Here is a 56,397-nt window from a genome sequence, read left to right on the forward strand (position 1 = left end):
GGCAAGCTCAGCGCCGAGGCCATCGCGGCGTTCCGCGTGCTCTTCGGCCAGGACGACAAGACGCTCTGGGAGCAGTACCTCGACTACTGGGGCCGCGTCTTCACGGGCGACTTCGGCATCTCCTACGCCTACTACCCCTCGCCCGTCGCCGACGTGCTGGGCCTGAGCGTCGGATGGACGCTCGCCCTCGTCACGATCTGCACGATCATCGGCTTCGTCCTCGGCACGGGCCTGGGCATGTGGGTCGGATGGCGCCGGGGCAGCTGGACGGACTCGATCGTCCCCGTGACGAACTTCCTCTCGTCGATCCCATACTTCTGGTTCGCCATCATCATGGTCTACGTCTTCGGCATCCTGCTCGGCTGGTTCCCCATCTCCGGCGGCTACCGGGTCGGCACGACGATCGGCTTCAACTGGCCGTTCATCTCCAGCGCGATCGAACGTGCGATCCTGCCCTCCCTCACGATCGTCGTCTCGTCGATCGGCGGGTGGCTGCTGGGCATGCGCAACATGATGGTCACCACCATGGGCGAGGACTACGTGCGCCTCGCCGAGGCGAAGGGCTTGAGCCGGAGCCGCATCATGTACGCCTACGCGGCGCGCAACGCGGTGCTGCCGTCGTTCTCCTCCTTCGCGATGGCGCTCGGCTTCGTCGTCGGCGGGTCGATCGTGACGGAGATCGTCTTCAACTACCCGGGCGTGGGGTCGGTGCTGTTCAAGGCGGCACAGGCACAGGACTACCCGCTGATGCAGGGGCTCTTCCTCATCATCACCCTCGTCGTACTCGTCGCCAACCTCGTCGCGGACACCGTCTACGTGATCCTCGACCCCCGGACAAGGGAGCACTGACATCATGGCCATCGCCGCCGCACCCGACACCGCCGCCATGGTGACCGCACCGCGCGCGAAAGGTCAGCGCTTCGCCTGGCTGCGCGCCTTCCGCAAGGGCGGGACGCTCGTCGGTCTCATCCTGGTGAGCTTCTTCATCGTCCTCGCCGTCATCGGCCCCGCCATCGCACCGTACGACCCGGCCCAGGTCAGCTACGACTATCTCCAGCCGCCGAGCGCCGCACACCTCTTCGGCACGACGCAGACCGGGCAGGACGTCTTCTCGCAGGTGCTCGAAGGCGCGCGGATCTCAATGATCGTCGGCGTGACCGCCGCCGTCCTCGCGGTCCTGCTGTCGATCCTCGTCGGCGTCACCGCGGGCTTCATCGGTGGCCTCGCCGACGACCTGCTCTCGATGCTGGCGAACATCTTCCTGGTGATCCCCAGTCTTCCCCTCACCGTGATCCTGATCGCCTATCTCCCCAAGAGCGGATCCTTCGGCGTGACCCTCGTGATCGCGGTCACCGGCTGGGCATGGGGCGCCAGGGTGCTCCGCTCGCAGACGCTCTCGCTGCGCAGGCGGGACTTCGTCGAGGCCGCGCGCGCCACGGGCGAGCGCACCTCCGCGATCATCTTCCGCGACATCCTCCCCAATCAGCTCGCGATCATCGCCACCTCGTTCCTGAGCACGGTGATCGGGGCCATCCTGGCCCAGGCCGGCATCGCCTTCCTCGGTCTCGCCGACGTCACCGAGTACTCCTGGGGCACGATCCTCTACTGGGCGCAGACCTCCAACGCGCTGCTCGGCGGCGCCTGGTGGTGGTTCGTGCCCGCCGGCCTCGCGATCGCGCTGCTGGGCACCGGCCTGTCGCTGGTGAACTTCGGGGTGGACGAGTTCATCAACCCGCGGCTGCGGCTCGCCGGCATCGGCACCCGCAGGGCGCAGCGCGCCGCCGCCCGTCGTCCTCGCGTCAAGAAGACGCCCGGCGTCCGCGCGCAGCGCGCGTCCGCCGCGCCCTTCACGCAGGGGAGCACGGACGTGCTGCTGGAGGTGCGCGATCTGCGCGTGGAGTACGTCGCGGAGAACTCCCGCACGGTCGCCGTGAACGATGTCTCCTTCACGCTGCGGCGCGGGGAGGTGCTCGGCATCGCGGGCGAGTCCGGATCGGGGAAGTCCACGCTGGCCTACGCCATCACCCGGCTGCACAAGCCGCCGGCATCCATCGCCGGAGGTCAGATCCTCTACACCAAGCCGGACGGCGAGGTCATCGACGTCCTGCAGATGGAGCCGGAGGAACTGCGCCGGTTCCGCTGGGAGGAGCTGTCGATCGTCTTCCAGTCGGCGATGAACGCGCTCAACCCGATCATGAGGATCGGCGAGCAGATCGACGACGTGCTCAGGGCCCACCGTCCCGACATGGCCGAGGAGCAGCGCAGGGCAAGGGTCGTCGAGCTGCTCGCGCTGGTGGGCATCAGGGAGGACCGGATCGGCGCCTATCCGCACGAGCTGTCCGGCGGCATGCGCCAGCGCGCCATGATCGCGATCGGCCTCGCGCTCGATCCAGAGGTCATCGTGATGGACGAGCCCACGACGGCGCTTGACGTGGTCATCCAGCGTCAGATCGTCGAGAAGATCATGGAGCTGAAGGACCGGCTCGGCTTCGCGGTGATCTTCATCACCCACGACCTGTCGCTGCTCATCGAGCTCTCCGACACGATCGCCGTGATGTACGCGGGCCGCATCGTCGAGATCGCCGAGGCGCAGGAGTTCTACCGTCGTCCCGCCCATCCGTACAGCCGCGGTCTGCTCGGCTCGTTCCCGACCCTCGGCGGCGAGCGCCGTGAGCTGACCGGCATCCCCGGCGCGCCGCCCGACCTGAGGGCGCTGCCCTCCGGCTGCTCCTACGCGCCGCGATGCCCGCTCGTCCAGGAGAGCTGCCATGCCGCGATGCCGCAGCTGCTCCCCGTCCCCACGGCCGGAGCGGTCCGCTCGACGCAGGCGCGATGCGTGATCTACCAGGAGACGGCCGAGCCGGCCGCAGAGAGGGAGACGGTCTGATGCCGACCCAGGAGAACACCACGTCGACCGGCACGGCGGTCCTCGAAGCCGTCGGCGTCACCAAGCACTTCCGCGTGCACGGCGGAGGGATGCGCCGAGGAGCGGCCAAGGTCGTGCACGCCGTGGAGGACGTCTCGCTCGGACTCCACTCCGGCAGGATCACCGCCCTCGTCGGGGAGTCGGGATCGGGGAAGTCCACCCTCGCCCGTCTTCTCGCGCAGCTCTATCCCGTCACCGGCGGCGAGATCCGGCATCGCGGGGAGCCGGTCCACGTCCGCGGCGGCCGCGCGTTCCGGCGGTACGTGTCCGCGGTGCAGCTCATCCTGCAGGATCCCTTCGGGTCCTTCAACCCCGTCGCGCGGATCAACGTCACGATGATGCGCGCCGTGCGGATCCACCATCCGAAGGCATCGCAGGCCGAACGGCAGGAGATCGTGGACGCCCTGCTCGAGCAGGTGAACCTCGTGCCCGCCCGCCAGTTCACCGAGAAGTTCCCGCACGAGCTGTCCGGCGGACAGCTGCAGCGCGTCTCGATCGCGCGGGCGCTCGCGGCGGATCCCGAGGTGTTCCTCGCGGACGAGCCGGTCTCGGCGCTGGACGTCTCGATCCGCCTCGGCATCCTCAACCTGCTCCGCCGCCTGACGGACGAACGAGGCGTCGCTCTGCTGTACGTCACGCACGACATCGCGTCCGCCCGCTACTTCGCCGAGACGACCGCGGTCATGTACGCGGGCGAGCTGATCGAGTCCGGTCCCTCGGAGGAGGTGACCCAGCGCGCCGCCCATCCCTACACGCGGCTGCTGATCGACTCCGCCCCCGACCCGTCGCGCGTCGACGCGGACGATCGGGTGCAGGACATCGGCAGCCCGCCCAGCCTCATCTCCCCGCCGTCCGGATGCCGGTTCCATCCGCGCTGCCCGTTCGCCGTCGACCGCTGCCGCCAGGAGAAGCCCCCGGCGTTCGAGATCGGCGGCGGCCACTGGGCGCGGTGCTGGCTCTACGGCGATGACGAGCAGGCCGCACGGCATCGGGCCGAGGCGGATCTGCCGCAGGGGATGACCGCCGTCCTGCGCACGGGGAAGGAGGGATCGCTGTCCCGCGAGGCCGAGTGAGGCGTCGCACCCGAGCACCAACCGGTCCGCCGCCTGACGGACCGCCCCCGTTTTTCTCTGAAAGGATGACCATGCGAATCACGCATTCCGCACAGCGCACGCTGAAGCGCACCGTCGCCGCGGCCGCCGCGGTGATGATCGCCGCCGGCGCACTCGCAGGATGTGCACCTGGCGACGATGCCGCTGCAGACGGCGTCTGGGTCAACGTCGGCAACGGCTCAGACAACCTCACCCAGGTCTTCAACCCGTTCCTGCCTGACCCGTCCGCGCTCAACATGATCGGCGGCACGAAGGGCTCGTTCATCTACGAGCCGCTCGTGCAGATCAACTTCTCCGACATCGGGAACGACACCCCGTGGCTCGCCAAGGAGTGGGAGTGGAGCGAGGACAACAAGAGCTTCACCGTCCACCTCCAGGAGGGCGTGACGTGGTCGGACGGCGAGGACTTCACCGCCGACGACGTCGTGTTCACCTATGAGCTCGTCAAGAACGACCCCGCACTCAACCGCAGCGGCATCGAGTTCGACACCGTGACCGCGCCGGACGACGCGACCGTGGTGTTCACGTTCGACAAGCCGTCCCGACAGGCGTTCTTCAAGATCGTCGCGCTGCCGATCGTCTCCGAGCACGTCTGGTCGAAGGTCGAGGATCCCACGACCTACGAGGACAAGGAGCCGGTGGGAACCGGGGCGTTCCTGCTCGACACGTTCTCGCCGCAGAGCATCTCGCTGAAGAAGAACCCGGACTACTGGCAGGAGGGCAAGCCGCAGATCGACGGCCTGAACTTCATCCCGTACAAGGACAACACCGCCCAGCTGGCGGCTCTCGTGCAGGGCGACATCGACTGGGCGGGGACGTACATCCCGAACGTCGAGGACGCCTATCTGTCCAAGAACGAGAACTTCAACTACTGGACTCCCACCGTCGGTATCGACGGCCTCATCCCGAACCTGGAGACCTGGCCGCTCAGCGAGCTCGCCGTGCGTCAGGCCATCAGCGTCGGCGTGGACCGCTCCCAGCTGGCGGCGTCCCGTGACTCCCAGGCGGCCTCGAGCGTCATCGGCCTGCCGATGCCGGCCTTCGAGTCCGTCATCTCGCCGGAGTACCAGGGCGTGGACTTCTACCAGGACAAGGACGAGGCCGCGCAGATCCTCACGGACGCCGGGTTCGCCAAGGGCGAGGACGGCATCTGGCAGAAGGACGGCAAGAAGGTCGAGTTCGCGGTGAGCTTCCCGTCGGCGTACACCGACATCGCCGCCTTCGCGCAGGCGCTCGTCTCCCAGCTGGCCGACATCGGCATCACGATGACGATCAACGGGGTGCAGCCGAGCGATATCAACGGCCTGACCGCGAAGGGCGACTTCCAGGCGACCCTGGGATACCCGACCGACTCGGTGCCCGACCCGTTCTCGTACTACGACGTCATCATGAACCCGCAGAACTACGTCCCCACCGGTGAGAACAACGAGACGCTGCGCAACATCGAGCGCTTCAACGATCCGGAGGCCAAGGCGCTGTTCGAGGCCTACCCGCTCGCCCAGACCGACGAGGAGCGGACCGAGATCTTCAACAAGCTCCAGACCATCTGGGTGGAGCAGCTGCCGATCATCACGATGTTCTACTGGGGCTACTACGCCGACTGGAGCGACGAGAAGGTCACCGGGTTCCCCGACGAGGACAACCCGTACGCCAATGCCGGACCCAACGCGGTGACGGCGATCAACCTGGTGCCCGTCGAGAACTGACGGCATCATCCGCGGGGGCGGGCGTGAGCCCGCCCCCGCGGAAACCATCCGAAAGGCTTCACATGGCTTCGCGCGCACTGGTCCTGATCAACGGCGACGACATCCATCACGACCTCATCAGCGCCTCGCTGGTCTTCCAGCAGCTCGGCATCGAGGCCGGCTTCGCCACGCGGCGAGGCATGGGGCTCAACCGCTTCGTCGACGCGCGACCCGAGACCGCCGACGCCGACGTCCACCTCTTCTACACCGCGGGCGGCGGATTCCCCACCGAGCAGCAGCAGGCGCTCGCGGACGCCGTCGCCGCGGGCAAGGGCGTCGTCGCCGTGCACGGCGCGAACATCATGGGGATGCGCGACGACGGAGGGCTCGATCCCGCCTGGGCGCCGCACTTCGCGACGATCGGCAATCGCTACCTCTCGCACGGCCCCGGTCATCACGAGGGGCGGCACACCATCGAGATCGTCGCGGAGCACCCGGTGACGGCGGGCGTGACCGACTTCGAGCTGTTCGACGAGTACTACGAGTTCGAGCTCGCCGACGAGGACGTGCAGATCCTCGCGCAGCGGCGTCGTGCGGACGGCGCCGTGATCCCCGTGATGTACGCCAGGGAGGTCGGCGCTGGACGGGTGGTGTACCTCGCGCTCGGTCACGACATGCGCTCCTGGGGCGAGCCCTCCTTCCGCCGGCTCGTCATCCAGTCCCTGCAGTGGGCGGCACGCGCATGAGCATGCAGGACATCGGTACGCCGCTGCCGGGAGCCGCGGTCATGCTCTACACCGTCGACGCCCTGCTCGACGACGACTTCGAGGCCACGCTGCAGCGCATCGCGGACCTCGGCTACCTCGGGGTGGAGACGTACGGTCTGCACGGGCACGGCCCCGCCGAGGTGCGCGGGATGCTGGAGCGCACCGGCCTGCAGGTCATCAGCTCCCACGCGCCGTTCCCCTACGGGGAGGACGCCCGCCGCATCCTCGACGAGTACGCCGAGCTCGGCGCGCCGAACCTCGCCTGGAGCATGGAGGCGGAGGAGTTCACGGGCGTCGAGGAGATCCGCCGCGGCCTGGAGCGCGTGAACGGCGGCGTCGACGAGGCGGCGGCGTACGGCATGACCGTCGCCTACCACAATCACAACGCGGAGTTCCGGCAGAGCTTCGACGGGCGAAGCGCATACGAGATCCTGCTCGAGAACCTGCATCCGGCCGCGCGCGTCGAGCTGGACCTGTACTGGGTCGCCGTCGGCAAGGCCGATCCGGCAGCGGTCGTCGCCTCGATCGGCGACCGGCTGCGCTACGTGCACGTCAAGGACGGGCCGGCCCTCACCTACGGGCAGGACGTGCTCGTGCCGATCGGCGATGGCGTCGTCGATCTGCGTGCCGCGCTGTCCGTGCCGTCGACGCTGGAGTGGCACATCGTGGAGCTGGAGACCCTCGCCGTCGACGTGTTCGAGGCGCTGGAGAAGTCGTACCGCTACCTCGTCGAGGGCGGACTGAGCAGGGGAGCACGATGAGTCTGAAGGTTCTCTTCCTGGGGGGCGCCGGCATGATCGGCACCGCCGCGGCGCGCGAGGTCCTCGCCGCCGGTCACGAGCTGACGATCGTCACCCGCACCGAGCCGAAGCGTCCCGTCGCCGCGGGCACCCGTCGCCTGGCGGCCGACGTCCGCGACGCCGCGTCGCTGGACGGCGCCCTCGGCGGCGAGGAGTTCGACGTCGTCGTGAACTGGGTCGGCTTCACCGCCGACGACGTGGCGGGCGACATCGGTCGCTTCGCGGGCAGGACCGGGCAGTACGTGTTCATCAGCACCTGCTCGGTGTTCGGCCGTCCCGCCTCGCTCCCCCTCACCGAGGCCTCGCCGCGACGGAGCCCGCGCTTCGCCTATCCGCGCGGCAAGATCGAGGCCGAGCTGGCACTGGAGGAGGGGCATCGCGAGAGGGGGCTGCCGCTCACGATCGTGCGGCCGATGCACACCTACGACGACACGACGATGATCTTCCCCGCGTCGTGGACCACCGTGCAGCGCATGCGCGAGGGGAAACCGGTCGTGGTCCACGGCGACGGCACCTCGCTGTGGACCCTCATGCACGCCGACGACTTCGCGCGTGGTTTCGTCCCGCTGCTGGGCAACCGGCATGCCGTGGGGGAGTCGGTCAACCTCGCCGGGTTCGACGTGCTCACCTGGGATGAGATCTATCTGACGCTCGCCGACGCCGCCGGCGTGCGCGATCCGCAGCTGGTGCATCGTTCGAGCGAGAGCATCGGCGCGGTCATCCCCGGCTGGGCCGAGGTCCTCCAGGAGGACTTCCGGCACACGCTGCTCTTCGACACCGCGAAGCTGCGCCGCCTCGTGCCGGGCTTCGCCCCGCGGGTCTCGTTCTCCGAGGGGGCGCGGCGGATCGTCGCCTGGCATGACGAGGATCCGGCGCGGCAGCAGCACGATCAGGTGCTCGCCGACGCCTACGATCGGCTGGTCGCGTCGTGACCGGGCTGTCGGTGCAGCTGTACAGCGTGCGCGACGACCTGGGCGAGCGGACCCCCGCGGCCCTCGCGCGCCTGCACGCCCTCGGCTATCGCGACGTGGAGCCCTACGACATCGTCTCCGACCCCGCGCTGCTGGCGGGCAGGCTGGCGGATGCCGGGCTGCGCGCCCCGACCGCGCACTCCAGCTTCCTGCGCCGCGAGGCGCCCGAGATCCTCGCCGCCGCGCAGGTCGTCGGCGTCGGCACCGTCATCCAGCCCTGGGTGGAGCCGGAGCGCTTCCAGAGCCGCGAAGGCATCGCCTCCGTCGCCTCCGTCGTGAACGGCGCGGCGGCCCTCGCGGCCGATCGGGGCGTCGCGGTCGGCTATCACAACCACGACTTCGAGTTCGCCGCCATCGTCGACGGCAGGCCGGCGTGGGAGATCCTCGTCGACGAGCTGGATGCCGGCGTCGTGCTCGAGCTCGACGCCTACTGGGCGAGCGTCGGCGGAGCGGACGTGTTCGACCTGCTGCGCCGCTACGCGTCCCGCATCCGCTTCCTGCACGTGAACGACGAGCCGCCGGAGCCCGACGATCCGCCCACGCTCGGCGTCCCGCTGGTCGGTCGCATGGACGAGGTCGTCGCCGCCGGCGGCGAGGGGATCGAGCTCGCCGTCGTGGAGGTCGTCGTCGACGGCGACCCGTTCGCGGCGCTCGCCCGCAACACCGCCTACTTCCAGGAGGTGCTCGCGCGATGACCGCTCCGATGCGCGTGATCCTCATCGGCGCGGGGAACATCTCCGACGAGTACCTCGACGCGCTGACGTCTTATCCGGAGATCGAGGTCGCAGGGATCGCCGACCTCGACGTCGACCGCGCCGGAGCGCAGGCCGAGCGATACGGCGTCGCGCACAGCGGCTCCGCCGCGGAGATGCTCGCCCTGGACGGGGTCGAGCTCGTCGTGAACCTCACGATCCCCGCCGTGCACGCCGAGGTCGCCCTGCAGGCGATCGCGGCGGGCAAGCACGTGTGGAGCGAGAAGCCCTTCGCTCTGGACCTGGAGTCCGCGCGGAGGGTGCGCGATGCGGCGGCGGCGCGCGGCGTGGTGCTCGGCAACGCCCCTGACACGATCCTCGGCCGCGGCATCCAGGGCTCGCACGCCCTCATCCGCGAAGGGCGGATCGGCGCGCCGCGCTCCGTGCTGACCCTCATGCAGGGGCCAGGGCCAGACGGCTGGCATCCGCGGCCCGAGTTCCTGTTCCAGCGCGGTGCGGGGCCGCTGTTCGACATCGGCCCCTACTACATCGCCGCCCTCGTGATGCTGCTGGGTCCGATCGAGCAGGTCCAGGCCAGCGGCGGTCGCGCCTTCGACGTGCGGACCGTCCCCTACGGTCCGCGCGAGGGCGACCGCATCCCGGTCGAGGTGCCGACGCATCTGAGCGTGCTCACCCGGTTCCGCTCCGGTGTGATCGGCACCTCGGTGTACAGCTTCGACTCGCCGGTGCGGCGGCAGCTCTTCGAGGTCACAGGCACCGGCGGCACCCTCACCGTTCCGGTGAGCGGCTTCGACGGTCCGAGCATCCTCGTCCCCTCGCACGTCGAGAAGCCGGATGCCGTGACGATCGACCCGGCGGGCGGCGAACGCGCCAGGGGCGTGGGCGTGCTCGAGATGGCGCGGGCGATCCGCGCAGGGCGGGCGCCGCGCGCCGGCAGCGACCTCGCGTTCCACACGCTCGAGGTCATGGTCGCGATCGAGGAGGCCGATCGGACCGGCGCGCCGGTGCCGGTCGCCAGCACGGTCGCCGACGTCCCGCCCCTCGCCGACGAGTGGGATCCGCGGGTGCCCGAGGCGCCGTGAGACGCCGCCCGGTTCTGAGTGGATGCTGCCCTGGCTATAGTGGTATACGTTTCGAGCTAAGGGGGTCCGCGTGAGCGGGACGCGGAGCGGCGACGTCGGCATCCGACCGGACTATCCGGAGGCGCTCTGGGTGCAGGCGCGCAACCTCATCGCCTCCGAGATCTCCTCCGGCGTGCTCGAGGCCGGGCGGCGGCTGCCGCCGGAGCGGGAGCTGTGCCAGCAGCTGAACATCTCCAGGGTGACGCTGCGCAAGGCGCTGTCGAGCCTGGTCGAGGACGGCCTTCTGAGCTCCTCGCACGGGCGCGGCTGGTACGTCTCGTCCACGGGCCGGTCCACGAGCCCGGAGTGGCCGAACAGCCTGGAGTCCTTCACGGAGACCGCGGCGCGGATGGGACTCGAAGCTTCATCGCGGGTGCTCGCCAGCTCGGTGGTCCCCGCGAGCTACGACGAGGCCGAGGAGCTCGGGCTCGCGCCAGGCACCCCGGTCTTCGCGCTCCAGCGCGTCCGACTCCTCAACGGCGTGCCGATCGCGGTCGACAGCGCGCGGCTGCCCGCCGATCTGGATCCCGCCTTCGCGGAGGCCGACTACGAGACGGATTCGCTCTACGCGCGCCTCTCGGATGCCGGGATCTCGCTCTCCCGGGCCGAGACCACGATCGAGGCGCGCAAGGCCGACGGCGAGGTCGCCCAGTACCTCGGGCTGCAGGAGGGCGAGCCGATCCTCGTGATGCACCAGGTGGTGGTCGACGAGTCCGGCCGCCGCGTCCTCGCCTCGGACATCCGCTACAGCGGCGAGCGCTATCGCCTGCGCACGACCTTCACCCGCACGAGGTAGCGATCTGGCCCTGCTCCAGGGGCCGGACAGCGCCTTCGATAGGATGGGGGAGCCCGACTCGGGCCAGCTCATCGGCCGGTGCAAACCCGGCGAAGCAAGGGGGTTCACCCATGCCAGGAATCGTGATCGTCGGCGTCCAGTGGGGCGACGAGGGCAAGGGGAAGGCCACCGACCTGCTCGGCGAGCGCACCGACTGGGTCGTGAAGTTCAACGGCGGCAACAACGCCGGGCACACCGTCGTCATCGGCGACGAGAAGTACGCGCTGCACCTGCTGCCCTCCGGCATCCTGTCGCCCGGCGTCACCCCGGTCATCGGCAACGGCGTCGTGATCGACCTCGAGGTCCTCTTCAGCGAGCTCGAGGCGCTCTCCGCCCGCGGCATCGACACGTCCCGGCTGCGGGTCAGCGCCAACGCGCACATCATCACGCAATACCACCGCACGCTCGACAAGGTCACGGAGCGCTTCCTCGGCAAGCGTCAGATCGGGACCACGGGACGCGGCATCGGGCCGGCATACGCCGACAAGATCAACCGCGTCGGCATCCGCGTGCAGGACCTCTTCGACGAGAACATCCTGCGCCAGAAGGTCGAGGGGGCGCTCGATCAGAAGAACCACCTCCTGGTGAAGGTCTTCAACCGCCGTGCCATCACCTGCGACGAGATCGTCGAGGACCTGCTCTCCTACGCCGAGCGGCTGCGCCCGATGGTCGCCGACACCGGTCATCTCATCGCCCAGGCCCTCGACCGCGGAGAGGTCGTCGTCTTCGAGGGCGGGCAGGCGACCATGCTCGACGTCGATCACGGCACCTACCCGTTCGTGACCTCGTCATCGGCGACGGCGGGAGGGGCGGCGACCGGGTCCGGCATTGGGCCGGGAAGGCTCGATCGCATCGTCGGCATCGTGAAGGCCTATACGACGCGCGTCGGCTCCGGCCCCTTCCCGACCGAGCTGTTCGGCGAGCAGGGCGAGTGGCTGCGTTCGGTCGGCTTCGAGTTCGGCACCACCACCGGCCGGCCTCGGCGGGTCGGCTGGTACGACGCCCCGATCACCCGCTACGCGACGCGGATCAACGGCATCACCGACCTCGTGCTCACCAAGCTCGACACGCTGACCGGCCTCGAGCAGATCCCGGTGTGCGTGGCCTACGACGTCGACGGCGTGCGCTTCGACGACGTCCCGGTCAACCAGACCGACTTCCACCACGCGAAGCCGATCCTGGAGAGCTATCCGGGGTGGAGCGAGGACATCTCGACCGCGCGCGCCTTCGAGGAGCTGCCGCAGACCGCGCAGGAATACGTGCTCGCGCTGGAGCGGATGAGCGGCACGCGCATCTCGGTGATCGGCGTCGGCCCCGCCCGCGACCAGATCATCGTCCGCCACGACCTCGTCGACTGAGCCGCCGCCGCGCCGAGCCCGTCCACACGGCGCGCGGATGCGGTTCCGGGACCCGCTGTATATGGAGGAGTGACAGACATGACGCAGTTCTGGGTCGGCGGCTACGGCGCCGACATGGCGGGGGAAGCCCTCGGCATCGGCGTGCTCCGCGGCGACGAGGGGCGCGAGCCCGCCACGCTCGCGCTTCGAGGCGTGGCCGCGTCGGCTCCTTCGCCGTCGTGGCTGGCGCAGCATCCCTCGCTCGACGTCGTCTACGCCGCCCTCGAAGGCTCCGGCGCCGTGCAGGCCTTCTCCCGGACGGGGGCGTCGACCCTCGTCCCGCTCGGCGATGCGGTCCCTGCGGGAGCCGCGGTGTGCCACATCGCCGTCGCGCCCGGCGGGACGTACCTCGTCGCCAGCTGCTACGGCGACGGCCGGGTGGTGCGGATCGGACTCGACGCCGCGGGTCGCCTCGTCCCGGATGCCGCGGACAAGGCCGCGGCGCTGCGCGCGGCGCTGCTCGGCGGGGACGATCCGGGGGCCGACACGCCAGATGTCGGACGCGGCGGCCCGGAACGGCCTGCGGACGGCGTTCCGGCCCCCGGACCGTCACGCGGCATCGCCGCTGCGGCATCCGACCCCTACGCGCCGGCGACCTCGGCGGGCGGCGCTTCCGCCCCGGCCGGCGCCCGCGTCTCGCACGCGCACGCCGCCGCCTTCCTCCCCGACGGACGCATCGCGACCACCGATCTCGGCTTCGACCTCGTGCGGATCTGGCGCCCCGGCGCCTCCCGGCTGGGCCTCGACCACGAGGTCGTTCTGCCGCAGGGCGTCGGCCCTCGTCACATGGTGGTGCATCCCAGCGGCCACCTCCACGTGGTGACCGAGTACTCCTGCGAGGTGTTCACGCTCGCGCCGACCGAGTCGGGGACCTGGCGCGTGGTCACCGCCTCTCCGGTCTCGCCGGTCGCCGTGGTCGGCGTCGACTACCCCGCCGAGCTCTCCCGCTCCCGCGACGGCGAGACGCTCTACGCCGGCGTCCGCGGCAGCAACACGATCGCCGCGCTGCGGGTGCGCGGCGACGGCTCGCAGGTCGAACCGCTCGCGCTCGCCGACTCCGGGGTCGACTGGCCGCGTCATCACCTGCTGCACGACGGCTTGCTGCTGGTCAGCGGTCAGCGCTCCGACGAGATCGCCGTGCTCGACGTCGATGAGCGCACCGGCGCCCCGCGCGGCATCCGTCACCGCGCCCCCGCTCCCGCCCCGACGCACCTCCTGCTCGCCCGCTGACTCGCCGCCCGCCGCGCGCGCTCCCGGGTCCGTCCCCGGGGCCCGCGTGTCGCCCAGCCCGCTCTTCTCCGAAACCGCGACACCACGCCGAGCGGTAGGCGGAACGACACCGTCTCGGCGTGGTGGTGCAGTCTCGGGGAACAACCGGCCCGTGACATGACGTTGCAGTTCAGCGAGACTGGAAGCGACGGAAGGCACGACGATGGCGACGGACGAGTACGACCTGATCGTGCTGGGCGGGGGACCGGTCGGCGAGAACGTGGCGGACCGCGCCGTCCAGGGCGGGCTCACGGCCCTCATCGTGGAGGGCGAGCTGGTCGGCGGGGAATGCTCGTACTGGGCGTGCATGCCGTCCAAGGCGCTGCTGCGCTCCGGGCAGGCGCTGCGCGCGGCGCAGCACGTCGGCGGAGCGGCGGAGGCCGTCACAGGGGCGATCGACGTCCGGGCCGTCCTCTCTCGGCGCAACTCCTTCACGAGCGACTGGTCCGATGACGGTCAGGTGGCCTGGCTCGATCAGGCCGGGATCGCCCTCGCCCGCGGCCACGGCCGCCTCTCCGGAGAGCGCGAGGTCACCGTCACCGCCGCCGACGGCGCCGTCCGCGTGCTCCGCGCGCGCCACGCGGTGGCGATCAGCACCGGCACGGACGCCGCCATCCCGCCGATCCCCGGGCTGGCGGACGCGAGGCCGTGGACGAGCAGGGAGGCGACGAGCGCCCAGGAGGTGCCCTCGTCGCTCGCCGTTATCGGCGGCGGCGTGGTGGCCGTCGAGATGGCCACCGCATACGCGTCCCTCGGCGCGACGGTCACCGTCATCGCCCGCGGCGGGCTGCTCTCGGCGTTCGAGCCGTTCGCCGGCGAGCGGGTGGCGGAGGGGCTCCGCGAGCTCGGCGTCGAGGTGCGTACGCACACCGGGACCGAGCGCGTCGCCCGCGACGGCGGGCGGGTGACGATCACCCTCGCGGGCGGTGAGGAGGTCACGGCGTCGGAGGTGCTCGTCGCGACCGGTCGCACTCCGCGCAGCGACGACATCGGCCTCGACGTCGTCGGTCTCGAGCCCGGCCGTCCGATCGCGGTCGACGACACGCTGCGCGTGCCGGGGATCGACTGGCTGTACGCGGTCGGCGATGTCAACGGCCGCGTCCTGCTCACCCATCAGGGCAAGTACCAGGCGCGCGCCGCCGGCGACGTCATCGTCGCGCGCGCGGCGCAGGATGCCGTCGACGACGCGGCGTGGGGACGGCACGTCGCCACGGCCGATCACGCCGCCGTCCCGCAGGTCGTGTTCGGCTCGCCGGAGGTCGCCTCGGTCGGCCTCACGGCGGACGCCGCGCGCACGGCGGGATACGAGATCGAGGTCGTCGACTACGACCTCGGCCACGTGGCGGGGGCGAGCCTCATCGAGGACGGCTACAGCGGCCGGGCCCGGATGGTCGTCGACACCGCCCGCGACGTGATCCTCGGCGTCGCCTTCGTCGGGCCGGACGTGGCCGAGCTCCTCCAGGCGGCGACGATCGCGATCGCCGGCGAAGTGCCGATCTCCCGTCTGTGGCATGCCGTTCCCGCCTACCCGACGGTCAGCGAGATCTGGCTGCGACTGCTCGAGGGCTATGGACGGCAGTCGGCCTGAGGGCTCCCGTCCGCTCCCCGGCCGCGCCGAAAGCCTCATCGGACCGCGCGCAATGTTTCTCACATTGACATCCCGTGCGCAAGGCTCTCGGCGGTGTCCGAACCCTCTTATACGCTCAGAACCTGAATCCGAGGAGGACAGGAATGAAGGCTGTACTCGCAGGAACCGTCATCGCGCAGGCCGAGGACGACGATCTCATCTCCATCGAGGGCAACTGGTACTTCCCGCCGTCCTCGATCACGCCCGGCGTCCTCGTCGAGAGCCCGACGCCGTACACATGCCCGTGGAAGGGCGAATGCCAGTACTACTCGGTGCGGACCCAGGGCGAGACGTTCGCCGATCAGGCCTGGTCGTATCCGCACCCCTATCCCTCGGCGTTCGATCGGGTGGGTGAGGACTTCTCCGGTTACGTCGCCTTCGCCCCCGACGTCCGGGTCGGCCCGTGACCCCCGATCGGAGACGCCAGCGATGATCGAGTTCCGTTCCGTGTCCAAGCGATTCCCCGACGGCACCCTCGCCGTGGAGGACTTCAGCCTTGTGCTGCCCTCGCGGAAGACCACCGTGTTCGTCGGATCCTCCGGATGCGGCAAGACGACGCTGCTGCGCATGATCAACCGGATGGTCGAGCCGACCGGCGGGGACGTCGAGATCGACGGAGAGAGCGTGCTCGGCGGCGACCCGGTCGCGCTGCGGCGCCGCATCGGATACGTCATGCAGAACTCCGGCCTCATGCCGCACTTCACGGTCATCGCCAACGTCGCCACGGTGCTGCGGCTGAACGGCGTGAAGAAGAAGGACGCCTATGCGCGCTCGCTCGACCTGCTCGACACCGTCGGGCTCGACCGCGCGCTCGCGGAGCGGTATCCGAGTCAGCTCTCCGGCGGCCAGCAGCAGCGCGTCGGCGTCGCGAGAGGCCTCGCGGCCGATCCGAACATCCTCCTCATGGACGAGCCCTTCGGCGCCGTCGACCCGATCGTCAGGGCCGACCTGCAGCAGGAGACCATCCGGCTGCAGCACGAGCTGGACAAGACCGTCGTCTTCGTCACGCACGACATCGACGAGGCGTTCCTGCTGGGCGATCAGGTCGTGATCCTCGACAAGGGCGCGCGCATCGTGCAGGTCGGCAGCCCGAGCGAGATCATCGAGAACCCCGTCGACGCCTTCGTCGAGGCGTTCATCGGAGCCGATCGGGGCCGGCGCGCTCTGCGCCTGAAGCAGACCGCCCGCGGCACGGTCGTCGTCGATTCGGAGGGGCGGACGCAGGGGGCGCTGATCGAGGACGCCCCGTGAACTGGGTCGTCGACAATCTCGGGCTCATCCTCGAGCTCGCGCTCGTCCACCTGCAGCAGAGCGCGATCCCGATCGTGCTCGGGTTCGCGCTGTCCGTGCCGCTGGGCTGGGTCGCGTGGCGGTACCGGCTGGTCCGCGGCCCGGTCATCGTGCTCACAGGGCTGCTCTACACGATCCCCTCGCTCGCGCTGCTCATCCTGCTGCCGACGGTGTTCGGCTATTCCGCGATCAGCCCGGAGAACCTCGTCATCGCGCTCACGATCTATGCCGTGGCGATCCTGGTGCGCTCGGTCTCCGACGGTCTCGACTCCGTCGACGAGGCCGTCCGGCAGGCGGCCACCGCCGTGGGATACGGCAGCGCGCGCCGATTCTGGACGATTGACCTCCCGCTGGCCGGCCCGGTGATCCTCGCGGGTCTCAGAGTCGCGGCGGTGAGCACGATCTCCCTGGCCACCGTCGGCATCCTCATCGGCGTGAGCAACCTGGGATACCTGTTCACGAACGGGCTGCAGCGCCGGATCATCGCCGAGGTTCTCGCGGGCGTCGTCGCGGTCGTGGTCATCGCGCTCGTCATCGACGGCCTGCTGCTGCTCGCCGGGCGAGTCCTGATGCCATGGACCCGTGCGAGCTCAGCGCCCATGCGCCGGCAGGCGCGGATCGCGGTGAGGGCGGCCGCATGAACATCTTCCTCGAGGCCTTCGCCTGGCTGTTCTCCCCGGAGCGGCTGGAAGGCTCCTACGCGCTGCCCGTCCTCTTCGGCCAGCACCTGTGGTTCACCGCCGTCTCGGTCGTCATCGCGGTCGTCATCGCGGTCCCGCTGGGCTGGCTGATCGGCCACACCGGCAGAGGGCGCGAGATCGCCGTCGCGGTGTCCGGCGCCGCCCGCGCGGTCCCGTCCTTCGGACTCATGGTGCTGCTCGTGCTTCTGCTGGGGGTGCTGCGCATCCCGGAGGCGGCCGTCATCACGTTCGTGCTGCTCGCCATCCCCTCGCTGCTCGCCGGCGCCTACACCGGTCTCGAGGCCGTCGACCGCCGAGTGCTCGACGCCGCCCGCGCCGTCGGCATGACCGAGTGGCAGGTCTTCTGGAAGGTCGAGGTGCCGCTGGGGCTTCCCCTTCTCGTCGGCGGCCTCCGTGCGGCCGTCCTGCAGGTGATCGCGACCGTCACGATCGCCGCCTACGTCAATCTCGGGGGCCTCGGCTGGCCGATCATCCAGGGGCTTCCGCTGCGTCGTCTCGACCAGGTGATCGGCGGGGCCGTCCTCGTCGCCGTCCTCGCTCTCATCGCCGACCTGCTTCTCGCCCTCGCGCAGCGCGCCGCGGTGCCCGCCGGCATCCGGGTGCAGCAGTCCGGAGCACGGCGCGCGCGTCCGCGCGCCGCCACCGCCTGAATCACAGACTCCCACCAAGAGAGGAACATCATGTTCACCGCACGAAAGTCACGCCTCGTCCTCGCGGGCGCCGCCGCCATCGCGGCATCCCTGATCCTGGCGGGCTGCTCGAACAGCAGCCCGCTCGACACCCCGTCCGACGACTCCGGGTCCGGAGAAGCGGGAGGCGACACCATCGTCATCGGCTCGCAGGCCTACTACTCCAACGAGATCATCGCCGAGATCTACGCGCAGGCGCTGGAAGGCGCCGGGTTCGAGGTCGACCGCCAGTTCAACATCGGCCAGCGCGACGCCTACATCCCCGAGATCGAGTCCGGTGCGATCGACCTGTTCCCGGAGTACACCGGCAACCTCCTGCAGTTCTACGACGCGGATGCCGCCGTGACCAGTCCCGAGGACGTCTACGCCGCCCTGCAGGACGCCCTGCCGGACGGGCTCACGGCGCTGGACTACGCCGACGCCAGCGATCAGGACACCTACACGGTGACGAAGGAGTTCGCCGCGGCGAACGACCTCACCACGATCGGGGACCTCGCGGACGTCGAGGGCACGGTCACGCTCGGCGGCGCACCGGAGCTGGAGGAGCGCCCGTACGGTCCCACCGGCGCCAAGGACGTCTACGGCATCGACCTGGCGTTCTCGGCCACCGCCGACACCACGTTCGAGTCGCTGCTGGCCGGCGAGATCCAGGTCGCGGACATCTACTCGGCGGATCCGCGGTTCCAGACTGAGGACATCGTCGCGCTGGAGGACCCGGAGAACCTCATCCTGGCGTCGAACGTCGTCCCCATCGCGTCCAGCGACGTGGCCGACGAGATCGCCGACGTCATCAACGGGGTCAGCGCGGAGCTGACGGTGGAGGACCTCGTCGCCCTGGGCGTGCAGAGCACGGTCGACCAGGCCTCGTCCGCGGACATCGCGACGCAGTGGCTGACCGACAAGGGCCTCATCTGAGGCTCGTCCCCTCACCGAAACTGCGACACCACGCCGAAACGACTGCGGGTTACCGCTGTCTCGGCGTGGTGTCGCAGTTTCGGGGGAGGATTCGGAGGATCAGATCCTGGCGTCCTGCCGGGGGATCCAGACCTTCTTGATGATGATCAGGATGGATGCCGTCACCGGCACGGCCACGAGGGCGCCCAGCAGGCCGAGCAGGGTGCCGCCGACCAGGGCCCCGATCACGACGAGGGACCCGGGGATCGACACCGCGCGATTCATCACCCGGGGAGTGAGCACGTAGGCCTCCACCTGCATGTACACGAGGTAGATCGCGGCGAACACCAGCGCGAAGACGAGGTTGTCGCCGAAAAGGGCGATCCCGGTGCCGATCACCCAGAACAGCAGGGAGCCGACCAGCGGGATGAGCGTCACCAGGAACGCCACGACCGCGAGGAGCAGCGGGAAGGGCAGCCCCAGCACGGAGTAGAGGATCATCACGACGATCGCGTTGATGAACGCCAGGGTCACCATGCCCATCACGTAGCCGCCGACCGAGTCGGTGATCTGATCGGTGATGATCTCGGTGTTGGCGCGGTCGCGGGCGGGAACGAGGCGGAGCATCGCCTGCTTGATCCCGGGGAGCGTCGCGGTGAAGTAGATGATCAGGACGAGGACGACGACGACTCCTGAGATGCCGTTGGCGATCGACGCGCCCACCTGCAGCGCCCCTCCGCCGATCGCGGCGAGGTTGCCCGGGTTCGAGAGGAAGCCCTGCACGTCGGCGACGAGCGACTCGAACTGATCGCCGAACTGGTCCTCCAGCGTCGCGTAGAGATCGCTTCCCTGGAAGTCGGAGATCATGCCGGGGACGTCTCTCACGAAGCTCGCGATCTGCTCGACGACCACGGGGATGATCGCCCAGACGATGAGCGCCAGAGCGACGATGAGCCCGACGAGCACGGTGACGACTGCGAGCGGCCGCGTGAAGCGGCGCCGTTCGAGGAATCGCACGGCGGGGTCGAGACCGAGTGCGGCGAAGAGCGCGAGGGCGATGTAGATGATGACGGTGGACAGGTTGGACAGCGCGAGACCGAGGAGGATCGCCGCGAGAGCGCCCAGGGTGACGAGGAAGCCGAACACGAAGGGGCGGTCGATGCGCGTCCAGAACGAGCGGCCGGAGGGAACGGGCTCGACGACCGGTTTGGGCGTCAGCTCCGGTTCCGCCTCGGGCTCCGGTCTCGTCCTTCGGCCGGATCCCCGCTTCGGCGCCGGATGCGGGGCGGGCATGGCCTCGACCGGATCCTCGTCGGATGCCGGCGCCGCGGTGTCATCGGTGCTCATGCGATCACTCTAGGGCGCGGGTTGGATATCGTGGGGGCATGACAGATGACGCACGGAGTGAGCTGCTGCGCCTGCGCGCCAGCATCGACAACATCGACGCCGCACTCATCTTCATGCTGGCCGAGCGCTTCCGGGCGACGCAGCAGGTCGGGCACCTCAAGGCCGAGCATTCGATGCCGGCATCCGATCCCTCCCGCGAGGAGCAGCAGGTCGCACGTCTCCGCGCCCTCGCCGAGGAGGCCCATCTGGATCCCGAGTTCGCCGAGAAGTGGTTCAACTTCGTCGTCGCCGAGGTCATCCGCCATCACACCGAGGCCGCCGAGAAGCGCTGAGCGGCCGTACGCTCCGTCCTGCACACCGCGGCGGAGCGCCGTATGCCACGCGTTCCGCGTACGGGTCCGAGCGCCGCGTGCCGTGACGCGAACGAGGGGTGCCGCGGTTGCAACCGCGGCACCCCTCGAGCAGTCGATGCCGGTCCTCGCGCTCCCCAGCGCGCTTCCCCAGTGAGGACTTCGACGTGCCTCCCTCGCTCCGGCCCTACCCGGACGCTCCACGTGACATCGTCTGAGTATCAAGAGCGGGCTCCCTCCGATCTGATACATCGAATGGAGAAAATCTTCCCGGAGGTCTCTCTCCTGCGCTCCGCTGGCTGCCGCCGCCTGCTCACAACGCGGCGCCGTGCACCTGGAAAGAGGTGCGCGCGCCGGTGGACGCCGAGGCCGAAGCCAGCGCGACGGCGGGATCCTCGCCACGGGCGAGGCGGGAGTGGACGGCGCTCAGCAGCGCAGCGGCATCGTCGTCCGGCACGACCGCCGGAGCCGCGATCACACAGCGCGCGCCCGCATGGAGCCACACGCGGGTCATGCCGAGCGCCTCCTCGCCCCATCGCACGGACGAGCGTCCGAGCTCGCACGCCGACAGCACCACGGTGTCGGGAACGCGCGGGACGAGATCCACGTCATAGCCGAACAGCGCACCGTCGGCGAGCTCGAAGCCGGCGAACATCGGATTGTCGACCGCGTGCCTGCCGTGCGCGGCGATGTGCAGGACGTCCACGCGATCCGCCAGGGCGGTGACGGCGTCCACGCGGGCGGCGTCGCCCGTGAGAACGGTCGCCTCGGCGCCGCGGTCCGTCCAGGCGGACCCGGCTCGCTCGATCTCCTCGACGGCCCTGGGCACGCGGGGCCCCGCGGCGAACCCGGCATGGCGGGGCGTGCGGTCGGCGGTGCGGTCGTCGAGCCACCGGGAGGCCGAGGTCGCGAGGGTGAAGGGACGGCCGTCCATGTCCGGGAGCATGCCCCACGGGATGCCGGCGAGGGCGCCGGGCACGGTCAGGACCAGCCGGGTCGCCGGGGCGACGCGCATCGGCGCGAGCAGTGCGCCGCTGAGGCTCTTCAGGCGCTCGTCCAGCGCGCGCGCGACGACAGAGGCCATCGGACCCGTGCGGACGGCGGCGGCGACGTCCAGGTCGGCGCGCAGCCCCTGCGTGGCCTGCTGCACATCCGGCCAGGACAGGCGCACGATCCGCGCCGAGGTCGTCGTCGTCACGACGCACAGCAGCTCGGCGCCGGTGAACACATAGGAGAGCATGGCGGTTCCGGCGTCGAGGGCGCCGCGCACCGCGTCGAGCGTCGTGCGCGGCCGGGCGTCGCCGGCGCCGGTGGTCGTCCACTGGCGTTCGCGCACCCGGTCGCGCAGCGCCCGCACCTGCGGGTGCGTCGTCCACTCGCTTCCGGTGAGCTCGGCGCGCAGCATCCGCAGCGCTGCGAGATCGGCGGCCAGCGCCGGATCGTGCGGCGGGCGCACGGGCGCGACCTGCTGGCTGAGATGCCGCGCGCGCTCGGACCAGTCGAACAGGATGCCCGGACTGCCGCTCCGTGCCGCTGAGCGGAGTCCGGCGAAGATGAGTCCGGTGCCGTGCATCGCCACGGAGGCCTGGAGATCGAGTGCGCCGAAGGACCGCTGCCAGTCGGAGAGCAGATCGAGGCCCTCGGCGGCGATCCGTCGTGCGCGCGAGGGCGCGGCGCGCGCGGCGCGGACCTCTGCGGCGCGCAGTCGCAGCGGGGTCGGCGCGTTCCTGGGCAGGCGGGGGAGGCGGCCGGCATCCTGCCCTCGGAGCGTGGCGGCCAGCGACCCGCTGAACCGGACGGCGATGGCCTCGGCGGGGAAGCCCGCCGCAGCGAGAGACTCGGCGGTCGCGGCGAAGTCGGCGGGCGGGGGCGGCGCACCGTCGGCCAGCAGGGCGTCCAGGCGGATCGCCGTGCTCCTGGCCGTCCAGCTCTCGCTGCCGAGCGAGCGGAAGCGCCGGGAGGCGTCCCGCGCGATCCGCGCCGCGCGGACAGGGTCATGGCCGAGCAGGGAACGCGCCAGGTGGAACTCGGCCTCTGCGCGGGCCTGACGCATCCGGGCGGCGCCGAAGGTGGCTGCGACGGACTCCAGCAGACGCTCCGCCTCGTCGACAAGGCCGGCGTCGCGCAGGACCTCGGCACGGTCGAGATCGCTCATGGCGGCGCTGACATCCGATTCGGCGGCGATCATCGGCCGTGATCGGGCCATCAGCTCCAGAGCGGTGACGAGGTCGCCGGCGAGGAGGGCGGCGTAGCCGAGGTTGTGGCGCGACTCGGCGGCGGCCGCGGCGTCGCCCTCGGCCTCGTAGAGCGCGGTCGCACGCTCCAGGTCGGCGGCGCAGGCCTCGAGCGCACGGCGCTGCATGTGCACGAGCGAGCGGTTGAGCAGGCAGTTGGCCAGGGCGATCCCCTCGAGTCCGGCGACGGCGCGGGTGAGCATCTCGTCCGCCTCGTCCAGGCGTCCGGCGCGGCTGAAGAGCACGCCGAGCTGGCCGCTCAGGATCGCGGCGGTCTCGGCGCTCAGGCCGTCGCGGGAGAGAGCCTCGCGACAGAGCGCCTCCGCCTTCGCGGGCTGTCCCGTCTGGGCGATGACGTATGCCAGGGTTCCGGCGATGCGCGCGCGGAGGTCGGGGTCGGCGCCGGGGCCGGCTGAGGCGCGTTCGAGCAGCCGGCGCGCCTGGGCGTACCGCTGCGCATTGCTCGCGGCGCGCCCGCGTTCGTACAGCTCGTACGCCGATGTCCCCATCCGACAAGGATGCCCCGTGCACCGCCGCGATGCGAGCGCGGCGTGCCTGCGGATGCCGTGCGCAGCGAGCTCGCGGGTCTCCGGAGCGCTTTGGACGGCAGCGATCCGTCTGAGAAGCCGGCCAGCGCCGCCTTCGAACCGTCGGATCGGCGATCCTCTGGACGTCGTCAGGGTGCGCCCGGGAGATTGTGCGTGACCGGGTAGAGCTGCGACATCTTCTCTGACGTTCCCGAGAGCGTGCCTTGGAATGGCCGGTGGCCGGCCCTGAGGGCGACATCTTCTGGGACACGCCCGGAGGCGCGTCCCAGAAGATGCGAGTGCCCGCAGGAGGCTTCCACACCTTCCCGGACACGCTCTACGGGATCGAGGGCAGCGAGACCGGCGGGGAAGGGACGAGGGGGGAAAGACAGCCGGATCAGCCGAGCGCGGCATCCGGCGGAAGCGTCTTCAGCACCGCATCCACCGCCTTCTGCGCCTTCGCCGCCGCGACGACCGGTGCCTTCCCTGCCGATCGATCCAGCAGCGGGCCGAGCAGGGCGGCGATCCGCCCTGCGACGTACGGGGCGGCGAAGGATGTTCCGCTCCAGGCGGCGAAGCCGCCGCGGTAGTCGTCGGGGTCGATGGTCTGGCGGTCGAAGCCGTCGAAATCCGCACGCGTGGCCGCCTGGGCGCCGCCCGTGAACGCCGGAGTCGTCGACACGATCGCCGCGCCCGGCGCGTAGACCCGCACCCACGGGCCGACGTTCGAGAACAGCGCCAGCGAGCGCCACGAGGGGTTCAGCGCCCCGACCGACACGAGGGGCATCCCCCTTTCCGGCCTCAGACCGTTGTCCGCACCGGGCCACGGCCACAGCGAGGCGGGGAAGGACGGACGGTCGATGGCGTCGTTGCCGGCCGAGCAGACCACGACGGTCCCGGACTCGCGCGCCGAGCGCAGCAGCTCGTACAGCGTCAGGGAGAACAGGCCGTCCGCCGGGGTCTCGTGATAGTAGCCGAGGGACAGGTTCAGCACGTCGACCGGATGCCCGCCGGCCTCGCCGGCGACGTACCTGCGCTGCAGCTCCACGACCCCGGCCAGTGCCTGCAGGAACGTGCTCTCGTCGACCACGCCCAGGGAGCCGGCCACGCGGATCGAGAGGATGTCGGCGTCCGGAGCGGTCTGCCTCAGGATGCCGGCGATGAACGTCCCGTGCCCTGCGACGGCATCGATCTCGCCGTCGAGCTGCCCGTACAGGTCGGGGTAGCGTTCCGGGTCGTCGGGACCGGTCAGACCGATCGGGACCCCGTCGATGGAGATCCCGCGCGTCACGACCGTGTCCGGCAGCCAGGCGTGGACGCCGCAGCCGGTGTCGAGCACGGCGACGACCGCGCGCCGCCCCTTCTTCGGGGCGGGACCCCGCACGGGCTCCGGTCCGATCCAGGCGATCGGCTGCCGTCCGCCGCGGCCGGGCTCGAGGTAGTCGTCGCTGCCGACGGCTCCCGCCCCCCGCACCGGGTTCGTCCGGGTGAACGGGTTCGTGCGCGTGAAGGGATTCGTCCGGGTGAAGGGGTTGAGCCCCACCGGATCGATCGACAGCACATGCTCGAGACCGGCCCGCGGCAGCGGCCCTCGGGCGATCCGCCTGGCCCGCTGCAGCACGCGCCAGGCATCCGGCGGCACGGGTGACTCTCCCTCGCCCGGCTCGTCGGGCGTCGTGAGGCGCGCGCGGTGCATGCCCGCGATGCCGGGGAGGCTCTCGCCGCGCAGGCCGCTGCGGATGAAGTCGTCGTCCTCGACGTCCAGCCGCCAGCCGAAGGAGTGCGCGGCGTCCCTCAGGATCTTCAGATCACGGTCGTACGCGTCGTTCGTCTCCTCCGGGTTCTCGGCGATCAGCATCCGGTCCGGCAGATACGCGGTGGGATACGCGCGGATGCCGTCGACCGGATCCACGCTCGGATCCAGTGCCGTCCCCCGGGGGATCGACCCCTCGGCGCGGTCCTGCCAGCTCCAACCCCTCGGCTGCTCCATGCTCTTCCTCTCCACGGTGCGGATGCCCGCCTCGTCACACCTCGAACTGAGGCGTGAGCAGATCCTTCGCGTCCCCGGCGGTCACCAGCAGAACCCGGCAGAGTCCGGGCGGGACGTCGTCGAAGGCGAAGCGGCCGCTCTCGGCCGGGATGACCGACCACGTGCGGCCGCCCTGGGTGAGCCGGATCTCGTCCGTCTCGGCATCGACCCAGCCGTCGACGCGCCGGTGGTCCCGCTCGGTGCGGCTGACGTGCAGCAGCACGCTCGACGTGCCGTCGCTGAACTGCAGGGTGGTGGTCTCCGCCTCCCCGCGGACGGGAGAGGCGACGCCCTCGATCAGCGTGAGGAGCGCATACTCGCGAGACAGATCGGCGACGGCGATCGCGGCGATCATGCGGTCGGCGAGGTCGGCGGGAACGGGATCGAACTCCTCCGCCGCATCGCGGAGCCGCCCGAACAGGAGGTCGTCAGGGTCGCTCATCGCTGCTCCCTTCCAGGGGAGCCGGGAAGCCCGTTCCGACGAGCGCGGTGCGCAGCTTCGCTAGGCAGCGCTTGCGGGTGGGGCCGATGCTGCCGACCGGCATGTCCAGCTCGACGGCGATGGAGGCGTAGTCCGGCCGCTCGTCGAAGGCGACGACGCGCAGCAGACGCTGGCAGCGCTCGGTGAGCGTCTGCACCGCCGCCCACAGCCGGGCGTTCTCATCGGATGCCGAGACCCGGGCCTCGGGGGACTCCTCGACGGGCAGCAGCGGTTCCAGGACGTCGTCGGACGTCGCATCGGCCCTGCGATGCTGCTTGCCGACCCGCCACGCCTCGCGGCGGGCCGTGACGGTCAGCCAGCCCGAGATCGCCTGGGCGTCGGCGATGGAGTCCTGGCTGCGCACGAGAGCCAGCCAGGTGGTCTGCACGACGTCCTCGGCGAGCGAGCGCTCCAGACCGTAGGCGCGGACGACATGCCAGAGCACAGGCGTCATCAGACGCACAAGGTCGTCCATGGCGCGCGCGTCGCCGGAGCGCCAGCCGGCGAAGAGCACGGCCGCCCGTTCCCAGCGCGCCGACCCGTCGCTGACGGCGCCTTCGGGGGAGGCGTCGGTCATGGTGCCCATTGTGCTCACACCTACCAGGAGCACGGCAAGGGGTTTCTGATACATGGACGGCGTCCATTCTCCGGTGGGGCCCCTCGCCCCTCGTCGAGCGAGCCGGAGACTCTCCTCCGTTCGTCGAGCGAGCCGCTCTCCTCCCGCTCGTCGGGCGAGCCGCTCTCCTCCCGTCGAGCGAGCTGGAGACCCTCCCGTTCGTTGAGCGAGCTGGAGGCGAGTCGAAACGGAGTTCGTCCCTGGTGCGTTTCGACTCGGTAGGCTCCGCCGTCCTCGCTCGACGAACGGCTGTAGCGCGGGAGGGCCGGCTCCGCCTGCCTCGACGAGGGGAGAGGCGGATGCTCGCATGAATCGCCTAGCGTGGGAGGGTGATTCCCCTTGCGATCGTCCTGTTCCTCAACGCCGCCTTCAATGCGATCGTCTGGCCGCAGTTCTACAGGCGTGTCGCGGCCGACCCTCGTTCCCGTGACGAGAACGGCCGGCCGACCAGGTTCCTCACGGTCCACGCTGTGCTGATCGCGGTCGCCCTCGTGCTCGCGCTCGTGTCGGCGCTCGTCGGCGTCGCCGGTCTCGCCGGGGTGCTGTAGTCGCGGCATCCGCACCTCGGGTTCCGGCTCCGAGACCCCTCGCCGTCGCCGAGGCCCGTCTGAGTCGTGCCGGTCAGGAGGGGTCTCGACGATGCTCAGGCCCGGACGACCGGCTGCTGCAGTTCGGTGACCCAGTCGGACTGGTCCGCTGAGACTGCGCGGACGTACAGCTCCCGACACGGACCAGTCGGAACGAAGCCGCGCGCGAGGATCTCGGTATGGATGGCCTGCCAGCTCCGGGCGATGCCCTCCATCGAACCGAGATGGATGCCGCAGACGGCCTCGTCCGCGGCGGAGAGGTCGATGAGCTCGAACCCGTCGCGGGCGTGCCCGCCGTATGCGTATCCCGCGACCACCTCGGTGCCGTCCTCGGTCTCGGTGTACTGTGCGATCGGCGTCGTCAGGGATCCGCACTCGTCGCCGATGACCGAGGCGATCGCATCGAACGCCGGACCGACGATGTCCGCGATCTCAGGCTGGGACGCCGCGACCGCCCGCCGCGCGGCCAGGCGCACCGCAGGCAGCGGCTTCTCGATGATCTCGATCTGTGTCATGTGCTTCTCGCTTTCGATGAGATGGAGGCGCCGTTCCACGTCGACGAGTCGTGCGGCGGCGACCCGGTGCTCCTCCTCGACCTCGGCACGACGGATCCGCAGCAGAGCGGAGATGCGCTCGGCATCCACCCCCTGCTCGAGGATCAGCGCGATGTCGTCGAGGCCGAAGCCGAGCTGGCGCAGCGCCACGATCCGGTGCAGCCTCTCCAGCTGCGAGGGGTCGTAGGAGCGGTAGCCGCTGAACTCGTCCACGTGCGCGGGTACGAGCAGACCGGCGGTGTCCCAGTGCCGGAGCATCCGGTGGGTCACCTGGCCGATCTGCGCGAACGCCCCGATGGATAACATGTCTCTGTTCTCCCGCCTCACACGGTGTCAGGGTCAAGCATCCCCGGTCATCCGTTCTCGAACCGCTTCGCGTGCGCCGCCCAGCCGGCCTCGGCGGGAAGCGCCCGCAGCGCCTTGTTCGTGACGGCGAGCAGCACGGCGACGGCGCACAGCGCGGCGCTGAGGAGGATCGTGTTCTGCCGGCCGAGCCACGTGAGCCCGAACCCGGCGATGAGAGGGGCGAGGGGCATCGCGCCCATCCCGAGGACGCCGGCCGCGCTGTTGGCGCGTCCGAGCAGCCCGGTGGGGGTGGCCACCATGAAGTACCCCATCATGGCCGCGTTCAGAGCGGGCAGCAGGAAGACGGAGACGCCGAGCACGAGCACGATCCACCACGGCGATTCGATCATCGACACGATCACGGCGGCGATCGTCGTTCCGCTGATTCCGGCGATCGTGAGGGTTCCCGCCTTGACGCGGGGGACGAGCAGCGGGGAGACGACGGCGCCCGCGAGCATCACCGCACCGATCGCCGCGGACATCGAGCCGATCGTGAGCTCGGAGTGGCCGGACTGCTGGAGCGCGTAGATGACGGTGGTGGTCGCGGCGTTGAAACCGAGGTTCACGATCGTGATGATGAGCAGGACGCCTCCGAGGTCGGGGCGGGAGAACAGCCAGGAGAAGCCCTCGCGGATCTCCGCCCAGGCGTTCGGCCTCGTCCGGGCCGCGGACGCCTCGGCCGCGGCCGCCTCGGCGCTCACGGGCGTCGGGCGCGGCGCGGCGGGCTCCTCCACGAGGGAGGCCGCCCGGACGGCGTCCAGCCCGCCGTGCGGCAGAGCGGCCCCGGGGACGTCGGCGCCGGACGGCACACCGAGAGCGCCCTCCGGCGGAGCATCCGAACCCTGCGCGGGACCGTCCGCGATCCCCGCGCGGCGCGCGGACCTGCGCAGCAGCCCCGCCGTCGCCGCTGCGACGGCGTAGCAGAGGGTCATGACGACGCCCACCAGCCAGGAGCCGAAACCGAGCAGCAGGCCGCCGAGCGGCCCGCCCGCCAGCTGGAGCGCGGCGTCCCTGCCCTGGTTCGCGGCCTGGGCCCGCCCCATCGCCTCGTCGGGCACGAGCTCCTTGAGCGCGCTCTCGCTGGCGGGTTCGAACAGTCCGGCCCTGACCATCAGCATCATCTCCACGGCCAGGATCGTGCCGAAGGTGAGCGCGCCGACGAGTGAGAGCAGCGTGAATCCGGCGGCGAGCACGGTCGCGAACAGGCCGCCGAGGATCATCAGGCCGATCCGTCCGTGGCGGTCGGCGAGGACGCCGCCGTACAGCGTCACGATCAGGCGCGTCACCATGCCGATGCCGCCGATGATCCCGGCCTGGGCGGGATCGTTCGTGACCACGAGGGCGATCAGGGGGACGGCGAAGCTCGCCAGCGTGGTCGCGAGACCCTTGCCGGTGTCGCTGATCAGCCACAGCACGTAGCGGCGGTTGGTCCAGAGCCCTGCGCTCCTCGTCACGGTCGTCATGGTACTCACCGTAGATGCGCAAGGAGTATTGCGCAAGTTAAATTGCGCAATTTTGGTTGTGAGTATGATCGGGGCATGGCCGAGGAGAAGACGGAGATGCCTTTCGGGGATGCGACGTGGATGACCTCGGCGATGCTGAAGTCGTACTCGCATCCTCTGCGCCGGCAGATTCTGCGACTCCTCGCCCGTCGCGAGTTCCTGCGCGCGGCGGACATCGCCGCCGAGCTCGGGGTGCCGCCGAACAGCGCGAGCTTCCACCTGCGCACGCTCGCCGACGCCGGCCTCATCGAGGAGGCGCCGGAGAAGGCGCGCGATCGGCGCGACCGGGTGTGGACGGCCCGCAAGGGCGCGCTCAGCGTGGGCGGCCCCGACAGGCCCGTCGCCGACGAGGCGCTCGGAGACGCCGTCATCGCCGCCCTCGCCGAGGACCATCAGGACCTTGTCCGGCGTGTGCTCGCCTGGACGCCCGAGTATGTCTCCGGGCGGACGACCGCGGTGCACGCCGCTTTCAATCAGCGGACGATCCGGCTCACCGAGGCGGAGTTCGAGCGGGCGATGACCCAGATCCATGACGTGCTGAACGCGGCCGACGAGGCGCACGACTCCTCCGACCCGTCCGGGCGGTTCTGGCAGCTGGACCTCGTCGCCGCGGACGACACGATCTGAGCGGGTGCCGTCCGGCACCCGCTCAGATCGGCACGCGCCTGCGCCGGTCCTCGTCGCGAGCCCCGGCCGTGTCGGACGGAGCCGACCGGGGCTCTGCGCTCGACGGCGAGGGGACGCCGGCGAGCGGACGCTCAGGGGATCGCGCGGCGGAACGCGAGGAACGAGACGCCGGCCAGCGCCGCCACGACGACGAGGCCCCACAGCGCCAGGCCGAGCGCACCGAGCCACTCGATCGCCTCGCCCACATGTCCCCACAGCTCGAGCCGGGTGGCGAGGAACACGAGGCCGACGAGCACCAGTGCGAGTACGACGCCGACGACGGTGATGACCGTGGGGCCCCAGCTCTTGTAGATCGTGGCGCCGGTGAACCCGGCGACGAAGAAGAACAGCGCGAGGGTGAAGTAGACCACGAATGCGCCGAGCGGACCGGCCTCCCACAGCCAGGGGAGGTAGAACATCCAGCCGTTCACGCCATAGCCGTTCGTGAGGCTCTCGATGGCGCCGCCGAGCAGGAACAGCAGCCCGATGAAGGCGCTTCCGAGCACGGCGGTGAGCATCGTGCCGAGGAAGAACTCCCGACGGGTGATGCTCATCGCCTGCGAGAACGGGAAGGTGAGCGTCATCGCCGACAGCCCGATGGCGAAGAAATACCACAGGGGCGCCTGGCCGCCGCCGCCGTACTTCGGCTCGTCGACGGGGATCATCGCGTAGATGAGCACGGAGATGACGGTGGCGGCGCCGAGAACGATCAGCGGCACCCAGATGAAGGTCTGCCGGTTGATCAGCTGCAGGCGGATGACGTTGAGTACGCGTCGCATCAGTGGACCTCCTTCGCGTTGGCGGCGTTCTGGGTGAGCCGGACGATGAGCTGCTGCAGGGAGACGGGGGCGAGATCGAGACCGGCCGCGGTGAGCTCGGCGTGCTCGCCGGGGGTCAGGGCGCCGAAGACCGTCGCAGACGCCACCCGGCCGAGGGACTCGCGATGCAGCACCTCCTTGCCGGTCGTGAAGGCGTCGACCGCGGCGGCATCGCCGACGATCGTCACGGCGCGGTCGCGCACGGCATCCGTGTTCTCGTTCAGGAGGATCCGGCCGTTGTCGATGACGATGACCTTCTCGATGAGGTTCGAGACCTCGTCGATCAGATGCGAGGAGAGGATGACGGTGCGCGGATGCTCCGCGTAGTCCTCGATGAGGCGGTCGTAGAAGATCTGGCGGGCCACCGCGTCGAGGCCGAGGTACGGCTCGTCGAAGAACGTGATCTCGGCGCGCGAGGCGAGGCCGATGATGACTCCCACGGCGGAGAGCTGGCCACGGGAGAGCTTCTTGATCGTCTGCTTCATGGGCAGCTGGAACTGTTCGATGAGCTCATCGGCGAGCGACTGGTCCCAGTTCGGGAAGAACAGGGCCGAGGCCTTGAACGCATGCTTGGGGTACGCGTCGTCCGGGTACTTCTGGCTCTCGCGGACGAAGCAGATCCGGCTGAGCACGTGGGCGTTCTCATAGGGGTGCTCGCCGAACACGCGCACCGTGCCTGAGGACTCGAAGTTCTGCGCCGTGAGGATCGACATGAGCGTCGTCTTGCCCGCGCCGTTGCGCCCGAGGAGGCCGTAGATGGCGCCTCCCTCGAGACTCAGCGTCACGTCGTCGAGGGCGTTCTTGTCCTTGTAGCGCTTGGTGAGGTTCTGCACCTCGATGACAGCGGTCATGCGGGGGTGTTCCCTTCTGTGCGCGCGGCGCGCTCGGCGAGCAGCGCCGCGAGGTCGGAGGCGCCGAGGCCCAGTGTGCGGGCCTCGGCGAGCAGGGGATCGATGTAGCGATCCGCGAAGGCGGCGCGGCGCTCTCCGAGGAGCAGGTCGCGCGCGCCGGCGGTGACGAACATGCCGACGCCGCGGCGCTTGTGCAGCACGCCCTTGTCGGTGAGCATGGCGACTCCCTTGGCCGCGGTGGCCGGGTTTATCCGGTAGAAGGCGGCGAGCTCGTTCGTCGAGGGGGCTTGGGCCTCCTCGGCCAGGCTGCCGTCGAGGATCGAGTCCTCGATCCGCTCGGCGATCTGGAGGAAGAGCGCTCTGCCTTCTTCGATCACGGTGCCCCCGGTGGTCGGTTGGTTACTTACTTGACTAAGTAACCATGTCACCTGCGCGAGTGTCAAGGGTCGTACGGAACGGGGGCCGACACGCCAGATGTCGGACGGATGCGGCGGACGGGTCTGCGAAGCGGCGTGTCGGCCCCCGACGCGAAGGGCGGTCAGCCGCGGAGGTCGCGGGCGCGAAGCGCGAGGGCGGATGTCGCGGCCAGGACGAGTCCCAGCCCCCAGGCGAGCGCGAGGCCGCGGAGGTCGACGCCGTCGGCGAGGGGCGAGCGATGGTAGACCCAGGCGTACGGGGAGAGGACGTTCAGCCACTCCAGGTTGTCCGACTGCTTCGCCAGCGCCTGGAGGATGTATCCCAGCACGGCGATGCCCGCGCCGACCCCGGTCGCCCAGATGCGGCGTCCCGTCGCGGCTCCGGCGAGAAGCGCTGCGGAAGTCGTCAGGAACGCGAGTCCGACGAGCGCCGCGCTCGCGCCGACGACACGGCCGGGTTCGAGATCGAGCTCAGCCGAAGCGTCGAGCGCCCAGACCACGGCGCCGGAGAAGGCCCCGAGCCAGATCAGGCGCACGAGCACGGCGAGCGCTGATTCCAGGGCGTACCCGGTCCGGCCGACGCCGTGGGCGAGGTCGAGTTCGAGGCGTCCGCTCTCCTCCGCGCCGGCGATGGCCGCGGATCCCCAGATCACCGCCGCGATCGTGAGGAGCAGGAAGCCCATCAGCCCGTAGAAGGTGCTCTGGGTGTAGCCGGCTCCGCTGGAGATCTGGTCGTATCCGATCGTCTCGACCAGTTCCCTCGGCAGCGAGTCGATGAGCTGCTGCAGCTCGGCGCTCGCGCCGAAGGAGGGGTAGAGCGGCAGGTAGAGGAACAGCACGGCGGCGAGCCCGATCGTCCAGCCGGCGAGGCTTCGCCAGGACTCGCGGATGCTGCGCCGGAACACGGGCAGGATGCCGCGCATCTCACTCGCCCCCTTCGCGCGACGAGGGTCCCGTCGCGGGGGCGTCCGTGCCCTCGCCGCGCCCCGTCGCTCCGTCGAGACCCCTCCCGGTGCCCGAGACCCCGTGCCGACGGCGCGACGCCGGAGCGGTCTCCTCGCGCAGGACGGGTTTCGACGGAGCGGGCGTCGAACCCCGGCGGGCCTCGGTGCCGGGATCGCCGTACAGGCGCAGGACCGACTCCTCGAGATCCGGCTCCTCGACGGTGAGCGCCGTCACCGGGAACGCTGCGAGCGCCTTCACGAACGGGTCGATATCGCCGTCGACGGTGGTCGAGACCTGGACCGTGCCACTGTCCTGGACGATGTCGATCGCCTCGACGCCGGGGACGCGCTCGAATCGGACGCGGGCCGCGGCCGCATCCGTGCTCCGCAGCTCGGCGCGCACCCGGCGGATCGAGCCGAGTCGGAGCGAGGCGACGTCGCCGTCCGCGACGATCCGTCCCGCGCTCAGGACGGCGACCTCGTCGGCGGTCTGCTGGATCTCGCTCAGCACGTGCGAGCTGAGCAGCACGGTCTGCCCTGCAGCTCGCGCCTCGCGCACGAGCTGCAGGAACTCGCGCTGCACGAGAGGGTCGAGTCCGCTCGTCGGCTCGTCGAGGATCAGCAGCTCGGGGCGATGCATGAAGGCCTGGACGAGTCCGACCTTCTGCTTGTTGCCCTTCGACAGCGTGCGCACCGGCCGCTCCAGGTCGATGCCGAGCCGCTCGGCCAGTTCGTGCGCCGTCCGGAGGGAGGAGGCCGGGTCGCTGCCGGAGACCTCCGCGTAGAAGGACAGCAGACGTCGTCCGTTCGCGCGGCCGTCGAGCCGCAGCTCTCCGGGGACGTAGCCGATCCGACGGCGCAGATCCGCCCCACCGCGCCGCGGATCCTCTCCGAGCACGCGGACGGCGCCGGACGTGGGCCGGATCACGTCCACCAGGGTGCGCAGGGTCGTGGTCTTGCCCGCCCCGTTCGGTCCGATCAGGCCGAAGACCGTCCCCGGGCGCACACGCAGATCGAGCGCGTGCAGGGCGGTCCGGCGTCCGTACCTCTTGTGGAGCCCCTCGATCGCGATCGTGTCGCTCATGATGCCTCTCCCTCCAGGGTGTCGCGCACTCCCTCGAGGAACGCGTCGGTGGCGTAGATGCCGTGCGTGAGCAGCTCCATCATCGGCAGCGTGGTGCGCAGGAGACCCGCGGGGCTGAGCTGGTCCTCGCCGAGCGCGCGGGCGATCTGCCCCCGCATCACGACGGGGCCGAGCCCGATGAGGGCCACGAGCAGGGTCGTCATCTCCGGGTCGCTCATCGGCTCGAGCAGACCCGCCTGGCGCTGCGTGTCGAGCACGTTCCTCGTCGTGGCGAGGATGCTGTCGAAGAGCCGGTCGGAGGCGGGAGAGGCGTCTCTGAGCATGTGCGCGAGATAGTCGATGTAAGGCCCGTATCGCTCCAGGTCGTGCAGTGCGATCCTGATGCGGTCGGCGGTCGGGGCCTCGATGACGTCGTGCCTCTCATCGGTGAAGATCCCCACGACGTAGTCGTCGCACTCGCTCTGGAGCGACTCGCGGTCGCCGAAGTGATGCACGATGAGGGCAGGGCTGACCCCGGCCTCTCGTGCGATCGAGCGGAGGCTCGTGGCGTCGAAGCCGTCTCGGGCGAAGGCGGTGATGGCCGTGTCCCGGATCCGCGCCCGGGCGGTGAGATCATCCGATGCTGAACGCATGTACAGCAGACTAAACGCGTGTTCAGCCCCTGTCAATCTCCATCCCTTTAGCGCTCTGCGGGACTGGGCACAAGCCCCGCGGTCGATCCCGGTGCCGTCAATACCGTGGGACGCGACGCAGAAGGAGGACCAGCATGGAGATTCTCGCCGTAGGAGCATCCCTCGCTCTGGGCGCCAGTCTGCTGGGCTTCGCCGGGCTGCTGGCGTCCCGTTCGCGTCGCGAGGCGCGACGTCGCAGCACCTTCGTCCCCGTGCGGTCGGCGATGCGCCACCATCCGTGATGGCTACAGTGGGCAGGTGAACGGGTTCGCGTACGAGAGGCTCCGTCGGGCCCCCGACGTCGAAGCGGCGAACCTGTTCGCCTACGACCAGACCGATCGACTCCTCGTCGATCGGTCGCTGACGGCGGTTCCGTCCCCGCAGGCGAGGGAGATCGCCGTCATCGGCGACGGGTACGGCGCCCTCACTCTCGCACTCGTCGACGCGGGGCTCTCCGGCGTGCGCGTCCATCAGGATCTCGCGACCGGGCGGAGGGCGCTGGCGCGCAATGCCCGCGCCCTCGGTCTCGCGTGGGAAAACGGAGATGAGGTCGATGCCGCGCGGCATGTCGCACCAGGACGCACCGATGAAGGCCTCGATGATCTGGGATACCCTGCGGCCTTCACGACGCACGAACTCGATGCCTCGCTGTTCGACGGTGCGCGGCTGGTGCTGTTGCGTCTTCCGAAGTCCCTCGCCGAGCTGGAGGAGATCGCGGATGCCGTCGCCCGATGGGCGACGGACGACGTCGTCCTGATCGCGGGCGGGCGCGTGAAGCACATGACGCTCGCCCAGAACGAGGTGCTCGGCAGGTACTTCGGATCGGTGCAGGCGCAGCGCGCCGAGCGGAAGTCCCGCCTCGTCGTCGCCGCACGGCCGCGTCCTGTGGCCGATGCGCCGCCGTTCCCGGTGCGGTCCGAGCATCCGGAGTTCGAACTCGCCCTCCTCGCGCACGGCGGGGCCTTCGCCGGCGCCCGCATCGACATCGGCACCCGCGTGCTGCTCGAGGTCCTCGCCGAGGAGCGGGCTCGTTCGGGAAACCCGGACCGAGGGGATGTCGACCGGCGTGTCGAGCCAGGACACGCCGACGCGGATGCACTTCATCAGGGTTTCCCGACCACGAGGGATGCCCCGGTCGTCGTCGATCTCGGCTGCGGAACCGGCGCCCTCGCCGCGTTCTGGGCTCTCGGCCATCCAGAGGCTCGGGTCATCGCCACGGACCGCTCGGCGGCAGCCGTGGCATCCGCACGGGCGACCGTGGTCGCGAACGGCCTCGCCGGTCGGGTCGCCGTCACCCACGACGACGCCGGATCGGGGATCCCGGATGCTTCCGCCGACGTCGTGCTGCTCAACCCGCCGTTCCACCTCGGCACGAGCGTCCACACCGGCGCCGCGACGCGCCTGTTCGAGGCCGCGGCGCGGATCCTCCGTCCCGGCGGGGAGCTGCTGACCGTGTACAACTCCTCGCTCGGATACCGCTCCGAGCTCGCGCGTCTGGTCGGTCCGACGGAGCAGCTCCGGCGCACGCCGAAGTTCACGGTCACGCGCAGCGTCCGCCGCTGAGCGGCGGTGGGCCCGATCGGTCCGAGGCGGCATGTTTCGCCGACGTTTCCCTCGACGGTCGTCGCCCCGCGATCGGTGCGCCCTGGGTTTCGGGCATGTTTCTTTGATGTAAAACTCGATATCTTTTTATGTTTGAGACGAACATTTTTGCGTATATTCGTGAACTATCCGATTCAGAATGATGATCCATCACAACTCCGGGAGTTCACATGCCACAGGTCGCACCCGCTGTGCGAGACGCGATCACCGATGCCGTCGAACGCGGTTTCGACGATGCGGTGCAGCTGCTGCGCGACATGATCGACGTCCCGAGCGTCGGCCCGTGGTTCGGGGAGCCGGAGCAGGTCTCCGGTGAGGGAAGGATCCAAGCGCTGCTGCGTCGACGTCTGGAATCCCTCGGCGCTGAGATCGACGAATGGGAGCCCTCCGCGGCAGAGCTCGCCCATCACGCGGGTGGTCCCGGCTACTTCGCGGATCGGGACTTCACCGGACGACCGAACCTCGTGGGCACGATCGCCCCGACCGCCCCCGGAGCGCGCCAGGACGCACCCGCGCTCATGTTCCTGGGCCACTGCGATGTCGTGCCAGGCGGAGCCGGATGGACCAAAGGGGGGCCGTTCGCGAGCGTCCTCGTCGACCGGCGGGTCTACGGACGCGGCGCCTGTGACATGAAAGGCGGCATGGCGGCCGCACTGGCTGCCATAGAAGCGGTGCAGGCGGCAGGTGTGAAGCTGTCCAACCCTCTTTCGTTCGCCTCCGTCACCGAGGAGGAGACCGGAGGCATGGGGACGCTCGCGCTCGTCGACCGCGGCTACCGTCCCGGCATCGGCATCGTCATCCCGGAGCCGACGAGCCTCAAGGTCGCCCCCCTGTGCCGCGGGATCCTCTGGGGCGAGATCACGATCCCCGGCAAGAGCGGTCACATCGAGATCGAGCAGCCGTCGTGGCGCGAAGGCGGCGCCGTCGATGCGATCGCCTACGGACGGCGTCTGCTCGACGCGATCGACATCATGAACGAGGAGTGGAGCGCCCTCCCCGAGAAGACGCACAGGTACATGCCCCTGCCGTGCCAGATGAACGTGGCCGTCATCGACGCCGGCACGTATCCCAGCGCCTGGGCCGACGCCTTCACGATCCGCTTCGACATCCAGTACCTGCCGGCCGAGCTCGACGAACGCGGAGGAGGCGGCATCGTCCGGGCCCAGATCGAGAAGCTGCTCGCCGACTTCGCCGAAGGCGACGACTGGCTCGCCGAGAACCCGCCCGTGCTCACCTGGCTCGTCGATGCGGACTGCGGGGAGACCGCCGACACCGAGCCCATCGTCGCCTCGCCCGTCGACGTGATGCGCTCCCTCGGCATGGAGCCCGTGCTCGAGGGCGTCACAGCCCACACCGACATGGGGCTGCCGATCAAGGCGGGAGTGCCCGCCGTCACGTTCGGCCCCGGTCTCCTCTCCGTCGCTCACCAGCCGGACGAGTTCCTGGACCTCGACGAGTTCAAGCAGGCGATCCGGGTCATGGCGCTCATGATCGTCGACCTCTGCGCGAGCGAGGGGCGATGAGCGAGTTCGAGGATCTCGTCGCGCTGCTCGCGCACTGGGGCGTGCACGGAGTCACCGCGATCACGCCGACCGCGAGCGAGCTCGACCGCACCCTGCTGGTGACAGCGGAATCCGGGAACGTCGTGCTGAAGATCTCACCGGCGGGCAGCTCGGCGCCCCGCATGCAGTCGGAGCTTCTTCAAGCGGTCGCCGTCGGAGCGCCGGCGCTTCCCGTGCCGCGGGTGCTCCTCGACGAGCGGACGGGCGCGCCCGTCGACGCGGCTGGGACGACTTTCGTCTCCACGATGCTGCCCGGCCATCCCCTCGAGGCGGTCTCGTTGACCGAGCGTCTGATCGATCAGATCGCCGAGGCGCAGGCGACGCTCCTCTCGGCGCTTGCGCGCGTCGACGCCGTCCGGGCCGCGGTGCCGGCCACGAACGAGTGGGCGATCGATGCCATCGAGCGCTATGAGCCTCTGTTCGCCGTGCACCTGGACGTTGCGCAGCGGGACACGGCAGGCCGTGTCCTCGAGGCGTACCGTTTGCTGAAACCGGCGCTCGCATCGCTCCCGGTGCAGGTGCTGCACGCGGATTTCAACCTGTCCAACCTCTTCGTGACGGATGGCAGCCTCTCCGGGATCATCGACTTCGGCGATGCGATCGAAGCGCCTCGCCTCTTCGACATCGCTGTGACGGTGGCCTATCTCTCGATGCATCTCGGTTCGACGACGCATCCGCTGGTCGACCGCTACATCGGGAGGATCGGCCCCGCCATCGCGCTCGACGCGAACGAGAGCGCCCTGCTGATCCCTCTTGCCCTGTGCCGGATCGTCCTCGTCCTCGTCCTCGGACGCGAGAGCGGCCGGCGGCGGCCGGATCGTGCGTCCTACCAGAAGAGATACGACGCGCTCGCGACGCGCATCCTCGCCGCCGTCGACTCCGCCATCTCACCGACCGCGCACTCGCAGGGGAAGAACCACCAGTGACCACCACCAAGCCCGCAGGCACCCAGATGATCAACAGATTCGATCCGGCGAAGGCCGGCGGGCTCTCCGAGGCCGACCAGGCGCTGCTCGCGCGCCGGCGCGCCGCTCTCGGCGATATCTATCCCCTCTTCTACGAGAAGCCCGTGCACGTGGTGCGGGGCAGCGGCGTCCGACTCGTGGACGCCGACGGCGTCGAGTACCTCGACGCGTACAACAACGTCCCGGCGGTCGGCCACGCGAACCCGCGCATCGCCGAGGCCGTCTACCGTCAGCTGACCCGCATGAACACGCACACGCGCTATCTGCAGGACGGGGTGGTCGAGTACGCGGAGCGATTCCTCGCCACGTACCCCGCTGCGCTGGATCATGTGATCTTCACGAACTCCGGCTCCGAGGCGAACGATCTCGCGCTGACGATCGCGGCCTGGCGCACGGGGAATCTGGGTGTGATCGTGACGCGGATGGCCTACCACGGAACCACCGCGCTGCTCGCCGGCGTCTCGCCCGAGAACGGGCCTTCCATGCCCCTCGCACCCTATGTGCGGGTCGTCGACGCACCCGACACCTACGCGCACGGCGAGAGGGCGGGCGAGGTCTTCGCCGACGCCGTCGCGGCGGCCATCGACGACCTGAACGCATCGGGAATCGGCGTGCGCGCCCTCCTGCTCGACACCATCATGTCGACGGACGGCATCTACCCCGGCGCCAGGGGGATGCTCGCCGAGGCCTTCTCGCGCGTGCAGGCGGCGGGCGGCCTGGTCATCGCCGACGAGGTGCAGCCCGGCATGGGCCGCCTCGGCGAGCACATGTGGGGCTTCCAGCGTCACACCGATGCGGTCGACATGGTCACCAGCGGCAAGCCGTTGGCGGGCGGGATGCCGATCGGAAGCCTGGTGATGTCGTCCGAGCTCTCGGACGGATACGCGAACGGCCATCGCTACTTCAACACCTTCGGCGGCAATCCCGCGTCCATCGCCGCCGCCACCGCGGTGCTCGACGAGATCCAGGACCGGGATCTCATGACGAGCGCCCGGGAAGTGGGTGCGCGCCTGCAGCAGGGCATCGGCGTCGCGAGCGCCGGCAGCGAGCTCGTCGGCGATGTGCGCGGCGCGGGGCTGTTCATCGGCGTCGAGATGAGAGCGGCCGGCGGACGCACCGCCCGTGAGGTCTCGACCGCCGTCGTGAACGGACTCCGGGACCGCAACGTGCTGATCTCCGCCGTCGGTCTCAGCGGCCAGGTGCTGAAGGTGCGCCCTCCGCTCGTCTTCACCGACGACGACACCGCGGAGTTCCTGTCGATCTACGCAGACGTCCTCGGCGACGTCGAGAAGAAGGGAGTCGCTCGATGAGTGGAGAAGTCCTCACGGTCACGGACGTCGGCAAGAACTTCGGTGCCGTCACGGCGCTGCGCGACGTCAATCTCGCCGTGCACGCCGGTGAGATCGTCGCACTGCTCGGCGACAACGGCGCCGGCAAGTCGACGCTCATGAACATCATCTGCGGCTCCCAGCCCGCCGACCTCGGATCCGTCCAGGTCAAGGGCGAGGAGCTCGCATCGCTCGCCGATGCCCGCAGGCTCGGCGTCGGCGTCGTCTACCAGGACCTCGCGCTGGCCCCCGACCTCAGCGTCGCCGAGAACCTCTTCCTCGGCAATGAGATCGTCCGCCGGGTCGGTCCGCTCCGCATCATGGACCGCGCCGCCATGCGCGCTGCGGCGAAGCAGGCCATCGAGCACCTCGGGATCTCCACCCTGCGCGATGTCCGCCTCCCCGTGCTCAGCCTCTCGGGCGGGCAGCGGCAGGTGCTCGCGGTCGCCCGCGCCATGAAATGGGCGGAGAACGTCATTCTGCTCGACGAGCCGACGGCGGCACTCGGGCCGAAGCAGGTCGGCATGGTGCTCGACTCCATCAAGCGGGCCGCCGACCACGGCCTCGGCGTCATCCTCGTCTCGCACGACATCCCGAGCGTGCTGAAGCTCGCGGACCGGATCGTGGTGCTGCGCCACGGAACGATCGCCGCCGATGTCCCGCCTGCGGGGCTCTCCGTATCCGACGTCGTCACCGTCATGGTGGGGGAGGACTGATCATGAGCGAGACAACGAAGGCCGCGCTGGATGCCGCTGATTCCCTGGGCGGTCCGGCAGCCGCTGCCAGACACGGCATCGCCAGGGTGCTGTCGAACCGGGCGGTGCAGATCATCCTGGTGGAGATCGTCGTCATCGCGATCTTCCAGGCGCTCTCGCCGGGGGGAGCGTTCCTCAGCGAGGCGAACATCCGGGGCATGATGCTGACCGCCTCGCAGGTGCTGCTGCTCGCCATCGGGCAGGCGATCCTCATGTCGGCCGGTCAGATCGACATCTCGCAGGGAGCGGCCGTCATCCTCTCCTCGGTCCTCTCCGGGCAGATCATGATCGCGATGGTCGGTTCCGTCCCCGTTCCCGTCATCCTCCTCGTCGGGCTCGTCGTCGCGATCCTCGTCGGCGTGCTGATCGGTGTCGTCAACGGCGTCATGGTCGGCATCGTGCGCGTCAACGCGCTCGTCGCGACGCTCGGCATGCTGTCGGTCGCGACCGGCGTCGCTCAGGTCGTCACCGGCGGGGTGAACCTCTTCGGCATGCCGCGAGAGCTGCAGAGCTCCTTCGGATCGATCTCCTTCGGCGCCCTGCCGCTGCCCATGCTCGTGAGCCTCCTCGTGATCGCCGCCCTCTGGGGCCTGTACCGATTCACCCCCTGGGGGACGCACACGCTCGCGATGGGCTCGAACAAGCTGGCGGCACGGCGCGTCGGCATCCGGACGCTCCGCAACACCATCGTCATCTTCGCCCTGTCGTCGGGCCTCGCCGGCCTCGCCGGATTCATCGACCTCGCCCGGTACTCGACGACCAACATCTCCGGCCACCTGAACGACTCGATGGCGGCGATCGCCGCGGCGCTCATCGGCGGCACGGCGCTCACCGGAGGGCGGATCAGCTTCCTCGGGGCGATCGTCGGCGCGTTCCTGGCGATCATCCTGCAGTCCGGGCTCGTGATCGTGAACCTCTCGCCGTTCTACCAGACCATCGCGATCGGGGTCATGCTCCTCGTCGCGGTCAGCTTGGATCGCTCCAGCCGCGCGTCGGCCAGCCGCACCGGCTGACGCCGGGATCCGAGACCCTCGCAACACCCGCTCCATCGCAACACACCCGTTCGTCCACATTCATTTCCCGAAGGAGAACCACATGTCTCACAGCATTCACAGGCGTTCGCGCTTCGTGCTCAGCACCGGCGCCCTGCTCGCCGCGGGCGCGCTGATCGCCGGCTGCTCATCGTCGGCCCCCGGGGGCGATCCCTCGACATCGTCCGAGGGCGACAGCGACATCACCGTGGCGCTGGTCACGCCCGAGAGCACAGGAGAGTTCTACGGGGCGATGTACTGCGGCGCCGGGGATGCCGCCGACGAGCAGGGCATCACGCTCAACATCCAGGGATCACCGGGCACGTCGACCGAAGAGGTCATGCAGGTGCTGCAGTCCGTGCTCGCCACCGATCCGGACGGCCTGCTCCTCACCGTCTGGGACAACAACGCCTTCAACTCGACGCTCGAGCCGTTCACCGAGTCGGGCAAGCCGCTCGTCATGCCCGACTCGTTCCTCTCCAACGAGGAGTATCTGCAGAGCATCCGCACGGACAACTATCAGTCGTCCTACGACGCAGCGCTGCAGGCCGTGGAGGACTTCGACGTCGCGGCCGGCAAGGTGCTCGTCGTCACCGACGCGCCGGGAAACGCCGTGCAGTCGGCCCGTGCTGAAGGATTCCGCGACGCGATCGAGGAGAACACCGACCTCGAGGTGCTGGAGTTCCAGTACGTCGGCGGCGACTCCGCAGAGGCGTCGGCGGCCGTCTCCTCGGCGCTGGCGGCCAACCCCGACCTCGGCCTGGTCTTCACGACCAACATCGGCGCGGGCACGGGAGCGGCCAACGGCATCCGCACGGCCGGCGCCGACAGCGTGCTGATCGGCTTCGACACGGCGTCGGCCCAGGTCGAGGAGCTCAGGGAAGGCTCGTACGACGCGCTCATCGCGCAGAGCCCGTACCAGATGGGCTATGAAGCGACGACTCTGATCGCCCAGGTGCTCAAGGGCGAGGTCGACCCCGACTCGATCAGCGAGCAGGACGTGTGGTCGCCCTGGGCGCTCGTCACGGCCGACAACGTCGACAGCGACGAGATCGCGCCGTTCCTGTACACGAGCGACTGCGGCTGATCGCCCGCGGACCCGGCGGGCGTTCCGCCGACCGCCGGGTCCGCTTTCCCTTCCCACTCAGGAGACAGAACAGGAGGAGCGCACGTGGATGCTCTGAACGCGAGTGCCGGGGTGGCCCGAGTCCGCTCGCGCCTCCTCGAAGGGCGCGTGTCGGTCGTCGAGCTCGCGGAGCGCGCCCTCGCACGGCTCGCCGTCCTCGACGACCGCAGCGAGGGCCATCCGGGGCTCGGCGCGGTGCCGGTGCGCGATCCGCATCTGCTCTCCCACGCCGCCGTGCTGGATGCCGAGCTGCACGCGGGCGCCCCGCGCAGTCTCCTGCACGGGGTGCCGTACACGGTGAAGGACAGCTTCGCCGTCGTCGGCCTCACCAACGCGGCGGGCTCGCCGGCGTTCGGCGACCTGGTCGCCCGTGCCGACGCCGTCGTCGTGGAGCGGCTCCGCGCGGCCGGCGCGCTGCTCATCGGCAAGACCAACATGCCGCCCATGGCGATCGGTGGCGGTCAAGCAGGTCTGTACGGACGCACGTGCAGCCCCTACAACCCGGAATGGCTCGCCGCCGCATGGCATTCCGGCTCCTCCATCGGCTCCGCCGTCGCCGTCGCCGCCGGGTTCTGCGCCTTCGGGATCGGAGAGGAGACCGTCTCCTCAGGGCGCTCTCCGGCTTCGAACAACGCGCTCGTCGCGTACACCCCTTCGTGGGGCGTCATCCCGAGCGCGGGAAACTGGCCGCTGCACCCTTACCGCGACGTCGTCGTGCCGCACACGCTCAGCGTCGGCGACCTGCGCGACGTGCTGAGCGTGATCGCCGGCGTGGACGAACGAGACGTCTGGCAGCGCCAGGACGCCGTCGACGTCTCGCCGGCCGCGGAGGTCGCAGCGCGACTTCATGAGCGTCGATCGAACGCGGCGTCGATCGCCGGCATCCGCCTCGGTGTCCCGCGCCTGTACGTCGGGGAGGACTCGGGCGATGTCGCAGGCATCCCGCTGCGCCCCTCGATCCGGGCGCTCTGGGAAGCCGCGACGACTGCGCTCGCCGCGGCCGGAGTCGAACTCGTCCCGGTCGATTTCCCCCTCGTCGAGGCTTATGAATCCCGCACGCGATCCCGGCCGAGTCTGGAAGAAGAGGGACTCCTGAAAGCATCTTGGACTCGGTTCGAGCTCGGCGATCTGCTCACCACGGCATGGCAGGAGCATCTCGACGTCTACGGTGACGGACGTGCGCTCCGCACCGTCGATCCCGCGCGTGTGCGACCGACGCCTCCGGGCGCTCTGGACGACGCGGCCGGGGATCCGCACCCCGGGCGGGACACCTTCGATTTCCCTGCCGTGCTCACAGCGACGCCGCTGTCCGCGCGGCGAAGAGCCGAGACCGTCCGTCCTGCGCTCCGGGGAATCGTCGCCGCGCGCGAGCGTCACTTCGATGCATGGCTGCACGAGCACCGCCTCGATGCGGTGCTGTTCCCCGCGAACTCCGACATCGGCCGATGGGACAGCGACACCGTCGCGGCGTCGGCTGCGGCATCCTGGGCGGATGGCGTCCTCTTCTCGACGATGAACCACGTCATGCGCCGCGTGGGTCTGCCCAGCGTCACGCTGCCGATGGGGGTGATGGCCGATACGCGGATGCCGGTGGGGCTGACGCTCGCCGGAGCGGCGTACAGCGACGAGCGCCTCATCGATCTCGCCGAGCGGATCGAGACGCTGCTGCCTCCGCGGGTGCCGCCGCAGCTGCCGCCGGAAAACGCCCCCGCACTTCTCTGAACCGTCACCCGCAAGATCAGGAGTACACGATATGCCGTCCACCACCGAGCAGCCGCTCGTCTTCTGGAGCGCCACCCGTCTTCGCGACGCGATCCGCGATGGCGAGCTCACCGCCGTCGATGTGATGACGGCGTTCCTCGACCGCATCGAGGCGACGAACGACGCCGTGAACGTCATGGTCTTCGTCCTTCCCCGCGAAGAGGCGCTCTCGCTCGCCCGTGAGGCGGACCGCGCGCGAGCCGCGGGGGAGCCGCTCGGCCCGCTGCATGGATTGCCGATCGCGATCAAGGACCTCGTCGACGTCGCCGGCATGCCCACCTCGCGCGGGTCGCGCTCTTTCGCCGGAAGGGGTCCTGCGCCCGCGGACGCACCGCATGTCGCGAAGCTGCGTGCGGCAGGGGCGCTCATCATCGGCAAGACGAACTCTCCCGAGTTCGGCGTCGGCACCGTCACGTGGAACGACGTGTTCGGCATCACGCGCAATCCTTTCGATCTGGAGCGGCACGCGGGCGGATCCACCGGCGGAGTGGCCGCCGTCGCCGCAGGAATGCTCCCCTTCTGCGACGGCTCCGACTCGGGCGGAAGCCTCCGATACCCGGCGTCCTTCTGCAACGCCGTGGGCCTGCGCACGACCCCCGGCGTGGTCCCGGCGGTCGCCGGGGGAGGCTCGTGGTCGCCGCACTCGGTCAACGGACCCGTCGCGCGCACCTGTCGCGACGCGGCCCTGCTGCTGTCGGGCATGAGCGGCTCCGACGCGCTGAGCCCGCTCTCCGCGCGGACCTCGCCGACGTCCGAGCTGGGCGAGATCCGCACGGCGCCGCTGCGTGTCGCATGGAGCGAGGACCTCGGCGAGCTGCCGATCTCGGACGAGGTCCGTGTCGTCTTCGCGGAGACCAGGGCGAAGCTCGAGGCCGCCGGGGTCGAGGTCGTCGACGTCGACGTCGACTTCTCCGGGGCCGGCCGCGCCTGGGAGGTCATCGAGCTGGTCGGCTGGTTCTCCCTGCTCGGCCGAGACCCGATCGAGCATCCGGAGAAGTACCGTGACGACTTCTCGCGCAACGTCGCGGAGGCGGCCGAGTTCTCCACGACGGACGTGATCGAGGCGGAGGCGCTGAGATACCGTCTGTTCTCGGAGTTCGTCGCGCTGCTCGGCGACTTCGACGCCTTCATCTGCCCCGGGGCGCCCGTCGTGGCACCGCCGGCCGACGTCAAATGGGTGGAGCAGGTCGCGGATCAGCATTTCGACCGTTACTTCCAGTGGCAGCGGCTGGCCTGCTACGTCGTCATGACGCAGCATCCTGTCCTGGCCCTGCCGGCGGGTTTCTCGGAGGGGCTGCCCGTGGGCCTGCAGGTGATCGGCCGCTACGGCGAGGACGTCGAGCTGCTCGCCGTCGGAGAGCAGCTCGAGTCGATTCTCGGGGTGTCGGATGAGCACCCCCGGCTCCCCTGAGATCGTCGGAACGTCGGCTGGAGGCTAGGTTCGCCTGTGAGGGCGGAGAGAACGCAGGATGGAGGAGGATGTCTTGAGCAACAAGAGGCAGCGGCAGCAGAGGATCATCGAGCTGTTGGAGCGAGGGGGGAAGGTCGAGACGGCCGTGCTCGCACAGCAGCTCGGCGTGACCGAGCTCACGATCCGTCGCGATATCGACCAGCTCGACGATCTGGGCATCGTGCGCCGGGTGTTCGGCGGCGCGGTGCTGAACTCAGGACGCAGCTTCGAGCCGCCCTTCGCCGTGCGGCTGAAGGCGAACGTGGAGGGGAAGAAGGCGATCGCCGCGGCGGCCGCGGCGCTCATCTCCCGCGGCGAGAACATCTCCATCGACTTCGGCACCAAGACCTATTATCTCGCGACGGAGATGCGTCGCCGGCATGTCCAGGTGCTGGCGGCGCCGACCAGTCTGCAGGTCATGGAGGTTCTCGGCAACGACGCCGACATCCGGGTGGTCTCCCCGGGAGGGGAGCTGAAGCAGGGCGAGATGAGCCTCCGCGGCTCGGCCGCCGAGCAGTTCTTCCGTGAGCGGCGCTGGGACGTCGCGTTCGTCGGCGTCGCAGGGATCAGCGCGGAGACCAACCTCATGTCGGACTACGACGAGACGGATGCGCGGCTCAAGACCGCGATGGTGGGCGCGGCGGACCGGGTCGTTCTGCTCGCGGAGAGCAAGCACCTCGGCGCGATCTCCTTCGCTCCCGTCGGCTCGCTCGATCAGGTGACGACGATCGTGACCGACGCGCGCGGCGAGGACGACACGCTGACGGCCCTCGAGCAGCGGGGCATCGAGATCATCAGGGCAAGGGGTACGGCATGAGAGTCAGCACCGGGGCCGTGGCGCGCGTCGCCGCGGCGTACGCCGCGATCGAGCGCACCGAGCGACCCGAGGTGTGGATCACGATCCGCGACCGCGCGGAGGCGGAGCGCGAGGCAGCCCGGCTCGACGCGCTCGCCGCGGCAGGCACGGAGCTGCCGCTGCTCGGGACGGTCGTCGCGGTGAAGGACAACATCGACGTGCACGGGCTCCCCACGACAGGGGCCTACCCTCCCGCGTCGGTGCTCCCCGATGCCGATGCGACCGCCGTCGCGCTTCTGCGCGCCGCAGGCGCCATCGTGATCGGCAAGACGAACATGGACCAGTTCGCGACCGGGCTCGTCGGCACGCGCAGCCCCTATGGGGTCGTCCGCGGCGCCGTGCACGCCGACCGCATCAGCGGCGGTTCGAGCTCGGGCTCGGCCGTCGCCGTCGCGCTCGGCATCGTCGACATCGCTCTCGGCACCGACACGGCCGGCTCCGGACGCGTCCCCGCTGCTCTCAACGGGATCGTGGGCATCAAACCCACTCTCGGTCTGGTCTCCACGACGGGGATGCTCCCGGCCTGCCACCCCTACGACACGATCACGGTCTTCGCCCGTGATCTCGACACCGCCGTGCATGCTGCGCGGATCATCTCCCGCCCCGACGCATCGGATGCGAGATCGCGCGCCTGGCCCTCGGACGTGCGCGTCGGCGGGGCGGACCGTCCGGTCATCGCGGTCCCGTCCGCGGCGGATCTCTCGACGCTGGACGCTGCGTCGCGCGGATCCTGGGAGGGGGCGGTCGAACGCCTGCGTGTCATCGCGGAGGTGCGCGAGGTGGCCATCGCGCCGCTGCTCGCCGCCGCCAGGCTGCTCTACGAGGGCGCCATCGTCGCCGGGCGCTACGCGGCCGCCGGCGGCTGGGTGGACGCCCCGTCCTCCACCGGGCAGGAGACGCTCGACCCGACGGTGGCATCCATCGTGCGCGGGGCCCGTGACGTGCGCGCGGCTGACTACGTGAGCGATCGCGCCGAGCTCGACCGCATCGCGGCGCTGGCGCGCGTCCTCCTCCGGGGCTGTGAGGCGCTCGCCGTCCCCACGGCTCCGCTGCACCCGACGATCGCGGAGGTGCGTGCCGATCCCCTCGGGGTCAACGCGCGCATGGGAACGTTCACGAATTTCGTGAACCTGCTCGACATGGCCGCCGTCTCCGTTCCGGCGGACTCTCGCGACGACGGCGAGTTCGGTGTGACCTTCATCGCCGACGCGTTCGAAGACCAGCTCGCGCTGGACGCTGCCGCAGGCTTCCTCGCGGGGCGCCGCACGCGGGCCGCCGCGTATGCGCCGGCGGACGCGACGGTGGAGCTGGCGGTCTTCGGCGCGCACCTCCGCGGCGAGCCGCTCAACGCGCAGCTCGTCGATGCGGGCGCGCGCTTCGCGGCCGAGATCTCGACCCGTCCCGACTACCGCCTGTTCGCCCTCGACACCGTGCCGCCCAAGCCGGGCCTCGTCGAGGTCGCCGCCGGAGGGGCTGCCATCGACGGCGAGCTCTGGCGACTGTCCCCGGCGGCGCTCGGAGCCTTCCTCGCCGCGCTTCCCGCCCCGATGACCCTCGGGCGCGTGACCCTCGCCGGAGGTGAGGAGGTCGTCGGCTTCGGCTGCGCACCGGGCGCACTCGAGGGCGCGCTCGACGTCACGGGGTTCGGCGGCTGGCGCGCATACCGCCGCGCGAAGGCCTGACTCCTCGTCAGAGGATTCCCGGTGTCGGGAATCGGTCGGCGCGGGGCAGCGCGTCGACCAGGTGCCGTGCGAGCCCGGCCGTCCACTCGATGTTCGCGGCGATGCCGTCGTTCGGCAGGTCGTCCGGCTGGTGCAGCCGGTGCAGGTCGTTGAAGGTCATGAAGGCGCTCGGCACCCCGGCGCGATAGAACGACGCGTCATCGGTGCCCGTCGTGGGAGGAAAACGCGACACCAGTCTGAGGTCGCGTCGTGTGTGCGCTGCGTAGGCCTCGATCTCCTCATGGAGCACGGTGTCGAACGTCTCGGGCGAGGCGAAGGCCTCCATCAGCGATCCGCGTCCGAGACCGTCGATGTTGAGCACGAAGTCGAGGTCGGCGATGGCGTCAGCGGCCGATGCATCCGGACCCGCACCGAGTTCGACATAGTGCCGCGATCCGCCCAGATGCCACTCCTCCGCGGTGAAGAACACGACCCGCACGGAGCGGGAGGGGGGCGTGGCGGCCCAGTGGCGGACGAGGTGCAGCAGGGCGATCGTTCCGCTTCCGTTGTCATACGCGCCGACGGTGTTGAAGAAGGTGTCGTAGTGAGCGCACACCAGCGCGCGGTCGGGCGAGGCGCCCTCGATGTCGACGATGAGGTTGTCGCCGACGGCAGCGTCCGTGTCGTGCGCATCGCACTCGATCTCGACGACCGGATCCCGCTCGTCCTTCAGCCACTCGGTGAGCTGTTGCGCATCGAGATGCCCGATCGCGAGATGCGCGACCATACGGTCCGAACCGGAAGGCAGCGGCTGCGGGGCTGCGGGGCCACCATCGCGACCGTGCAGATAGGCCAGCACCCTGCCGTCGTCGGCGAGGACGACGAAGCGCTGCCAGATCTGCGAGTCGCCCCACAGCCCCTGGGGTCCGAGCTCTTTCACGCGGCCACGTACGGGTCCGGTCGTCGCACCGCTGCCGAGCATCGGCCAGGCGGGGAGCGTTCGTGCGAGCGGAGTCACGACCGTCACGCGGGAGATCGTGCCGGGGAGCCAACCGGACAGGCTGACCGGCTGACGCCGCACGCGGGGACCGACCGCCGTGATCTCCTGCTCGAGCCAGTCGGCGGCCGCGCGGACGCCGGCTCCGCCGTGGAAGCGAGGGCCGTGCGAGACGAGAGCCTGCAGATCGGAGAGGGCGCTCACGCGTGCACCTGCGGGGCCGGCTCGACGTGGGCGAGCTGCCGGGCGACGTCGTGGACGGCCGAGACCGACCCGCGGAACCACCATGTCAGGAAACGGTCGGTGATCGGGAATGCGCTGCCATCGGCGCTCCGTACGGCGCTGATCGGAGTGCCGCGCGCCTCGAGCTCCGCGAAGCCGCCGAGCCCGCCGTCGTCGTTGTAGATGTGCAGCGCGTCGCCGCGATGGCCGGGGGCGATGTCCGGCTCCTCCGCGTAGCCCAGCCCCGCCCACACCGGGCTCGCACGCACCACGATCACCGCGCGGTCCTCACCGAGCTCGCGGAGGTATGCGAGACGGCCCGTGACGTGCGCCGAGGTGAAGCCGATCTTGTATCGGTCGGCGCCCGTGATCGTGACGGCCGTGCCTCCCGGACGGCGTTCGAGGAGGTCCCCGACGGGTTCGTAGTAGTCCGTGACGCGGGTTCCGGATGCGCCGGGGACGAGCGCGGTCCCCCCGGGGCGCACCTGCACGAGCATCCACGACTCCGCATCGACGGGGGTCCCCGCCGCCTGCGAGAGCGTGAGCTCCGTCGCGTAGCCGCCATACTCCACGCACTCCGGCATCGTGGCGGTGTGGCGCAGCGGATTGGGCGTTGCACGGATCCGGACGGTGAGATCGAGCGATGTGAAAACGTCGCGCCCCTCGGATCGGGAGCGCCGGTGCGCTCGCAGCCGCATCTGCCGGTGCAGGATCGGCTCGTCCTCGGCGCCGGAGAGGACATGCGTGGCGGGATCGATCGAGGCGGGCATGTCGTAGGTGTCCCAGTATCGGTCGCGGTCAGGGATCATGTACTCGATCTCCGGGCCGACCCAGATGCGGTCTCCGCCCACGTTCCAGGCTCCGCTCCCGTGCAGCGCGGCGAAGTCGGTGGGATCGTGGAACGCGTCCGGCAGCCAGGTCTCCGAGGCATCCGCGCCGAAGAACGGGCCGTAAACGCGAGCACCGTAGGAGGAGACGATCACGACGGCGTCGTCTCCGACACGGACACGGCGGAAGGCGATGCCGCGCTCGGTGAGGCGCGACTCGACGGTGCCGAGGTCGATGGCGACGGCCGGGACGCTGGTCATGCGGGCTCTCCTTCATACGCGGCATCGTGGAATGCGTTCTCGGCGGCGAGCATGCCCGAGAACCAGGCTGACAGCAGGACGTCATCCGGGTCGTCCGGTGGCAGGCGGTCGACCATCGACAGCCAGAACGCCGCTCCCTCGGCGAACGACGCGGTGGAGTGCAGCTCGATCCAGGTCTGCACGGCAGGAGGCCGTGCGGTCGGAACGGCCGCGGCTCGCGTGCACCAGCCGCTGTAGAGGGTCTCCGCCGCGGCGAGGCAGACCGGCACCGCGTCGTCGCCGTACCGCGCGACGAGCCCGAGCGCATAGCGTGAGAGCGGGTCGTCGGGTGCTGCAGATGCCGCGCTGCGGGTCTCACCGCGGCCGGTCTCGGCGAGGAAGTACTCGCTCTGCTGGTCGCGGAGCTCGTGCAGAATCCGCTCCAGGTGCGCCCGGGTGGAGCTGTCGTACTCGCTCGAGAGGAGCCGTGCGACCAGGCCGGCGGCGGTGGCGACGAAGCCCTCCTCGAGCGCGAGGTACCGGGCGAAGACCGGCGCCGGGACGGTGCCGTCCGTCATCGCGACCAGGAGAGGGCGCGAGATCGCGACGGAGAGATCGTCCGCATGCTCTTCGAGGAGGAGTTCGGCGCGGCTCACGGCTTCTGACTCGCCCAGCCCACGATGCCGTTGAACAGCCTGCCGTATCCGTCCCAGTCGTCGCTGAACGCGGGCGGCGCCCAGTGCGGCGAGCAGTCGCTGGTGAAGACGGCGGACCGCCCCTCGCCGTATTCCCACACGGCGACGAGGGGATCCTCGCCGATCGTCGCGAGCACGCTCGCGCCTTCCCTCGGCAGCGTGCGGTTGTAGCCGAGGAGCGCCGGCCATTCGCCCTCGACGCCGCCGAGGGCGGGGTGATCGACATCCAGCACGGTTGCCGTGACGCCTGCGGGGCGCTCGACGTGATCGTCTCCCGGCAGCATCTCGACGGGGAGCACGGCCGCGATCTCGGTCTCGCGGTAGGCCGCGAGCGCCTGGAAGCCCGTGAACGACAGATAGCCGCCGATCATGACGAGCGCGCCGCCGTCGGCGACCCACGTCGCCAGCTCATGCAGCCTGTCGTGACCGGGGATCGACTGCTCGAAGACACGGGGGGCCAGCTGCACCGAGTTCGAGCCGATGTCGGAGAGCACGACGACATCGAACGCATCGAGCTGCGCGCGTGTCTCGGGGAAGTCCGTCGGCACGCGGTGGCCGGGCATGTGCACCACCTCATGGCCGCCGTCCTCGAGGGCGGCGCGAAGCTGGGCGACGCCCTCGACGTAGGAGTGCACCGTGAAGGCGTCGACGCCCTTGGTGTGCGTGCTCGTCGTCATCCAGCTCTCGCCGGCGATCAGAATGCGGGCCATGCGTTTTCCTTTCCCCTCATTCGTGGGCGGCACGCTCGAAGAGCGTCCGCACGTTCGTGGTGTTGATGGATCGTGCGGTCGCCTCGTCGACCCCGAGGCCGATCAGCCGATCGATGAAGATCGCGGGGATGTAGGCGAGACCGTTGCCGCCGTTCTTGCGGAGCATCCCCTTGAGGAAGAGGTCGTGGCTCATCAGCAGTCGATCCCCGAAACCGGCGTCGCACAGCCGTCTGATCGCCAGCGCGCTCTCCTGCGGTCCGGGGGACTGGCCTTCGCCCGGGAGTGTGAAGCGGTACGGCATTCCGATCATGTCGAACTCGAGCCACACGCCGCGGTCGGCGAGCGAGCGCTGGTACTCGGGGTCGCTGCCCGAGGGGTCGATGTGGCACAGGACGACCGCTTCCGGAGTGACGCCCTCGTCTCGCAGCACGACGTCGAGCACGCGCCCGCCGTGGCGCATGAAGCCGGGCAGATGTATCCAGAGGGGGAGCCCGATGCTTCGCTGAAGGCGGCACGCCGCGCGAAGCGAGTTCTCCTCTCTGGCGGTGAACGCGGGGGAGATGCCGATCTCCCCGATCACGCCCGAGAGCGGACGGTCGTCGCCCGCGGGTGCATAGTCGGCGAGGAGAGCCGCGGTCATGGCGTCGATGTCGTCCCCACGGGTGACTGCGGGATGGTAGGGCTCGAGGTACCAGCCGCCTCCCGCGATGATCTGCACGCCGGTCTGTGTGGAGAGCCGGGCCAGGCCGGCGCGATCGCGACCTTGACCCTCCGCGGTGACCTCGATCACGGTGGTCCCGCCGAGGGAGGCGAAGTGCCGGAGCTCCTCGGCGGCGTCCTCCGGATCGTCCAGAGCGCAGTTGTCACGGTTCGCGTAAGGACGATCGCGGAGCAGCCACGCGATATCGGGGGTGACGGGGGCGTCGAACAGCTCGGGGAAGTCGGGGTCCGGTAGGAGCGCGCCCGCCTCGATGCTGTTGAGCAGATGCTCGTGGGGCAGCGTGAATCCGAGGGCTTCGCTGGGGACGACGCCGGTCACGGTGCGGACATCGGTCATGAGCATCTTTCGGAGCGGTGGGATGGGAGAACGATTGCCAAGAATTGTTGCTAGTAAGCGTGTTGTCCGTGTGTTGCAGGCGAAGTCATCCTGTGTTTCCGTTGCGTAAATTGCACGTTGACACGGCAATGGATTGCCGAAAATACGGTCATACGCGTTTCCGCAACCGCTAGATTTACGACATGGGCAACGTGACTCTCGCAGACGTCGCGAAGGCGGCGGGAGTCTCGACCGCCACGGTCTCGCGGGTGCTCGCCGGTTCCAGACCCGTCGGCGCCGATATCGCAGATCGCGTCCGCGCGGCCGCGGACCGGCTGGACTACAGCAGCAACGGCATCGCGCGGGCTCTGCGCCAGCAGCGCACGGATACCGTCGGCGTCGTCGTGCCGAGCATCCTCAACCCCTTCTTCACAAGCCTCGTCGACAGCATCGAGGGCGCACTGCACGACAGCGGCAAGCAGCTGATCCTGTGCGACTCTCGCCAGGATCCAGAGCTGGAGGACAAGCACCTGCGGCTCCTGCTCGAGCGTCACGTCGACGGCATCGTGGTGAGCCCGTGCGATTCGGTCGGCAGCGTCGACGCGGTCGCGCGCACGGCAGCGGTCGTCCCCCTGGTCCAGCTCGACCGGCGCGTCGACGTCGCCGACACCGACTGGGTGGGCCTCGACGACGAGCGGGCCCTCGGTCTGGTGCTCGAGCACGTACGCGATCGCGGAGGCCGCCGCGTCGCCTTCGTCACATCCCGGATGACGAACTCCTCGACGGTCGACCGGTTGCGCGGATTCAGGGCGGGCGTGGAACTGCTGGGCCTCGAGGCGGCCGAAGACGGCATCGTGCTGGGGGAGTTCTCGGTCGACAGCGGCGAGCGCGCCGCTCTCTCCCTTCTCGACCGTCCCGCGGACACCAGGCCGGACGCGATCGTGTGCGCCGACGATCTGCTGGCGATCGGTGTGCTCCGCGGCTGCCAGGAGCTTGGAGTCCGCGTGCCGGACGAGGTGCAGGTGACCGGAATCGACGACATCGTGTTCAGTCGCTTCGTGTCGCCGCGACTGACGACGCTGGCCCAGCCGACCGCTCAGATGGCGCAGGAAGTTCTCCGTCTGCTCGCGCAACGCGCGGTCGCCGGTCGATCGCAGGGGCCGGCGACCCGGATCGCGCTGACTCCGCGGCTCGTCGAGCGCGAGAGCACGAGGCGCGCATCGTGACCGTGCGGGAGCGTGAGACGATCGCTCTGCTGCGCCGACTCATGGGGCACGATTCGACGACGGGCACGGACGGCGAGCGTCGCGCGCTCCACGACGCGGCCGACATCATGCGCGCGCTGACCGGTGACGCCGATGCGGTCAGGGTCGCGACCGGAGGCGACGCGTTCGTCGTGCTCCCGCCGGCGGTCGAGGGGCGGGTTCTGCTGTTCTCGTGCCACATCGACACGGTTCCTGCAGGCGACCCCGCCGACTGGGAGTTCCCGCCCTTCGATGCGGTCGTCGAATCCGGGTTCCTGCACGGACGCGGAGCCTCCGACATGAAGTCCGGTCTGGCGGCGGCGATGACCGTCGTCGCGGAGGGGATCGCCGCAGGATCTCGGGTGGCGCTTGCCGTCACGATCGGGGAAGAGGCGGGCTGCTTGGGCGCCCCCGCCGTGCACGAACTCCTGACGCCTCGTGAGAGGGCCGACGTCGCTGCGGTGATCGTGCCGGAGTCGACCGGCAATCGGATCGCGCTCGGGCACAGGGGTGCATACTGGCTCACGGCCGGGGCGGAAGGCGTCGCCGCGCACGGCAGCACCCCCGAGCGCGGCGAGAACGCCGTGCTGAAGATCTCCGGAGTTCTGGGGGAGCTCGGTTCCCTCCCGCTGCGCACCCACTCCGAGCTCGGCGCGGAGACGGTGAACGTCGGCACCTTCACGGGAGGCCTCGCTCACAACATCGTGCCGGCAGGAGCGCGAGTCGGCGTCGATCACCGTGTCGTCGATGCCGACGTCTCGGCGATCGAGCGCTGGTGGACGCAACGGGTCGATCATGTGCGCACCGATCTGCGGCTGGACCCGGTGTGGTCGGATGCCTCGGACCCGTGGATCCGCTCCCTGCCCGCGCCGCTCATGACGGAACCGGTCGCGTACTTCACGGATGCATCGGTCCTCGTGCGGTCGTTGAATCCGGGCACGCCGATCGTCGTCTGGGGTCCCGGCGATCCGACCGGCGTCCACGCGAAGGACGAGAAGGTCTCGCTCGAGGCGGTCGTGCGGGCGCTCGAGAACTATCGCGTCGTCGTCGAAGCCTGGTCGAAGGAGGGCTGATGCGAGCGGTGCAGTACGTCGGACCGGAACGGGCGCAGGTCGTCGAGCTCGCCGATCCGGCCGTCGGCCCCGGCGATGTGCGGATCGCCGTCGAACGCGTGGGCGTGTGCGGCACCGATCTCCACGTGCACCGCGGCACGATCCCGGTGGCGTATCCGGTGGTCCCCGGGCACGAGATCGGCGGGATCGTCGATGAGGTCGGCGAGCATGTGACGACGCTCTCCCCCGGGCAGCGCGTGGCGGTGAACCCGAACGTACCGTGCGGCGTCTGCGCGGTGTGCCGCCGACGCCCGTCGATGCAGTGCCAGAGCCTGCGCAGCTTCGGCGTGCTCGAGAACGGCGGGGCCGCCGGCTTCATCGTCGTGCCCGAGGGCAACGTGTTCGCGGTCGGCGACATGCCGATGGAGATGACGCCCTTCGTCGAACCGGTCGCCTGC

The 56,397-nt window shown here is 70.1% G+C and carries 54 protein-coding genes (2 of these 54 cut by a window edge); 36 read left to right on the forward strand and 18 right to left on the reverse strand.

Annotated elements, in window-relative coordinates; genetic code table 11:
* The 18 genes from ACYVGQ_RS05375 to ACYVGQ_RS05460 form a co-directional block, all read left to right on the forward strand.
* Positions 1 to 849 carry the 3' portion of an ABC transporter permease gene (locus ACYVGQ_RS05375; protein WP_460783515.1) on the forward strand. It extends 126 nt beyond the left edge of the window, so the window shows 849 of its 975 coding nt (coding positions 127–975); the start codon falls outside the window, past its left edge; its stop codon occupies positions 847 to 849.
* Positions 850 to 853: 4 nt separating this feature from the next.
* The gene (locus ACYVGQ_RS05380) at positions 854 to 2,887 is read left to right on the forward strand and encodes a dipeptide/oligopeptide/nickel ABC transporter permease/ATP-binding protein (protein WP_460783516.1); all 2,034 of its coding nucleotides are present in this window, start codon (positions 854 to 856) and stop codon (positions 2,885 to 2,887) included.
* The gene (locus tag ACYVGQ_RS05385) at positions 2,887 to 3,999 is read left to right on the forward strand and encodes an ABC transporter ATP-binding protein (RefSeq protein WP_460783517.1); all 1,113 of its coding nucleotides are present in this window, start codon (positions 2,887 to 2,889) and stop codon (positions 3,997 to 3,999) included. The genes ACYVGQ_RS05380 and ACYVGQ_RS05385 overlap by 1 nt, the downstream gene beginning before the upstream one ends.
* Positions 4,000 to 4,070: 71 nt before the next feature.
* Positions 4,071 to 5,744 (forward strand): ABC transporter substrate-binding protein, encoded by a 1,674-nt coding sequence (locus ACYVGQ_RS05390; protein WP_460783518.1) that lies wholly within the window; start codon positions 4,071 to 4,073, stop codon positions 5,742 to 5,744.
* A 62-nt stretch (positions 5,745 to 5,806) separates the two neighbouring features.
* Entirely contained in the window at positions 5,807 to 6,469 is a 663-nt protein-coding gene (locus ACYVGQ_RS05395; protein WP_460783519.1) for a ThuA domain-containing protein, read from the forward strand.
* Entirely contained in the window at positions 6,466 to 7,251 is a 786-nt protein-coding gene (locus ACYVGQ_RS05400) for a sugar phosphate isomerase/epimerase family protein (RefSeq protein ID WP_460783520.1), read from the forward strand. Before ACYVGQ_RS05395 ends, ACYVGQ_RS05400 begins: the two co-directional genes overlap by 4 nt.
* Positions 7,248 to 8,222: an NAD-dependent epimerase/dehydratase family protein gene (locus ACYVGQ_RS05405; protein ID WP_460783521.1), complete on the forward strand. Its 975-nt coding sequence runs from the start codon at positions 7,248 to 7,250 to the stop codon at positions 8,220 to 8,222. Before ACYVGQ_RS05400 ends, ACYVGQ_RS05405 begins: the two co-directional genes overlap by 4 nt.
* A complete protein-coding gene (locus tag ACYVGQ_RS05410) occupies positions 8,219 to 8,956 on the forward strand; it encodes a sugar phosphate isomerase/epimerase family protein (protein WP_460783522.1) in 738 nt (245 codons plus the stop codon). Before ACYVGQ_RS05405 ends, ACYVGQ_RS05410 begins: the two co-directional genes overlap by 4 nt.
* The gene (locus ACYVGQ_RS05415; protein ID WP_460783523.1) at positions 8,953 to 10,056 is read left to right on the forward strand and encodes a Gfo/Idh/MocA family protein; all 1,104 of its coding nucleotides are present in this window, start codon (positions 8,953 to 8,955) and stop codon (positions 10,054 to 10,056) included. Before ACYVGQ_RS05410 ends, ACYVGQ_RS05415 begins: the two co-directional genes overlap by 4 nt.
* 70 nt (positions 10,057 to 10,126) lie before the next feature.
* Positions 10,127 to 10,891 carry a GntR family transcriptional regulator gene (locus tag ACYVGQ_RS05420; protein ID WP_460783524.1) on the forward strand — a complete coding sequence of 255 codons (765 nt, stop codon included), beginning with the start codon at positions 10,127 to 10,129 and terminating at the stop codon, positions 10,889 to 10,891.
* A gap of 110 nt (positions 10,892 to 11,001) precedes the next feature.
* Positions 11,002 to 12,288, forward strand: coding sequence for an adenylosuccinate synthase (locus ACYVGQ_RS05425; RefSeq protein ID WP_460783525.1), 1,287 nt, complete (start codon positions 11,002 to 11,004; stop codon positions 12,286 to 12,288).
* Between the two features lie 78 nt (positions 12,289 to 12,366).
* Complete coding sequence (locus tag ACYVGQ_RS05430; RefSeq protein WP_460783526.1) at positions 12,367 to 13,557, forward strand: lactonase family protein; 1,191 nt, start codon at positions 12,367 to 12,369, stop codon at positions 13,555 to 13,557.
* Between the two features lie 202 nt (positions 13,558 to 13,759).
* A complete protein-coding gene (locus tag ACYVGQ_RS05435; protein WP_460783527.1) occupies positions 13,760 to 15,184 on the forward strand; it encodes a dihydrolipoyl dehydrogenase family protein in 1,425 nt (474 codons plus the stop codon).
* Positions 15,185 to 15,327: 143 nt separating this feature from the next.
* Positions 15,328 to 15,630, forward strand: a complete 303-nt coding sequence (locus tag ACYVGQ_RS05440) for a DUF427 domain-containing protein (protein ID WP_460783528.1) — start codon at positions 15,328 to 15,330, stop codon at positions 15,628 to 15,630.
* 22 nt (positions 15,631 to 15,652) lie between these two features.
* Positions 15,653 to 16,474, forward strand: coding sequence for an ABC transporter ATP-binding protein (locus ACYVGQ_RS05445; protein WP_460783529.1), 822 nt, complete (start codon positions 15,653 to 15,655; stop codon positions 16,472 to 16,474).
* Entirely contained in the window at positions 16,471 to 17,154 is a 684-nt protein-coding gene (locus tag ACYVGQ_RS05450) for an ABC transporter permease (RefSeq protein WP_460783530.1), read from the forward strand. Before ACYVGQ_RS05445 ends, ACYVGQ_RS05450 begins: the two co-directional genes overlap by 4 nt.
* A complete protein-coding gene (locus ACYVGQ_RS05455) occupies positions 17,151 to 17,864 on the forward strand; it encodes an ABC transporter permease (protein WP_460783531.1) in 714 nt (237 codons plus the stop codon). Before ACYVGQ_RS05450 ends, ACYVGQ_RS05455 begins: the two co-directional genes overlap by 4 nt.
* Positions 17,865 to 17,894: 30 nt before the next feature.
* Entirely contained in the window at positions 17,895 to 18,818 is a 924-nt protein-coding gene (locus tag ACYVGQ_RS05460) for an ABC transporter substrate-binding protein (protein ID WP_460783532.1), read from the forward strand.
* A 99-nt stretch (positions 18,819 to 18,917) separates the two neighbouring features.
* Here ACYVGQ_RS05460 and ACYVGQ_RS05465 read toward each other — a convergent pair whose 3' ends face one another.
* Positions 18,918 to 20,144 carry an AI-2E family transporter gene (locus ACYVGQ_RS05465; protein WP_460783533.1) on the reverse strand — a complete coding sequence of 409 codons (1,227 nt, stop codon included), beginning with the start codon at positions 20,142 to 20,144 and terminating at the stop codon, positions 18,918 to 18,920.
* A gap of 38 nt (positions 20,145 to 20,182) precedes the next feature.
* Between ACYVGQ_RS05465 and ACYVGQ_RS05470 the strand changes: the two genes are divergently transcribed.
* Positions 20,183 to 20,476 (forward strand): chorismate mutase, encoded by a 294-nt coding sequence (locus ACYVGQ_RS05470; protein ID WP_460783534.1) that lies wholly within the window; start codon positions 20,183 to 20,185, stop codon positions 20,474 to 20,476.
* Positions 20,477 to 20,807: 331 nt separating this feature from the next.
* On the opposite strand, the gene ACYVGQ_RS05475 is transcribed toward ACYVGQ_RS05470, so the two are convergent.
* From ACYVGQ_RS05475 to ACYVGQ_RS05490, 4 genes are all read right to left on the reverse strand, one after another.
* The gene (locus tag ACYVGQ_RS05475) at positions 20,808 to 23,237 is read right to left on the reverse strand and encodes a CHAT domain-containing protein (RefSeq protein WP_460783535.1); all 2,430 of its coding nucleotides are present in this window, start codon (positions 23,235 to 23,237) and stop codon (positions 20,808 to 20,810) included.
* 415 nt (positions 23,238 to 23,652) lie between these two features.
* The gene (locus ACYVGQ_RS05480) at positions 23,653 to 25,245 is read right to left on the reverse strand and encodes a S8 family peptidase (RefSeq protein ID WP_460783536.1); all 1,593 of its coding nucleotides are present in this window, start codon (positions 25,243 to 25,245) and stop codon (positions 23,653 to 23,655) included.
* 34 nt (positions 25,246 to 25,279) lie between these two features.
* Positions 25,280 to 25,726 (reverse strand): hypothetical protein, encoded by a 447-nt coding sequence (locus tag ACYVGQ_RS05485; protein WP_460783537.1) that lies wholly within the window; start codon positions 25,724 to 25,726, stop codon positions 25,280 to 25,282.
* Entirely contained in the window at positions 25,713 to 26,342 is a 630-nt protein-coding gene (locus tag ACYVGQ_RS05490; protein ID WP_460783538.1) for an RNA polymerase sigma factor, read from the reverse strand. The genes ACYVGQ_RS05485 and ACYVGQ_RS05490 overlap by 14 nt, the downstream gene beginning before the upstream one ends.
* A 368-nt stretch (positions 26,343 to 26,710) precedes the next feature.
* On the opposite strand from ACYVGQ_RS05490, the gene ACYVGQ_RS05495 reads away from it, so the two are divergent.
* Positions 26,711 to 26,929 (forward strand): SCO4848 family membrane protein, encoded by a 219-nt coding sequence (locus tag ACYVGQ_RS05495; protein WP_460783539.1) that lies wholly within the window; start codon positions 26,711 to 26,713, stop codon positions 26,927 to 26,929.
* A gap of 95 nt (positions 26,930 to 27,024) precedes the next feature.
* Here ACYVGQ_RS05495 and ACYVGQ_RS05500 read toward each other — a convergent pair whose 3' ends face one another.
* Together ACYVGQ_RS05500 and ACYVGQ_RS05505 are read right to left on the reverse strand one after the other, a co-directional pair.
* Positions 27,025 to 27,828: a MerR family transcriptional regulator gene (locus ACYVGQ_RS05500; protein ID WP_460783540.1), complete on the reverse strand. Its 804-nt coding sequence runs from the start codon at positions 27,826 to 27,828 to the stop codon at positions 27,025 to 27,027.
* A 47-nt stretch (positions 27,829 to 27,875) separates the two neighbouring features.
* Entirely contained in the window at positions 27,876 to 29,330 is a 1,455-nt protein-coding gene (locus tag ACYVGQ_RS05505) for an MFS transporter (protein WP_460783541.1), read from the reverse strand.
* Positions 29,331 to 29,405: 75 nt separating this feature from the next.
* On the opposite strand from ACYVGQ_RS05505, the gene ACYVGQ_RS05510 reads away from it, so the two are divergent.
* Positions 29,406 to 29,996 carry an ArsR/SmtB family transcription factor gene (locus ACYVGQ_RS05510; protein ID WP_460783542.1) on the forward strand — a complete coding sequence of 197 codons (591 nt, stop codon included), beginning with the start codon at positions 29,406 to 29,408 and terminating at the stop codon, positions 29,994 to 29,996.
* 131 nt (positions 29,997 to 30,127) lie between these two features.
* Here the strand turns inward: ACYVGQ_RS05510 and ACYVGQ_RS05515 are convergent, their stop codons facing one another.
* The 6 genes from ACYVGQ_RS05515 to ACYVGQ_RS05540 all read right to left on the reverse strand — a co-directional run bounded on the left by ACYVGQ_RS05515 (position 30,128) and on the right by ACYVGQ_RS05540 (position 34,780).
* Positions 30,128 to 30,814, reverse strand: coding sequence for a hypothetical protein (locus ACYVGQ_RS05515; RefSeq protein ID WP_460783543.1), 687 nt, complete (start codon positions 30,812 to 30,814; stop codon positions 30,128 to 30,130).
* Positions 30,814 to 31,704, reverse strand: coding sequence for an ABC transporter ATP-binding protein (locus tag ACYVGQ_RS05520; RefSeq protein WP_460783544.1), 891 nt, complete (start codon positions 31,702 to 31,704; stop codon positions 30,814 to 30,816). The genes ACYVGQ_RS05515 and ACYVGQ_RS05520 overlap by 1 nt, the downstream gene beginning before the upstream one ends.
* A complete protein-coding gene (locus ACYVGQ_RS05525) occupies positions 31,701 to 32,081 on the reverse strand; it encodes a GntR family transcriptional regulator (protein ID WP_460783545.1) in 381 nt (126 codons plus the stop codon). The genes ACYVGQ_RS05520 and ACYVGQ_RS05525 overlap by 4 nt, the downstream gene beginning before the upstream one ends.
* 161 nt (positions 32,082 to 32,242) lie before the next feature.
* Positions 32,243 to 33,043, reverse strand: a complete 801-nt coding sequence (locus ACYVGQ_RS05530; RefSeq protein ID WP_460783546.1) for an ABC transporter permease subunit — start codon at positions 33,041 to 33,043, stop codon at positions 32,243 to 32,245.
* A 1-nt stretch (position 33,044) separates the two neighbouring features.
* Complete coding sequence (locus tag ACYVGQ_RS05535) at positions 33,045 to 34,148, reverse strand: ABC transporter ATP-binding protein (protein ID WP_460783547.1); 1,104 nt, start codon at positions 34,146 to 34,148, stop codon at positions 33,045 to 33,047.
* Positions 34,145 to 34,780, reverse strand: coding sequence for a TetR/AcrR family transcriptional regulator (locus tag ACYVGQ_RS05540; protein WP_460783548.1), 636 nt, complete (start codon positions 34,778 to 34,780; stop codon positions 34,145 to 34,147). Before ACYVGQ_RS05540 ends, ACYVGQ_RS05535 begins: the two co-directional genes overlap by 4 nt.
* A 134-nt stretch (positions 34,781 to 34,914) precedes the next feature.
* On the opposite strand from ACYVGQ_RS05540, the gene ACYVGQ_RS05545 reads away from it, so the two are divergent.
* The 12 genes from ACYVGQ_RS05545 (at position 34,915) to atzF (ending at position 48,937) form a co-directional block, all read left to right on the forward strand.
* Positions 34,915 to 35,061, forward strand: a complete 147-nt coding sequence (locus ACYVGQ_RS05545; RefSeq protein WP_460783549.1) for a hypothetical protein — start codon at positions 34,915 to 34,917, stop codon at positions 35,059 to 35,061.
* Between the two features lie 16 nt (positions 35,062 to 35,077).
* On the forward strand, positions 35,078 to 36,382 hold the full coding sequence (locus ACYVGQ_RS05550; RefSeq protein WP_460783550.1) for a class I SAM-dependent methyltransferase: 1,305 nt from the start codon (positions 35,078 to 35,080) through the stop codon (positions 36,380 to 36,382).
* Between the two features lie 209 nt (positions 36,383 to 36,591).
* Entirely contained in the window at positions 36,592 to 37,944 is a 1,353-nt protein-coding gene (locus tag ACYVGQ_RS05555) for a M20 family metallopeptidase (RefSeq protein WP_460783551.1), read from the forward strand.
* Positions 37,941 to 38,909 (forward strand): phosphotransferase enzyme family protein, encoded by a 969-nt coding sequence (locus tag ACYVGQ_RS05560; RefSeq protein WP_460783552.1) that lies wholly within the window; start codon positions 37,941 to 37,943, stop codon positions 38,907 to 38,909. The genes ACYVGQ_RS05555 and ACYVGQ_RS05560 overlap by 4 nt, the downstream gene beginning before the upstream one ends.
* On the forward strand, positions 38,906 to 40,258 hold the full coding sequence (locus tag ACYVGQ_RS05565) for an aspartate aminotransferase family protein (RefSeq protein WP_460783553.1): 1,353 nt from the start codon (positions 38,906 to 38,908) through the stop codon (positions 40,256 to 40,258). The genes ACYVGQ_RS05560 and ACYVGQ_RS05565 overlap by 4 nt, the downstream gene beginning before the upstream one ends.
* A complete protein-coding gene (locus ACYVGQ_RS05570) occupies positions 40,255 to 40,992 on the forward strand; it encodes an ATP-binding cassette domain-containing protein (protein ID WP_460783554.1) in 738 nt (245 codons plus the stop codon). The genes ACYVGQ_RS05565 and ACYVGQ_RS05570 overlap by 4 nt, the downstream gene beginning before the upstream one ends.
* A gap of 2 nt (positions 40,993 to 40,994) precedes the next feature.
* Positions 40,995 to 42,044 (forward strand): ABC transporter permease, encoded by a 1,050-nt coding sequence (locus ACYVGQ_RS05575; protein ID WP_460783555.1) that lies wholly within the window; start codon positions 40,995 to 40,997, stop codon positions 42,042 to 42,044.
* An 82-nt stretch (positions 42,045 to 42,126) separates the two neighbouring features.
* Complete coding sequence (locus tag ACYVGQ_RS05580; RefSeq protein ID WP_460783556.1) at positions 42,127 to 43,149, forward strand: substrate-binding domain-containing protein; 1,023 nt, start codon at positions 42,127 to 42,129, stop codon at positions 43,147 to 43,149.
* An 84-nt stretch (positions 43,150 to 43,233) separates the two neighbouring features.
* The gene (locus tag ACYVGQ_RS05585; protein WP_460783557.1) at positions 43,234 to 44,910 is read left to right on the forward strand and encodes an amidase family protein; all 1,677 of its coding nucleotides are present in this window, start codon (positions 43,234 to 43,236) and stop codon (positions 44,908 to 44,910) included.
* A 31-nt stretch (positions 44,911 to 44,941) separates the two neighbouring features.
* Entirely contained in the window at positions 44,942 to 46,360 is a 1,419-nt protein-coding gene (locus tag ACYVGQ_RS05590; protein WP_460783558.1) for an amidase, read from the forward strand.
* A 73-nt stretch (positions 46,361 to 46,433) separates the two neighbouring features.
* Positions 46,434 to 47,216, forward strand: coding sequence for a DeoR/GlpR family DNA-binding transcription regulator (locus tag ACYVGQ_RS05595; protein WP_460783559.1), 783 nt, complete (start codon positions 46,434 to 46,436; stop codon positions 47,214 to 47,216).
* Positions 47,213 to 48,937, forward strand: coding sequence for an allophanate hydrolase (gene atzF / locus ACYVGQ_RS05600; protein WP_460783560.1), 1,725 nt, complete (start codon positions 47,213 to 47,215; stop codon positions 48,935 to 48,937). Before ACYVGQ_RS05595 ends, atzF begins: the two co-directional genes overlap by 4 nt.
* Positions 48,938 to 48,944: 7 nt before the next feature.
* Here the strand turns inward: atzF and ACYVGQ_RS05605 are convergent, their stop codons facing one another.
* From ACYVGQ_RS05605 to ACYVGQ_RS05625, 5 genes are read right to left on the reverse strand one after another with little or no spacing between them, the layout of a single operon-like run.
* Positions 48,945 to 50,117, reverse strand: a complete 1,173-nt coding sequence (locus ACYVGQ_RS05605) for a M20/M25/M40 family metallo-hydrolase (protein ID WP_460783561.1) — start codon at positions 50,115 to 50,117, stop codon at positions 48,945 to 48,947.
* Positions 50,114 to 51,223 carry a hypothetical protein gene (locus ACYVGQ_RS05610; RefSeq protein ID WP_460783562.1) on the reverse strand — a complete coding sequence of 370 codons (1,110 nt, stop codon included), beginning with the start codon at positions 51,221 to 51,223 and terminating at the stop codon, positions 50,114 to 50,116. Before ACYVGQ_RS05610 ends, ACYVGQ_RS05605 begins: the two co-directional genes overlap by 4 nt.
* Entirely contained in the window at positions 51,220 to 51,858 is a 639-nt protein-coding gene (locus tag ACYVGQ_RS05615) for a hypothetical protein (RefSeq protein WP_460783563.1), read from the reverse strand. Before ACYVGQ_RS05615 ends, ACYVGQ_RS05610 begins: the two co-directional genes overlap by 4 nt.
* The gene (locus ACYVGQ_RS05620) at positions 51,855 to 52,607 is read right to left on the reverse strand and encodes a glutamine amidotransferase (RefSeq protein WP_460783564.1); all 753 of its coding nucleotides are present in this window, start codon (positions 52,605 to 52,607) and stop codon (positions 51,855 to 51,857) included. The genes ACYVGQ_RS05615 and ACYVGQ_RS05620 overlap by 4 nt, the downstream gene beginning before the upstream one ends.
* Before the next feature lie 16 nt (positions 52,608 to 52,623).
* A complete protein-coding gene (locus ACYVGQ_RS05625; RefSeq protein ID WP_460783565.1) occupies positions 52,624 to 53,664 on the reverse strand; it encodes a phosphotriesterase family protein in 1,041 nt (346 codons plus the stop codon).
* 182 nt (positions 53,665 to 53,846) lie between these two features.
* On the opposite strand from ACYVGQ_RS05625, the gene ACYVGQ_RS05630 reads away from it, so the two are divergent.
* The 3 genes in view from ACYVGQ_RS05630 to ACYVGQ_RS05640 are tightly spaced (each overlapping or abutting the next) and all read left to right on the forward strand, a layout consistent with a single transcriptional unit that may run on beyond the window.
* Positions 53,847 to 54,869 (forward strand): LacI family DNA-binding transcriptional regulator, encoded by a 1,023-nt coding sequence (locus ACYVGQ_RS05630; protein ID WP_460783566.1) that lies wholly within the window; start codon positions 53,847 to 53,849, stop codon positions 54,867 to 54,869.
* Entirely contained in the window at positions 54,866 to 55,960 is a 1,095-nt protein-coding gene (locus ACYVGQ_RS05635; protein ID WP_460783567.1) for a M20 family metallopeptidase, read from the forward strand. Before ACYVGQ_RS05630 ends, ACYVGQ_RS05635 begins: the two co-directional genes overlap by 4 nt.
* Positions 55,960 to 56,397: the 5' portion of an alcohol dehydrogenase catalytic domain-containing protein gene (locus ACYVGQ_RS05640; RefSeq protein ID WP_460783568.1), read on the forward strand. Its footprint extends 597 nt past the window's final position; 438 of the gene's 1,035 nt are visible here — the first part of the coding sequence; its start codon is at positions 55,960 to 55,962; the stop codon falls past the right edge of the window. Before ACYVGQ_RS05635 ends, ACYVGQ_RS05640 begins: the two co-directional genes overlap by 1 nt.

The organism is Microbacterium tumbae, from assembly GCF_054780175.1.

Bases quoted from the DNA above. Each gene is read 5' to 3' on its own strand.
- ACYVGQ_RS05380 (WP_460783516.1), top strand. From the start codon at position 854: ATGGCCATCGCCGCCGCACCCGACACCGCCGCCATGGTGACCGCACCG.
- ACYVGQ_RS05385 (WP_460783517.1), top strand. From the start codon at position 2,887: ATGCCGACCCAGGAGAACACCACGTCGACCGGCACGGCGGTCCTCGAA.
- ACYVGQ_RS05390 (WP_460783518.1), top strand. From the start codon at position 4,071: ATGCGAATCACGCATTCCGCACAGCGCACGCTGAAGCGCACCGTCGCC.
- ACYVGQ_RS05395 (WP_460783519.1), top strand. From the start codon at position 5,807: ATGGCTTCGCGCGCACTGGTCCTGATCAACGGCGACGACATCCATCAC.
- ACYVGQ_RS05400 (WP_460783520.1), top strand. From the start codon at position 6,466: ATGAGCATGCAGGACATCGGTACGCCGCTGCCGGGAGCCGCGGTCATG.
- ACYVGQ_RS05405 (WP_460783521.1), top strand. From the start codon at position 7,248: ATGAGTCTGAAGGTTCTCTTCCTGGGGGGCGCCGGCATGATCGGCACC.
- ACYVGQ_RS05415 (WP_460783523.1), top strand. From the start codon at position 8,953: ATGACCGCTCCGATGCGCGTGATCCTCATCGGCGCGGGGAACATCTCC.
- ACYVGQ_RS05425 (WP_460783525.1), top strand. From the start codon at position 11,002: ATGCCAGGAATCGTGATCGTCGGCGTCCAGTGGGGCGACGAGGGCAAG.
- ACYVGQ_RS05430 (WP_460783526.1), top strand. From the start codon at position 12,367: ATGACGCAGTTCTGGGTCGGCGGCTACGGCGCCGACATGGCGGGGGAA.
- ACYVGQ_RS05435 (WP_460783527.1), top strand. From the start codon at position 13,760: ATGGCGACGGACGAGTACGACCTGATCGTGCTGGGCGGGGGACCGGTC.
- ACYVGQ_RS05440 (WP_460783528.1), top strand. From the start codon at position 15,328: ATGAAGGCTGTACTCGCAGGAACCGTCATCGCGCAGGCCGAGGACGAC.
- ACYVGQ_RS05445 (WP_460783529.1), top strand. From the start codon at position 15,653: ATGATCGAGTTCCGTTCCGTGTCCAAGCGATTCCCCGACGGCACCCTC.
- ACYVGQ_RS05455 (WP_460783531.1), top strand. From the start codon at position 17,151: ATGAACATCTTCCTCGAGGCCTTCGCCTGGCTGTTCTCCCCGGAGCGG.
- ACYVGQ_RS05460 (WP_460783532.1), top strand. From the start codon at position 17,895: ATGTTCACCGCACGAAAGTCACGCCTCGTCCTCGCGGGCGCCGCCGCC.
- ACYVGQ_RS05465 (WP_460783533.1), bottom strand. From the start codon at position 20,144: ATGAGCACCGATGACACCGCGGCGCCGGCATCCGACGAGGATCCGGTC.
- ACYVGQ_RS05470 (WP_460783534.1), top strand. From the start codon at position 20,183: ATGACAGATGACGCACGGAGTGAGCTGCTGCGCCTGCGCGCCAGCATC.
- ACYVGQ_RS05475 (WP_460783535.1), bottom strand. From the start codon at position 23,237: ATGGGGACATCGGCGTACGAGCTGTACGAACGCGGGCGCGCCGCGAGC.
- ACYVGQ_RS05480 (WP_460783536.1), bottom strand. From the start codon at position 25,245: ATGGAGCAGCCGAGGGGTTGGAGCTGGCAGGACCGCGCCGAGGGGTCG.
- ACYVGQ_RS05485 (WP_460783537.1), bottom strand. From the start codon at position 25,726: ATGAGCGACCCTGACGACCTCCTGTTCGGGCGGCTCCGCGATGCGGCG.
- ACYVGQ_RS05490 (WP_460783538.1), bottom strand. From the start codon at position 26,342: ATGACCGACGCCTCCCCCGAAGGCGCCGTCAGCGACGGGTCGGCGCGC.
- ACYVGQ_RS05500 (WP_460783540.1), bottom strand. From the start codon at position 27,828: ATGTTATCCATCGGGGCGTTCGCGCAGATCGGCCAGGTGACCCACCGG.
- ACYVGQ_RS05505 (WP_460783541.1), bottom strand. From the start codon at position 29,330: ATGACGACCGTGACGAGGAGCGCAGGGCTCTGGACCAACCGCCGCTAC.
- ACYVGQ_RS05510 (WP_460783542.1), top strand. From the start codon at position 29,406: ATGGCCGAGGAGAAGACGGAGATGCCTTTCGGGGATGCGACGTGGATG.
- ACYVGQ_RS05515 (WP_460783543.1), bottom strand. From the start codon at position 30,814: ATGCGACGCGTACTCAACGTCATCCGCCTGCAGCTGATCAACCGGCAG.
- ACYVGQ_RS05520 (WP_460783544.1), bottom strand. From the start codon at position 31,704: ATGACCGCTGTCATCGAGGTGCAGAACCTCACCAAGCGCTACAAGGAC.
- ACYVGQ_RS05530 (WP_460783546.1), bottom strand. From the start codon at position 33,043: ATGCGCGGCATCCTGCCCGTGTTCCGGCGCAGCATCCGCGAGTCCTGG.
- ACYVGQ_RS05535 (WP_460783547.1), bottom strand. From the start codon at position 34,148: ATGAGCGACACGATCGCGATCGAGGGGCTCCACAAGAGGTACGGACGC.
- ACYVGQ_RS05540 (WP_460783548.1), bottom strand. From the start codon at position 34,780: ATGCGTTCAGCATCGGATGATCTCACCGCCCGGGCGCGGATCCGGGAC.
- ACYVGQ_RS05545 (WP_460783549.1), top strand. From the start codon at position 34,915: ATGGAGATTCTCGCCGTAGGAGCATCCCTCGCTCTGGGCGCCAGTCTG.
- ACYVGQ_RS05555 (WP_460783551.1), top strand. From the start codon at position 36,592: ATGCCACAGGTCGCACCCGCTGTGCGAGACGCGATCACCGATGCCGTC.
- ACYVGQ_RS05560 (WP_460783552.1), top strand. From the start codon at position 37,941: ATGAGCGAGTTCGAGGATCTCGTCGCGCTGCTCGCGCACTGGGGCGTG.
- ACYVGQ_RS05570 (WP_460783554.1), top strand. From the start codon at position 40,255: ATGAGTGGAGAAGTCCTCACGGTCACGGACGTCGGCAAGAACTTCGGT.
- ACYVGQ_RS05575 (WP_460783555.1), top strand. From the start codon at position 40,995: ATGAGCGAGACAACGAAGGCCGCGCTGGATGCCGCTGATTCCCTGGGC.
- ACYVGQ_RS05580 (WP_460783556.1), top strand. From the start codon at position 42,127: ATGTCTCACAGCATTCACAGGCGTTCGCGCTTCGTGCTCAGCACCGGC.
- ACYVGQ_RS05590 (WP_460783558.1), top strand. From the start codon at position 44,942: ATGCCGTCCACCACCGAGCAGCCGCTCGTCTTCTGGAGCGCCACCCGT.
- atzF (WP_460783560.1), top strand. From the start codon at position 47,213: ATGAGAGTCAGCACCGGGGCCGTGGCGCGCGTCGCCGCGGCGTACGCC.
- ACYVGQ_RS05610 (WP_460783562.1), bottom strand. From the start codon at position 51,223: ATGACCAGCGTCCCGGCCGTCGCCATCGACCTCGGCACCGTCGAGTCG.
- ACYVGQ_RS05620 (WP_460783564.1), bottom strand. From the start codon at position 52,607: ATGGCCCGCATTCTGATCGCCGGCGAGAGCTGGATGACGACGAGCACG.
- ACYVGQ_RS05625 (WP_460783565.1), bottom strand. From the start codon at position 53,664: ATGACCGATGTCCGCACCGTGACCGGCGTCGTCCCCAGCGAAGCCCTC.
- ACYVGQ_RS05630 (WP_460783566.1), top strand. From the start codon at position 53,847: ATGGGCAACGTGACTCTCGCAGACGTCGCGAAGGCGGCGGGAGTCTCG.